52 protein-coding genes and 1 riboswitch (1 of these 53 running past the window's edge) are annotated in these 57,671 nt (G+C 38.8%); of the genes, 43 read left to right on the forward strand and 9 right to left on the reverse strand.

Annotation, left to right across the window (positions count from 1 at the left end):
* Positions 1-165: 165 nt before the first annotated feature.
* The 13 genes from OK414_RS01135 to purD all read left to right on the forward strand — a co-directional run bounded on the left by OK414_RS01135 (position 166) and on the right by purD (position 13,496).
* Positions 166-366 carry an NETI motif-containing protein gene (locus OK414_RS01135; protein ID WP_016762769.1) on the forward strand — a complete coding sequence of 67 codons (201 nt, stop codon included), beginning with the start codon at positions 166-168 and terminating at the stop codon, positions 364-366.
* An 84-nt stretch (positions 367-450) separates the two neighbouring features.
* A riboswitch (purine riboswitch) is annotated at positions 451-552 on the forward strand.
* A gap of 129 nt (positions 553-681) precedes the next feature.
* On the forward strand, positions 682-1,170 hold the full coding sequence (gene purE, locus OK414_RS01140; protein WP_013055034.1) for a 5-(carboxyamino)imidazole ribonucleotide mutase: 489 nt from the start codon (positions 682-684) through the stop codon (positions 1,168-1,170).
* Positions 1,163-2,308 (forward strand): 5-(carboxyamino)imidazole ribonucleotide synthase, encoded by a 1,146-nt coding sequence (purK, locus tag OK414_RS01145; RefSeq protein WP_013081438.1) that lies wholly within the window; start codon positions 1,163-1,165, stop codon positions 2,306-2,308. The genes purE and purK overlap by 8 nt, the downstream gene beginning before the upstream one ends.
* The gene (gene purB / locus OK414_RS01150; protein WP_013055036.1) at positions 2,305-3,597 is read left to right on the forward strand and encodes an adenylosuccinate lyase; all 1,293 of its coding nucleotides are present in this window, start codon (positions 2,305-2,307) and stop codon (positions 3,595-3,597) included. Before purK ends, purB begins: the two co-directional genes overlap by 4 nt.
* 74 nt (positions 3,598-3,671) lie before the next feature.
* A complete protein-coding gene (purC, locus tag OK414_RS01155; protein ID WP_013055037.1) occupies positions 3,672-4,379 on the forward strand; it encodes a phosphoribosylaminoimidazolesuccinocarboxamide synthase in 708 nt (235 codons plus the stop codon).
* Positions 4,380-4,386: 7 nt separating this feature from the next.
* Positions 4,387-4,638 (forward strand): phosphoribosylformylglycinamidine synthase subunit PurS, encoded by a 252-nt coding sequence (gene purS, locus OK414_RS01160; protein ID WP_013055038.1) that lies wholly within the window; start codon positions 4,387-4,389, stop codon positions 4,636-4,638.
* Positions 4,635-5,321, forward strand: a complete 687-nt coding sequence (gene purQ, locus OK414_RS01165; protein WP_013055039.1) for a phosphoribosylformylglycinamidine synthase subunit PurQ — start codon at positions 4,635-4,637, stop codon at positions 5,319-5,321. The genes purS and purQ overlap by 4 nt, the downstream gene beginning before the upstream one ends.
* A complete protein-coding gene (gene purL, locus OK414_RS01170; protein WP_013055040.1) occupies positions 5,305-7,536 on the forward strand; it encodes a phosphoribosylformylglycinamidine synthase subunit PurL in 2,232 nt (743 codons plus the stop codon). Before purQ ends, purL begins: the two co-directional genes overlap by 17 nt.
* Positions 7,512-8,927, forward strand: a complete 1,416-nt coding sequence (purF, locus tag OK414_RS01175; RefSeq protein WP_013055041.1) for an amidophosphoribosyltransferase — start codon at positions 7,512-7,514, stop codon at positions 8,925-8,927. Before purL ends, purF begins: the two co-directional genes overlap by 25 nt.
* A 26-nt stretch (positions 8,928-8,953) precedes the next feature.
* The gene (gene purM, locus OK414_RS01180) at positions 8,954-9,991 is read left to right on the forward strand and encodes a phosphoribosylformylglycinamidine cyclo-ligase (protein WP_013081441.1); all 1,038 of its coding nucleotides are present in this window, start codon (positions 8,954-8,956) and stop codon (positions 9,989-9,991) included.
* Positions 9,988-10,566, forward strand: coding sequence for a phosphoribosylglycinamide formyltransferase (purN, locus tag OK414_RS01185; RefSeq protein WP_014461934.1), 579 nt, complete (start codon positions 9,988-9,990; stop codon positions 10,564-10,566). Before purM ends, purN begins: the two co-directional genes overlap by 4 nt.
* A 103-nt stretch (positions 10,567-10,669) precedes the next feature.
* On the forward strand, positions 10,670-12,208 hold the full coding sequence (gene purH / locus OK414_RS01190; RefSeq protein WP_025752921.1) for a bifunctional phosphoribosylaminoimidazolecarboxamide formyltransferase/IMP cyclohydrolase: 1,539 nt from the start codon (positions 10,670-10,672) through the stop codon (positions 12,206-12,208).
* Between the two features lie 13 nt (positions 12,209-12,221).
* Positions 12,222-13,496, forward strand: a complete 1,275-nt coding sequence (gene purD, locus OK414_RS01195; RefSeq protein WP_034654678.1) for a phosphoribosylamine--glycine ligase — start codon at positions 12,222-12,224, stop codon at positions 13,494-13,496.
* A 30-nt stretch (positions 13,497-13,526) separates the two neighbouring features.
* On the opposite strand, the gene OK414_RS01200 is transcribed toward purD, so the two are convergent.
* The gene (locus OK414_RS01200; protein ID WP_016762773.1) at positions 13,527-13,784 is read right to left on the reverse strand and encodes a DUF2892 domain-containing protein; all 258 of its coding nucleotides are present in this window, start codon (positions 13,782-13,784) and stop codon (positions 13,527-13,529) included.
* A gap of 102 nt (positions 13,785-13,886) precedes the next feature.
* Here OK414_RS01200 and OK414_RS01205 point away from each other — a divergent pair, with 102 nt between their 5' ends.
* Positions 13,887-15,635 (forward strand): adenine deaminase C-terminal domain-containing protein, encoded by a 1,749-nt coding sequence (locus tag OK414_RS01205; RefSeq protein ID WP_263045946.1) that lies wholly within the window; start codon positions 13,887-13,889, stop codon positions 15,633-15,635.
* A gap of 147 nt (positions 15,636-15,782) precedes the next feature.
* Positions 15,783-16,088, forward strand: a complete 306-nt coding sequence (locus OK414_RS01210) for a YerC/YecD family TrpR-related protein (RefSeq protein ID WP_013081447.1) — start codon at positions 15,783-15,785, stop codon at positions 16,086-16,088.
* Positions 16,089-16,125: 37 nt separating this feature from the next.
* Here OK414_RS01210 and OK414_RS01215 read toward each other — a convergent pair whose 3' ends face one another.
* The gene (locus tag OK414_RS01215) at positions 16,126-17,508 is read right to left on the reverse strand and encodes a glycine--tRNA ligase (RefSeq protein ID WP_013055049.1); all 1,383 of its coding nucleotides are present in this window, start codon (positions 17,506-17,508) and stop codon (positions 16,126-16,128) included.
* Between the two features lie 512 nt (positions 17,509-18,020).
* Here OK414_RS01215 and OK414_RS01220 point away from each other — a divergent pair.
* The 4 genes from OK414_RS01220 to OK414_RS01235 are packed head-to-tail and all read left to right on the forward strand — an operon-like array spanning position 18,021 to position 24,231.
* Entirely contained in the window at positions 18,021-18,719 is a 699-nt protein-coding gene (locus OK414_RS01220) for a heptaprenylglyceryl phosphate synthase (protein WP_263045947.1), read from the forward strand.
* A gap of 52 nt (positions 18,720-18,771) precedes the next feature.
* The gene (gene pcrA / locus OK414_RS01225; protein ID WP_282958754.1) at positions 18,772-20,997 is read left to right on the forward strand and encodes a DNA helicase PcrA; all 2,226 of its coding nucleotides are present in this window, start codon (positions 18,772-18,774) and stop codon (positions 20,995-20,997) included.
* 20 nt (positions 20,998-21,017) lie between these two features.
* The gene (ligA, locus tag OK414_RS01230; protein WP_034654681.1) at positions 21,018-23,024 is read left to right on the forward strand and encodes an NAD-dependent DNA ligase LigA; all 2,007 of its coding nucleotides are present in this window, start codon (positions 21,018-21,020) and stop codon (positions 23,022-23,024) included.
* 13 nt (positions 23,025-23,037) lie between these two features.
* Positions 23,038-24,231: a CamS family sex pheromone protein gene (locus OK414_RS01235; protein ID WP_047933019.1), complete on the forward strand. Its 1,194-nt coding sequence runs from the start codon at positions 23,038-23,040 to the stop codon at positions 24,229-24,231.
* A gap of 54 nt (positions 24,232-24,285) precedes the next feature.
* Here the strand turns inward: OK414_RS01235 and OK414_RS01240 are convergent, their stop codons facing one another.
* The gene (locus OK414_RS01240; protein WP_034654683.1) at positions 24,286-24,771 is read right to left on the reverse strand and encodes a DUF3920 family protein; all 486 of its coding nucleotides are present in this window, start codon (positions 24,769-24,771) and stop codon (positions 24,286-24,288) included.
* A gap of 365 nt (positions 24,772-25,136) precedes the next feature.
* On the opposite strand from OK414_RS01240, the gene gatC reads away from it, so the two are divergent.
* The 13 genes from gatC (at position 25,137) to OK414_RS01305 (ending at position 41,269) form a co-directional block, all read left to right on the forward strand.
* Positions 25,137-25,427: an Asp-tRNA(Asn)/Glu-tRNA(Gln) amidotransferase subunit GatC gene (gatC, locus tag OK414_RS01245; RefSeq protein ID WP_016762781.1), complete on the forward strand. Its 291-nt coding sequence runs from the start codon at positions 25,137-25,139 to the stop codon at positions 25,425-25,427.
* 16 nt (positions 25,428-25,443) lie between these two features.
* A complete protein-coding gene (gene gatA, locus OK414_RS01250) occupies positions 25,444-26,901 on the forward strand; it encodes an Asp-tRNA(Asn)/Glu-tRNA(Gln) amidotransferase subunit GatA (protein ID WP_013055056.1) in 1,458 nt (485 codons plus the stop codon).
* 14 nt (positions 26,902-26,915) lie between these two features.
* Positions 26,916-28,346, forward strand: coding sequence for an Asp-tRNA(Asn)/Glu-tRNA(Gln) amidotransferase subunit GatB (gatB, locus tag OK414_RS01255; RefSeq protein WP_013055057.1), 1,431 nt, complete (start codon positions 26,916-26,918; stop codon positions 28,344-28,346).
* 234 nt (positions 28,347-28,580) lie between these two features.
* Positions 28,581-29,513, forward strand: a complete 933-nt coding sequence (locus tag OK414_RS01260; protein ID WP_016762783.1) for a diacylglycerol kinase — start codon at positions 28,581-28,583, stop codon at positions 29,511-29,513.
* Between the two features lie 95 nt (positions 29,514-29,608).
* A complete protein-coding gene (gene rlmD / locus OK414_RS01265; protein WP_034654686.1) occupies positions 29,609-30,982 on the forward strand; it encodes a 23S rRNA (uracil(1939)-C(5))-methyltransferase RlmD in 1,374 nt (457 codons plus the stop codon).
* 194 nt (positions 30,983-31,176) lie between these two features.
* A complete protein-coding gene (locus OK414_RS01270) occupies positions 31,177-33,348 on the forward strand; it encodes a S8 family serine peptidase (protein ID WP_263045948.1) in 2,172 nt (723 codons plus the stop codon).
* Positions 33,349-33,632: 284 nt separating this feature from the next.
* Positions 33,633-33,845, forward strand: coding sequence for a hypothetical protein (locus tag OK414_RS01275; protein ID WP_252342966.1), 213 nt, complete (start codon positions 33,633-33,635; stop codon positions 33,843-33,845).
* A complete protein-coding gene (locus OK414_RS01280) occupies positions 33,838-34,074 on the forward strand; it encodes a hypothetical protein (RefSeq protein ID WP_252342967.1) in 237 nt (78 codons plus the stop codon). Before OK414_RS01275 ends, OK414_RS01280 begins: the two co-directional genes overlap by 8 nt.
* A gap of 216 nt (positions 34,075-34,290) precedes the next feature.
* Positions 34,291-35,106, forward strand: coding sequence for a YitT family protein (locus OK414_RS01285; RefSeq protein ID WP_013055060.1), 816 nt, complete (start codon positions 34,291-34,293; stop codon positions 35,104-35,106).
* 195 nt (positions 35,107-35,301) lie between these two features.
* Entirely contained in the window at positions 35,302-38,040 is a 2,739-nt protein-coding gene (locus tag OK414_RS01290) for a GTPase domain-containing protein (RefSeq protein ID WP_016762786.1), read from the forward strand.
* A gap of 13 nt (positions 38,041-38,053) precedes the next feature.
* The gene (locus OK414_RS01295) at positions 38,054-38,284 is read left to right on the forward strand and encodes a helix-turn-helix domain-containing protein (RefSeq protein ID WP_013055062.1); all 231 of its coding nucleotides are present in this window, start codon (positions 38,054-38,056) and stop codon (positions 38,282-38,284) included.
* A gap of 172 nt (positions 38,285-38,456) precedes the next feature.
* Positions 38,457-39,440, forward strand: a complete 984-nt coding sequence (locus OK414_RS01300) for a BMP family ABC transporter substrate-binding protein (protein ID WP_263045949.1) — start codon at positions 38,457-38,459, stop codon at positions 39,438-39,440.
* A 23-nt stretch (positions 39,441-39,463) separates the two neighbouring features.
* Positions 39,464-41,269: an ATP-binding protein gene (locus tag OK414_RS01305; protein ID WP_034654692.1), complete on the forward strand. Its 1,806-nt coding sequence runs from the start codon at positions 39,464-39,466 to the stop codon at positions 41,267-41,269.
* 27 nt (positions 41,270-41,296) lie between these two features.
* Here the strand turns inward: OK414_RS01305 and map are convergent, their stop codons facing one another.
* Positions 41,297-42,043, reverse strand: coding sequence for a type I methionyl aminopeptidase (gene map, locus OK414_RS01310; RefSeq protein ID WP_034654693.1), 747 nt, complete (start codon positions 42,041-42,043; stop codon positions 41,297-41,299).
* Between the two features lie 333 nt (positions 42,044-42,376).
* On the opposite strand from map, the gene OK414_RS01315 reads away from it, so the two are divergent.
* The 4 genes from OK414_RS01315 (at position 42,377) to OK414_RS01330 (ending at position 46,880) form a co-directional block, all read left to right on the forward strand.
* Positions 42,377-43,441: a lactonase family protein gene (locus OK414_RS01315; RefSeq protein WP_013081462.1), complete on the forward strand. Its 1,065-nt coding sequence runs from the start codon at positions 42,377-42,379 to the stop codon at positions 43,439-43,441.
* Positions 43,442-43,693: 252 nt separating this feature from the next.
* Positions 43,694-44,707, forward strand: a complete 1,014-nt coding sequence (locus tag OK414_RS01320; RefSeq protein ID WP_263045950.1) for a nitronate monooxygenase — start codon at positions 43,694-43,696, stop codon at positions 44,705-44,707.
* Between the two features lie 63 nt (positions 44,708-44,770).
* Complete coding sequence (locus OK414_RS01325; protein ID WP_026106487.1) at positions 44,771-45,592, forward strand: MerR family transcriptional regulator; 822 nt, start codon at positions 44,771-44,773, stop codon at positions 45,590-45,592.
* Positions 45,593-45,659: 67 nt separating this feature from the next.
* Entirely contained in the window at positions 45,660-46,880 is a 1,221-nt protein-coding gene (locus OK414_RS01330; RefSeq protein ID WP_034654699.1) for a multidrug effflux MFS transporter, read from the forward strand.
* A gap of 40 nt (positions 46,881-46,920) precedes the next feature.
* On the opposite strand, the gene OK414_RS01335 is transcribed toward OK414_RS01330, so the two are convergent.
* Complete coding sequence (locus OK414_RS01335) at positions 46,921-47,574, reverse strand: hypothetical protein (RefSeq protein ID WP_034654701.1); 654 nt, start codon at positions 47,572-47,574, stop codon at positions 46,921-46,923.
* A 214-nt stretch (positions 47,575-47,788) separates the two neighbouring features.
* On the opposite strand from OK414_RS01335, the gene OK414_RS01340 reads away from it, so the two are divergent.
* From OK414_RS01340 to OK414_RS01370, 7 genes are all read left to right on the forward strand, one after another.
* Entirely contained in the window at positions 47,789-48,310 is a 522-nt protein-coding gene (locus OK414_RS01340) for a M15 family metallopeptidase (protein WP_034654703.1), read from the forward strand.
* A 466-nt stretch (positions 48,311-48,776) separates the two neighbouring features.
* Positions 48,777-49,505 carry an amino acid ABC transporter ATP-binding protein gene (locus tag OK414_RS01345; protein WP_034654705.1) on the forward strand — a complete coding sequence of 243 codons (729 nt, stop codon included), beginning with the start codon at positions 48,777-48,779 and terminating at the stop codon, positions 49,503-49,505.
* Between the two features lie 21 nt (positions 49,506-49,526).
* On the forward strand, positions 49,527-50,342 hold the full coding sequence (locus tag OK414_RS01350) for a transporter substrate-binding domain-containing protein (RefSeq protein WP_013055073.1): 816 nt from the start codon (positions 49,527-49,529) through the stop codon (positions 50,340-50,342).
* 74 nt (positions 50,343-50,416) lie between these two features.
* Entirely contained in the window at positions 50,417-51,055 is a 639-nt protein-coding gene (locus OK414_RS01355; protein ID WP_034654709.1) for an amino acid ABC transporter permease, read from the forward strand.
* Between the two features lie 14 nt (positions 51,056-51,069).
* Positions 51,070-51,720 carry an amino acid ABC transporter permease gene (locus OK414_RS01360; protein ID WP_263045951.1) on the forward strand — a complete coding sequence of 217 codons (651 nt, stop codon included), beginning with the start codon at positions 51,070-51,072 and terminating at the stop codon, positions 51,718-51,720.
* A gap of 223 nt (positions 51,721-51,943) precedes the next feature.
* Positions 51,944-53,299: an amino acid permease gene (locus OK414_RS01365; protein WP_013055076.1), complete on the forward strand. Its 1,356-nt coding sequence runs from the start codon at positions 51,944-51,946 to the stop codon at positions 53,297-53,299.
* A gap of 127 nt (positions 53,300-53,426) precedes the next feature.
* Complete coding sequence (locus OK414_RS01370) at positions 53,427-54,704, forward strand: DUF445 domain-containing protein (protein WP_263045952.1); 1,278 nt, start codon at positions 53,427-53,429, stop codon at positions 54,702-54,704.
* A gap of 38 nt (positions 54,705-54,742) precedes the next feature.
* On the opposite strand, the gene OK414_RS01375 is transcribed toward OK414_RS01370, so the two are convergent.
* From OK414_RS01375 to OK414_RS01390, 4 genes are all read right to left on the reverse strand, one after another.
* Positions 54,743-55,282, reverse strand: coding sequence for a PepSY domain-containing protein (locus tag OK414_RS01375; protein ID WP_034654714.1), 540 nt, complete (start codon positions 55,280-55,282; stop codon positions 54,743-54,745).
* Positions 55,283-55,415: 133 nt separating this feature from the next.
* Entirely contained in the window at positions 55,416-55,991 is a 576-nt protein-coding gene (locus tag OK414_RS01380) for a PepSY domain-containing protein (RefSeq protein WP_034654715.1), read from the reverse strand.
* A gap of 72 nt (positions 55,992-56,063) precedes the next feature.
* Positions 56,064-57,410: a sensor histidine kinase gene (locus OK414_RS01385; protein ID WP_263045953.1), complete on the reverse strand. Its 1,347-nt coding sequence runs from the start codon at positions 57,408-57,410 to the stop codon at positions 56,064-56,066.
* 3 nt (positions 57,411-57,413) lie between these two features.
* On the reverse strand, positions 57,414-57,671 hold the 3' portion of the coding sequence (locus OK414_RS01390) for a response regulator transcription factor (protein WP_095380359.1). It continues 435 nt past the right edge of the window; 258 of the gene's 693 nt are visible here — the last part of the coding sequence; its start codon lies beyond the right edge, outside the window; it ends in the stop codon at positions 57,414-57,416.

Here is a 57,671-nt window from a genome sequence, read left to right on the forward strand (position 1 = left end):
CAATAAAAAGACTAGTCATTCAATGACTAGTCTTTTTTGTTTCTAAAAATTACAGCATGAATTTAACTTTTAAATTATGTTACACTATAGTGGATTCATTTAATTTCTGTTATAAAAGCTCTTTTTGACGCTGTAAGAAACTTTTTTCGAACTGGAGGCTGCATTTTGGGTAAGAAATCAAAAAAAGTACTGTATGAATTACAAGAAAATGAAACAATCGCAAGTTGTTTAGATCGGATGAAAAAAGATGGGTATATGCCTGTTCGACGAATGGAAAAGCCTATTTTTGAAGAAAAAGAAATAAATGGTAAAAAGGACTATGTTCCGGTAAAGCAACAGATTGTTTTCGAAGGGAAAAGTCTCTAAATACGAACATTTTAATGATAAAAATAGTAAACATTCGATTTTTAGGTTGACTTTTTTCTAGTTTGGCTGTTATTATTAAGTTGTCAATTGAGATATCCGAAACCTCATATAATAGTGGGAATATGGCCCACGAGTTTCTACCCGATGACCGTAAATCATTGGACTATGAGGAGAGTACAATTACTAAATAGGTAAACATGATTCCTTTTCAAAAGGAATGTTGATACATGAAACCTAGGGTAGTTGTGGCTTTCCTTTAGTGAGCCATAACTTTACCCTAGGTTTTTTTATAACGTGAAAAAGGAGCTTTTATTCATGAATGTAAAAGTTGCTGTTGTAATGGGCAGTCAGTCAGACTGGAGCACTATGAAATATGCGTGTGACATTTTAGATGAATTAAATATTGAATATGAAAAGAAAGTTGTATCAGCACATCGAACGCCGGATTATATGTTTGAGTACGCTGAAACTGCTAAAGAACGAGGGATTAAAGTTATTATTGCTGGCGCTGGTGGCGCTGCTCACTTACCTGGTATGATTGCTGCAAAAACAATTTTACCTGTAATAGGTGTACCGGTTAAATCAAGTAACTTAAACGGTTTAGATTCACTTTTATCGATTGTTCAAATGCCAGGCGGCGTACCGGTAGCTACAGTAGCTATTGGAAAAGCTGGTTCTACGAACGCTGGCCTGCTAGCAGCACAAATCTTAGCAACACAGGATCCAACGTTAAGTGATCAACTTGAAAATCGTAGAGAGTCTATTAAATCATCCGTGTTAGAAAGTAGTGATCAACTTGTCTAATTTACTTATACCTCCTGGTAAAACAATTGGAATCGTAGGCGGTGGACAGCTAGGAAGAATGATTGCACTATCTGCTAAAGAAATGGGTTATTACATTGCAGTGCTTGAACCAACAGAAGATTCTCCTTGCGGTCAAGTAGCAGATATTAAAGTCATTGGCAACTATGATGATAGAAAAGCGGTTGAACAGCTTGCTGAAGTGTCAGATGTCATCACCTATGAATTTGAAAACGTTGATGTTGAGATGATGAAATGGCTAGAAACAAAATGCTACGTGCCACAAGGCAGTCATTTACTAGCCGTTACACAAAATCGTCGTTTAGAAAAAGAAATGATTACAAAGCTTAATCTAGACGTTCCTGATTACGCAATCGTTACGACTGAAGAAGAACTTTTAAAAGCTGTCGAAACAATTGGTTATCCATGTGTCGTAAAAACTTGCCGAGGCGGATATGACGGTAAAGGGCAAGTTCTAGTGAAAAATGAGAATAATATTCGTGAAGCAGCTGAGCTATTAGCACAGTCGGAATGCATTGTAGAACAGTGGATGAACTTAGATAAAGAAGTATCAGTTATTGTACACCGCAATGCAAAAGGCGAAACGGTATGTTTACCAGTAGCTGAGAACATTCATAAGCATCATATTTTGCACCAAACGATTGTTCCGGCACGTATTACAGCAGATCAAGAAGCGAAAGCTCTTCAATATGCGCAAGAAATAGCAAAAGGATTAGATTTAGTTGGCACATTAGCAGTTGAGATGTTCCTAACTGAAGAAGGTCAGCTTTATATAAATGAAATGGCACCTAGACCTCATAATTCAGGTCATTATTCAATCAATGCTTGTGATCTTTCTCAATTTCAGCAGCATGTAAGAGCCATTTGTAACTGGACCCTAGCACAACCGACTTTATTAAAACCTGCTGTTATGGTTAACCTATTAGGGGAACATATTGAGAACACAATGGCAAAAATCGAATGTTTAGATGATATGCACTTGCATTTGTACGGAAAAAAAGTTGCAAAAGAGAAGAGAAAAATGGGACATATCACGGTATTAGCTGATAAGATAGATGAGGCGATAGAAAAAGCCGAATCTCTAGGAATTTGGGAAAGAACGGAGGAAGTAACAACATGATTGAACGTTATACAAGACCAGAAATGGCAGCTATTTGGACAGAAGAAAATAAATTTAAAGCTTGGTTAGAAGTTGAAATTCTAGCTTGCGAAGCATGGTCAGAATTAGGACATATTCCGAAAGAAGATGTAAAGTTAATTCGTCAAAATGCATCTTTTGATATTAACCGCATCAATGAAATTGAACTAGAAACGCGTCATGACGTAGTAGCTTTCACTCGTGCAGTATCTGAAACGCTTGGTGAAGAGCGCAAGTGGGTACACTACGGTTTGACTTCAACTGACGTGGTTGATACAGCTCTATCTTATTTATTAAAGCAAGCTAATGAAATCTTGCTAAGTGACGTAGAGCGCTTTGTAGAAGTACTAAAGGAAAAAGCTCAAGAACATAAGTATACGGTTATGATGGGACGCACGCACGGTGTACACGCTGAGCCAACGACATTTGGTTTGAAAATGGGATTATGGTACGAAGAAATGAAGCGTAACCTAGAGCGTTTAAAACGTGCTGCAGCTGAAGTGGAATTCGGTAAAATGTCAGGAGCAGTTGGAACGTTCGCTAACATCGATCCTTTCGTTGAAAAATACGTATGTGAGAAATTAGGAATTTCACCAGCACCAATCTCTACGCAAACATTACAGCGTGACCGTCATGCACACTATATGTCAGTACTAGCGTTAATTGCGACATCTATTGAGAAATTTGCAGTAGAAGTTCGCGGTCTTCAAAAGAGTGAAACACGTGAGGTTGAAGAGTACTTTGCAAAAGGTCAAAAAGGTTCATCTGCAATGCCTCATAAACGTAATCCAATCGGTTCTGAGAACGTAACGGGACTTGCTCGCTTAATTCGCGGCTATATGGTTACAGCTTATGATAATGTACCGCTTTGGCATGAGCGTGACATCTCTCATTCATCGGCAGAGCGTGTCATCTTACCTGATGCAACGATTGCTTTAAATTACATGTTAAATCGTTTTGCAAACATTGTTAAAAACTTAACAGTATTCCCTGACAACATGAAGCGCAACATGGATCGTACACTAGGATTAATTTACTCACAGCGTGTACTGTTAACACTAATCAATAAAGGCATGGTACGCGAAGAAGCATACGACTTAGTACAGCCAAAAGCAATGGAAGCATGGGAAACGCAAGTTCCTTTCCGTTCTTTAATTGAAGGCGAAGAGCGCATTACTCGCCACTTATCACCAGAAGAGATTGAAGATTGCTTCGATCATAAGCACCATTTAAAAAATGTAGATATGATTTTTGAACGTTTAGGTCTTTAATAAAAAAGGCAAGGCACGTCCTTGCCTTTATCTAAGAAAGTGTATCTGAATATTCTGTATGTAGAGGTGACAGCATGGAAAAGCAAGAGTTACTTTATGAAGGAAAAGCGAAAAAAATTTACGCTACTGATGAGCAAGATGTATTGTGGGTTGCTTATAAAAATGAAGCTACAGCATTCAACGGTCAGAAAAAAGCGGAGATTAGCGGAAAAGCACAGTTGAACAATCAAATTAGTAGTTTACTATTTTCAATGTTACATGAGCAAGGGATTACAACTCACTTTGTGAAGCAGCTTTCAGATCATGAACAAGCGGTTAAGAAAGTAGAAATTGTCCCGCTTGAAGTTGTTGTACGAAATGCTACAGCAGGAAGCCTTGCGAAGCGAATTGGCGTAGAAGAAGGTATTCGTTTTGAACAGCCAATCGTTGAACTTTACTACAAAGATGATGCGCTTGGTGATCCATTAATTCTTGCAGAACATGCGATTTTCCTTAAAGCTGCAACTCAAGAAGAGATTGATAGTTTAAAGGCACAAGCACTTCAAATCAACGAAATATTATCGAAATTTTTCAAAGATAAAGATATTTTCTTAGTGGATTTTAAATTAGAATTCGGCCGTACTTCTCAAGGCGACATTATTTTAGCGGATGAAATTTCACCTGACACTTGCCGCTTCTGGGATGTTCATACGAACGAAAAATTAGATAAAGATGTATTCCGCAGAGATTTAGGCGGTTTAACAGAAGCATACGAAAAAATCTTACAGCGAATCGGAGGATAACCCAACCATGTATAAAGTAAAAGTATTTGTCACATTAAGAGAAAGTGTATTAGACCCTCAAGGAGTAGCCGTTAAAAATTCATTGCACCGTATGTCTTATGAAGAAGTAGAAGAAGTACGCATCGGTAAATTTTTAGAGCTAACAATCGACAGCACAGATTCATTAGATGAACGCGTAAAAGAAATGTGTGAAAAGCTTTTAGTTAATACAGTAATTGAAGATTACCGTTACGAGGTTGAGGAGGTTGTCGTACAGTGAAATTTGCTGTAATTGTTTTTCCAGGATCAAACTGTGACGTTGATATGTATCATGCTATCAAAGATGAGCTTGGTGAAGAAGTAGATTACGTTTGGCACGATACAGAATCATTAGATCAATATGATGGTATCTTGCTTCCAGGCGGTTTCTCATATGGAGATTACCTTCGTTCAGGTGCTATCGCTCGCTTCTCAAATGTAATGGACGCTGTAAAAAAAGCAGCAAGCCAAGGAAAGCCAGTACTAGGTGTATGTAATGGATTCCAAATTTTATTAGAAGCAGGATTACTGCCAGGTGCTATGCGCCGTAATGAAAACTTAAAATTCATCTGTAAAACAGTGAATTTGAAAGTAGCTAATAACGAAACAATGTTTACAAATGCTTATGGCAAAGATGAAGTAATTGCTATTCCAGTGGCACACGGTGAAGGCAACTACTATTGTGATGAACACACGTTACAAAAATTGATTGAAAACAACCAGATTCTTTTCCAATACGCAGGTGATAATCCAAACGGAAGTCTTCAAGATATTGCAGGGATTACAAACGAAACAGGCAACGTATTAGGAATGATGCCTCACCCAGAAAGAGCGGTAAGCGATCTTTTAGGAAGCGCGGACGGACTTAAATTATTTCAATCAATCGTAAAGCAGTGGAGGGAACAAAATGTCGTTACTTCTTGAACCAAATGTAGAGCAAATTAAAGAACAAAAGTTATATCGAGACATGGGATTAACAGACGAAGAGTTTGCGAATGTAGAGCAACTGCTTGGTCGTACTCCTAATTATACAGAAACAGGCTTATTCTCTGTTATGTGGTCAGAGCACTGCAGTTATAAAAACTCTAAGCCTGTACTGAAAAAATTCCCTATCACGGGTGAAAAAGTATTACAAGGTCCTGGTGAAGGAGCTGGTATCGTTGATATTGGTGACAACCAAGCCGTTGTATTTAAAATCGAAAGTCATAACCATCCATCAGCGATTGAACCTTATCAAGGAGCAGCAACTGGTGTAGGTGGTATCATTCGTGACGTCTTTTCAATGGGAGCAAGACCGATTGCACTTTTAAACTCTTTGCGTTTTGGTGAATTAACATCTCCAAAGGTTCGTCATTTGTTTGAGGAAGTAGTAGCGGGAATCGCAGGTTACGGTAACTGTGTAGGAATCCCAACAGTAGGCGGAGAAATTCAGTTTGAAGCTTCATATGAAGGAAATCCGCTTGTTAACGCTATGTGTGTGGGTTTAATTAATCACGAAGACATTCAAAAAGGTCAAGCTAAAGGCGTTGGCAACACGGTTATGTACGTAGGAGCAAAAACAGGCCGCGACGGCATCCACGGCGCAACATTTGCTTCTGAAGAACTATCTGATCAGTCAGATGAAAAACGTCCTGCTGTACAAGTAGGAGATCCATTTATGGAAAAACTTCTTCTTGAAGCTTGCTTAGAACTTATCAAGTGTGACGCTTTAGTCGGTATTCAAGATATGGGTGCTGCGGGCTTAACAAGTTCTTCAGCAGAGATGGCAAGTAAAGCGGGTTCTGGTATTGAAATGAACCTTGATCTTGTACCTCAGCGTGAAACAGGTATGACACCATATGAAATGATGCTTTCAGAATCTCAAGAGCGCATGCTCATCGTTGTTGAAAAAGGCCGTGAAAATGAAATCGTAGAAATCGTAGAAAAATACGGATTAGAAGCTGTTTCAGTTGGTCACGTAACCGACGATAAGCGCCTTCGTTTAACTCATAACGGAGAAGTAGTAGCAGATGTTCCTGTAGATGCCTTAGCAGAAGATGCACCGGTATACCACAAGCCATCTCAAGAACCAGCATACTATCGTGAGTTCCAAGAGCAATCAGCATATGCTCCTACTGTTGAAAATCACAGTGATATGTTAGTAACACTTTTAAAGCAGCCTACTATTGCAAACAAAGAGTGGGTTTACAACCAATATGACTATCAAGTACGTACAAACACAGTTGTATCTCCTGGATCTGATGCGGCGGTTGTTCGTGTACGTGATACAAATAAAGCATTAGCGATGACAACAGACTGTAACTCTCGCTATTTATACCTAGACCCAGAAGTAGGCGGCCGTATTGCAGTAGCAGAAGCTGCTCGTAACCTTGTATGTTCAGGTGCACAGCCTCTTGCAATTACAGACTGCTTAAACTTCGGTAACCCTGAAAAACCAGAAATCTTCTGGCAAATTGAAAAAGCAACAGACGGTATGAGCGACGCTTGCCGTGAGCTATCGACTCCGGTTATCGGCGGTAACGTATCTCTTTACAATGAAACAAAAGGTGAAGCAATTTACCCAACTCCTGTTATCGGAATGGTTGGTTTGATCGACGATATCAACCATATTACAACTCAATATGCGAAGCAAAAAGATGACTTAATCTATGTTATTGGTAAAGCTGAAGCAGAATTCGCAGGTACTGAGCTTCAAAAAGTACTAGAAAACGGTACGGTATTTGGGCATTCACCTAAATTAGATTTAGCAGTTGAAAAAACACGTCAAGATCAGCTTCTTCAAGCAATTCGTGAAGGCGCAGTTCAATCTGCTCACGATATTGCAGAAGGAGGATTCGCGGTAGCCCTAGCTGAAAAAGTGATGAACGGCAGCGGATTAGGTGTGGACGTAACGGTAGACGGCGAAGCAACAGCAGAGCTATTCAGTGAAACACAATCACGTTTTATCGTAACGGTTTCTCCAGAGAATAAAGAAAAATTCGAAATGCTTGTACAAGATGTAACATTAGTAGGACGCGTAACAGAAGACGCAACATTAACTGTTAAACATCAAGAAAATGTTCTTGTTCAATTATCAGTTGAAGAATTAACTACTGCTTGGAAAGGAGCGCTTCCATGCTTGCTGAAATCAAAGGCTTAAACGAAGAATGTGGCGTATTCGGTGTATGGGGACATGAAAATGCAAGCCAGATTGCTTATTACGGTTTGCATAGCTTGCAGCACCGCGGACAAGAAGGCGCTGGTATTGCTGTAACAGACGGAGAAAAAGTGACAGTAATGAAAGGTGTCGGTCTTGTTAACGAAGTATTTGGCCACGGAGAGTTAGAGCAACTAAACGGTAAAGCAGCAATTGGACACGTTCGTTATGCAACAGCTGGAGGCGGAGGGTTTGAAAATGTTCAACCCCTTCACTTCCGCTCTCATAGCGGAAGCCTTGCGTTAGCTCATAATGGAAACTTGGTTAATGCAAATGCATTAAAGCATCAGCTGGAAAACCAAGGGAGTATTTTTCAATCAACATCAGATACAGAAGTACTTGCTCATTTAATTAAACGAAGCGGCTATGAAGATATGAAAGATAAAGTAAAAAATGCTTTATCCATGGTTAAAGGCGCATACGCATTCGTTATCTTAACAGAAGATACGATGATGGTTGCACTTGACCCTCACGGATTGCGTCCGTTATCAATTGGACGATTAGGTGATGCTTATGTAGTAGCTTCTGAAACATGTGCGTTTGATATTGTTGGAGCAGTTCATGAGCGTGATGTAGAGCCGGGTGAATTACTCATTATTAATGATGAAGGTATTCAATCAGAACGTTTCACATTAAACGTAAACCGCGCAATTTGCAGTATGGAATATATTTATTTCTCAAGACCAGACAGTAATATTGATGGAATCAATGTTCACTCTGCTCGTAAAAACCTTGGGAAACAACTTGCAGTTGAGTCACCGATTGAAGCAGACGTTGTAACAGGCGTTCCCGATTCAAGTATTTCAGCAGCGATCGGTTTTGCAGAACAGTCAGGAATTCCATACGAATTGGGTTTAATTAAGAATCGATACGTAGGCCGTACGTTCATTCAGCCTTCACAAGAATTGCGTGAACAAGGTGTAAAAATGAAGCTGTCTCCTGTACGTAAAATTGTAGAGGGTAAACGTGTTGTCATGGTAGATGACTCTATCGTTCGCGGCACAACAAGCCGTCGCATTGTTCGTATGCTTCGAGAAGCAGGAGCAACTGAAGTACATGTACGCATCAGTTCACCCCCTATCAAAAATCCATGTTTTTATGGAATTGACACGTCGTCATCCTCTGAGCTAATTGCTGCTACGCGCTCTGTTGAAGAAATTCGTGAATTGATTGAAGCTGATTCACTTGTTTTCTTAAGCAACGAAGGGTTAGTAGATGCAATCGGCAGACAGTATGAAGGCAACGGCGGACAGTGTATGGCATGTTTCACTGGAAAGTATCCAACTGAAATTTATCCAGATACTGTACACCCTCATGAAAAGGTAACTTGTTAGTTTTAACGTAAAAAAGGAGTGACAACATGTCATATTCATATAAACAAGCTGGAGTTGACTTAGAAGCAGGATATGAAGCTGTTTCACGTATTAAAAAGCACGTAGAACGCACTGCTCGTGCAGGTATTATGGGAACAGTGGGTGGCTTTGGCGGAATGTTCGATTTATCTACATTGAATTTAAAAGAGCCTGTTCTTGTTTCTGGTACAGATGGAGTAGGAACAAAATTGAAACTTGCTTTTCAAATGGATAAGCATGACACGATCGGTGTGGATGCAGTGGCCATGTGTGTAAACGACGTTTTAGCACAAGGAGCAGAGCCTCTTTACTTCTTAGATTATATTGCTTGCGGGAAAGCAGTTCCTGAAAAAATTGAATCGATTGTAAAAGGAATTGCAGACGGCTGTGAACAATCCAACTGTGCGTTAATTGGCGGAGAAACAGCTGAAATGCCAGGTTTATACGAAGAAGATGAATATGATCTTGCAGGGTTTACAGTAGGAGCAGTAGAAAAGTCAGAAATTATTACTGGAGATGAGATTAAAGCTGGACAGCTGTTGATCGGTATTTCATCTAGCGGTATCCACAGCAATGGCTACTCTCTTGTACGTAAAATCGTTGATGATCAAGGATTAAATCTTCAAGAAACTTACGCTGGTTTTAACGAAAAGCTTGGAGTTGAGTTATTAACACCAACAAAAATATACGTGAAGCCGGTCCTAAAAGCATTACATGCAGCTAAGATTGCAGGTATGGCTCATATTACTGGAGGCGGATTTGTTGAAAATATCCCTCGTATGCTTCCTGAAGGTTTAGGTGTAGAAATCGATTATGGTTCTTGGCCAATTCCATACGTGTTTGATTTCCTTGAAGAGCAAGGCAAGCTAGACCGTAAAGAAATGTTCGAAGTATTCAACATGGGAATCGGATTTGTTTTAGCTGTTGAACCTGAAGATATGAATAAAGTCATTGAAGCAATTGAAAACGAAGGCGAAAAAGCATTTGTTATCGGACGTGTCAAAGAAGGAACAGGTGTTGAATTTGCTGGAGGGACGTTTGCATGATAAATATTGCAGTGTTTGCTTCTGGAAACGGCAGTAATTTTCAATCCATCTACGAAGCAACTCAGTCAGGTCGATTAAAAGCAAATATCGCGCTTGTTGTTTGCAATAAACCCGATGCATACGTAATTGAACGAGCAAAAGCATGTGGAATACCATGCTTTGTTTGTTCGCCTAAAAACTATGAAAATAAAGAAGCGTATGAAGCAGCAATTCTTGCAGAGCTTACATCAGCTAAAGTAGAATTTCTTGTTTTAGCAGGATATATGCGATTAGTTGGTTCGACGTTGCTTAAGCCATACAAAAATCGTATTGTTAATATTCACCCTTCGCTTTTACCTGCATTTCCTGGGATTGATGCTATTGGTCAAGCTTTTGATGCAGGAGTAAAAGTGATTGGAATTACCGTGCATTTTGTAGATGAAGGCATGGATACAGGACCAATTATTGACCAGCAGGCTATTCGCATTGAAAAAGGCGATACAAGAGAAACAGTTGAGGCCCGTATTCATGAAATTGAACATCAATTTTATCCCGCGGTACTGAATGAATTATTTGAACAAGCCGCAGTTAAATAAATAGGATGGAACCTTGTCAAAAAAGTTTTAATCCTTTACTATGGTAGAGTAGTAGTGAAAGAAAGATTTTAAATGAGAGATCGGATCAGGAGGAGTTTACAAAATGACAGCAAAACGCGCGCTTATTAGCGTATCTGATAAAGAAGGTATTGTTTCATTTGCACAAGAATTAAAGGACTTAGGAGTAGAAATTATTTCAACTGGCGGTACGAAGCGTACCCTAGAAGAAAACGGCATTGACGTTATCGGAATCTCTGAAGTAACTGGTTTCCCAGAAATTTTAGACGGCCGTTTAAAAACATTGCATCCTAACGTTCACGGTGCTTTATTAGCGTTACGCGATAATGAAGAGCATCAAGCTCAAATGAAAGAGCATAATATCTCGCCAATCGACTTTGTAGTTGTAAACTTATACCCATTTAAAAAGACAATTGAAAAAGAGGATGTAACGCTTGCTGAAGCGATTGAGAATATTGACATCGGTGGACCTACAATGCTTCGTTCAGCTGCGAAAAACTATCGTTCTGTCTCAGTTGTAGTAGATCCAAGCGATTACGCAACCGTAGTAGAAGAGTTAAAAGCGGATGGCAATGTTTCATTTGAAACCAACCAACGATTAGCAGCAAAAGTATTCCGTCATACGGCAGCTTATGATGCATTAATCGCTGAATACTTAACAAACATTACAGGTGAAACAACTCCTGAGAAATTAACAGTAACGTATGAGCGTGTTCAAGGCTTACGATACGGAGAAAACCCTCACCAACAAGCTTCTTTCTATAAAAAGCCGTTAACACAAAAAGGTTCTATTGCAACAGCTACGCAGCTGCATGGAAAAGAGTTATCATACAATAATATCAACGATGCAAACGCAGCTCTTCAAATCGTAAAAGAATTCAAAGAGCCGGCTATCGTAGCGATCAAACATATGAATCCTTGCGGTGTAGGTGTGGGTGAAACAATTGCTCAAGCTTATCAAAAAGCATACGAAGCGGATCCTACATCTATCTTTGGCGGCATCGTAGCAGCTAACCGTCCTATCGACCGTGAAACGGCTATTCAGTTAAAAGAAATCTTCTTAGAAATCATCATTGCTCCTGCGTTCGATCAAGAAGCATTAGATGTATTAACAGCTAAGAAAAACCTTCGTTTACTAACGATAGAGCTTGATGAAAAAGCAGAAAAAGAAGCTTTCTTAACATCTGTAAAAGGCGGCGTGCTTGTTCAGGATGAAGATGTGTTCGGATTTGATGATGCAACGATTACTGTTCCAACGAAACGTGAGCCAACAGAAAAAGAGTGGGCAGATTTAAAATTAGCATGGAAAGTTGTTAAGAATGTTAAGTCTAATGCTATTGTACTTGCGAAAGATGACATGACAATCGGCGTCGGAGCTGGTCAAATGAATCGCGTAGGCGCTGCAAAAATTGCAATTGAACAAGCTGGTGAAAAAGCACAAGGTTCAGCTTTAGGTTCAGATGCGTTCTTCCCAATGGGCGATACAGTAGAAGCAGCAGCTAAAGCAGGAATCACAGCTATTATTCAGCCGGGCGGATCAATTCGTGATGAAGAGTCAATTGCAAAAGCAGATGAATACGGCATTGCAATGGTATTTACAGGCGTAAGACATTTTAAACATTAATGAGGTGAAGAACGTGAATGTTTTAGTTATTGGAAAAGGCGGAAGAGAGCATACAATTGCATGGAAAGCTTCAAAAAGTCCACTTGTTAACGAAGTATTTGTAGCACCAGGAAATCCGGGCATGAGAGATGTGGCAACGATTGTACCAATCGATGAAAGCAGCCAAGAAGAGCTTGTGCAGTTTGCAAAAGAAAACAAGATTGGATTAACAATTGTTGGACCAGAAAATCCGCTAATTGAAGGCATTGTTGATCGGTTTGAACAAGAAGGTCTTCCAGTCTTTGGACCGCGTAAACAAGCAGCGATGATTGAAGGAAGCAAAAGCTTTGCAAAAGAGCTCATGAAAAAGTATGATATTCCAACCGCAGCGTATGAAACATTTACGTCTTACGAGGAAGCAAAAGCATATGTGGAAAAGCAAGGCGCTCCAATTGTTATTAAAGCAGACGGCTTAGCAGCTGGTAAAGGTGTAACTGTTGCTTTAACAGTAGAAGAAGCCGTAGATACATTACGTGATTTTCTAGTTGACCAAAAGTTTAAAGAAGCAAGTGCAAAAGTAGTTGTAGAAGAATTTTTGGATGGTGAAGAATTTTCATTAATGGCATTTGTACGCGGTACAAATGTATATCCAATGGTAATTGCACAAGATCATAAGCGTGCTTTTGACGGCGATCAAGGTCCGAACACAGGAGGCATGGGAGCTTACTCTCCTGTTCCGCAAATCAGTGATGCAGAAGTACAAGAGGCTGTAGAAAACATCTTACTTCCAATGGCTAAAGGATTAGCTGAAGAAGGCTGTGAGTATACAGGAATTCTATATGCTGGTCTGATTCAAACACAAAAAGGACCAAAAGTGATTGAATTTAATGCGCGTTTTGGAGATCCTGAAACACAGGTTGTACTGCCGCGTATGAAAAGCGATTTAGTCGATGTGCTTCTTCGCATTTTGAAAGAAGAAAAAGTAGAAATTGAATGGGATGACGAAGCGGCTATCGGAATCGTATTAGCAGCAGCAGGCTACCCAGAAGATTATCAAAAAGGTGCGCCAATTAACGGGTTGGATGCGATTAGTGAAGACGCGCTTGTTTTCCACGCTGGTACAGCTTTAGAAAACGACACATACGTTTCAAACGGGGGCCGCGTTCTATTAGTAGGTGCCAAAGGAGCAACCCTTCAAGAAGCGCAGCAAGAAGTATACAAACAAATGGCTCATATCGATGTAGAAAAAGGCTTTTTCTATCGCAAAGACATCGGCCATCGTGCATTAACAAAAGCAGCTTTAAAATAAAAAAGGAGAGCTCCGGCTCTCCTTTTTACCTTATGAAGGATTATACGTTTCTTCGTTTCCGTTTGGATGGTGTTCATGTTCATCATGTTTTTGACATGAATCATATGCGTACGTAAGGGGACAAAAACGCGTGATGCCTTCTGCAACTTTTAAAGCGCCCATTAACCCTAAGAAGATGTATGAATCTTTGTACGGTCTGCGAGATAAACGAGATGTTGTCCAAGAAAGAAGGGTAAAACCCAGCGTAAGTCGAATTAATGCGTTAACAATGCCGATATTTGGTTTCATGTTTTATCACCTTTATTCATAAAATTAATAACAGTTTCTGAATGCGTTTACATCACGGATGTGTTACGATAAAAATACATAGTAAATTAGGGGGAATTTAGCATGCCGGAACAAAGATACCGCTGGAAAAGCAAACATATTAGACAGCAGCTCTTAGTATTAAACGGTCAAAAAGCACCAACTATTGTCTTAAAAGATGCAACATATTTGAACGCTCGAATGAAGCAGTGGAAAAAAGCACATATTTGGGTTTACCAAGATCGTATTGTATACGTCGGCTCAGAGATGCCTAAGCACACGGACGCTTCTACAGAGATTATAGACTGCAGTGAGAAATATGTGGTTCCTGGGTATATTGAGCCCCATGTTCACCCGTTTCAGTTATATAATCCCCAGACTTTTTCCCAATATGCAGCCAAGCACGGAACAACGACTTTGTTTAATGATAATTTAATTCTCGCTTTACAGCTCGAACAAAAAACGGCGTTTTCATTGATTGAAGAAATGAAAACGTTACCACAATCGCTGTATTGGTGGTGCAGATTTGATTCGCAGACGGAAATTGATGAAGAGGCTGACATCTTCTCACATACAAACATTACTTCTTGGCTACAAAATGAAGCTGTCTTACAAGGAGGCGAACTGACAAGTTGGCCGAAGCTTTTAGACGGAGATGATTTAATGCTTCACTGGGTTCAAGAGACAAAACGGATGAGAAAGCACATTGAAGGACATTTCCCAGGGGCGTCAGCATTTACCTTGGCAAAAATGAAATTGCTCGGAGCAGACAGCGATCATGAGTCTATGACTGGGGAAGATGTTGTTGCTCGGTTAACACAAGGCTATGACGTTGCTTTGCGCCACTCTTCAATTCGGCCGGATTTGCCAAAATTGCTGCAGGAGTTAAAAGAGCTGCAGGTAGATTATTTTGACCATATTACGATGAATACAGACGGTTCTCCGCCTTCTTTTTACCAAAATGGCGTGTCAGATATGTTAATTACATTAGCTATTTCAGAAGGGGTTCCCGTGTTAGATGCTTATAATATGGTGTCTGTAAATATTGCTCGCTATTATAACATGGAACATTTGCACGGGCATGTAGCAACAGGCTGTGTGGCTAATATTAATATTTTAGAAGATCCTATGCGGCCTACTCCGGTCTTTGTGCTAGCAAAAGGAAAGTGGATGAAAAAAGAAGGCAAAGAACAAGCATTAGCCTCAGTAGAATTTCCTTGGGAAAAGTTTGGTTTTTCACCGTTAAAGTTGGACTTTGATTTAACGATGGACGATTTTCAATTTTCAATGCCAGTAGGCGTAAAAATGAAAAATGCTGTTATTATGGAGCCGTATTCAATTCACTTGAATGTGAGCGGAGATGTATTGGCCTCTGATCATGATGAAAGTTTTTTAGTGCTGGTGGACCGAGAAGGCAAGTGGCGGATCAATACGCTGTTAAAAGGATTTGCGACAAATGTATCGGGACTGGCGAGTTCATTTTCAAATACAGGTGATTTTATTTTAATTGGAAAATCGAAAAAAGATATGATGTGTGCATTCAAACGTATGAAAGAAATTGGAGGCGGTATTGTCATTACAGAAGATGAGAAAGTAGTATACGAACTGGTTCTTCCGTTAAAAGGAGTCATGTCAAACCTGCCGATGGAGGAGTTAAGTAAACGAGAGGTAGAACTCAAGAAAGTGCTGGGTGGGCGAGGATACAAGCACGATGATCCTGTCTATTCACTGCTGTTCTTTTCGTCTACACATTTGCCCTATATTCGTATCACGCCAGTAGGAATTTATGATGTTATGAATAAAAAAGTACTTTTTCCGTCTATAATGCGTTAAAATATAAAAGTATCAAAGGAATTTGAAATTTGTATGAAATTGGCTGTCTTCATACAGAATGAATGTATGTGCAAATAAATATAGAAACTGTATTTTATAGATAGAAACAACCAGTAAAGAAAGCCAATGATAAAGGAGTTCGATACGATGCAAATCAACAAACTACGAGGAAAAGAATTAGATCAGCTATTTCAAGCGATTTTATCATTAGAAAACCTTGAAGAATGCTATCAATTTTTTGATGACCTATGTACAGTTAATGAAATTCAATCATTAGCACAGCGCTTAGAAGTAGCAAGAATGCTGCGAGAAGGCAACACGTACCATAAAATTGAGACGGAAACTGGAGCAAGCACAGCAACTATTTCCCGTGTTAAACGCTGCTTGAATTATGGAAGCGATGCGTATCAAATGGTGTTAGAACGCCTTCAAGAAGATTCGAATCAAAAGTAAAGCGTATGGCTGAAGCAGCCATACGCTTATTTTTTAATTAAAATTGAGTTGCTTCTTCAATGATATTTTTAAGGTCGCTAATTGCTACACGTTTTTGTTCCATTGTGTCGCGGTTACGGATTGTTACTTGATTGTCTTCTAATGAATCGAAATCGAATGTAATACAGAACGGCGTACCGATTTCATCATGGCGACGGTAACGTTTACCGATTGAACCAGCATCATCATAGTCAATCATAAAGTATTTTGCTAAATCTTCAAAGACAGCGCGAGCTTCGTTAGAAAGCTTTTTAGAAAGTGGCAATACAGCAGCTTTAAATGGTGCTAAAGCAGGGTGAAGCTGCATAACTGTACGAGAAGAGCCATCTTCTAACGTTTCTTCTTCATATGCATCAATCATATAAGCTAATGTTACACGGTCAGCGCCTAAAGAAGGCTCGATGCAGTAAGGTACATAGCGTTCGTTTGTTTCTTGATCAACATATTGGAAGTCTTCTCCAGAGTGTTCCATATGCTGCTTTAAGTCATAGTCTGTACGAGAAGCTACGCCCCATAGTTCTCCCCAGCCGAATGGGAACTTGTATTCAAAGTCTGTTGTTGCATTACTGTAGTGAGAAAGTTCATCATCATCATGGTCGCGAAGACGAACATTTTCTTCTTTCATACCAAGAGAAAGAAGCCATTTATTACATGTTTCTTTCCAGTAGTTAAACCACTCTAATTCAGTGCCTGGTTTACAGAAGAATTCAAGTTCCATTTGTTCAAATTCACGCGTACGGAATGTGAAGTTACCAGGTGTAATTTCGTTACGGAAGCTTTTACCCACTTGGCCGATACCGAACGGAAGCTTTTTACGCATTGAGCGCTGAACGTTTTTAAAGTTTACGAAAATACCTTGAGCTGTTTCAGGACGAAGGTAAATTTCATTTGTTGATGTTTCAGTTACACCTTGGTGCGTTTTGAACATTAAGTTAAATTGACGAATTTCAGTGAAGTTAGCTGAACCACACTCAGGACATGTAATTTCATGTTCTTTAATTAAGTCAGCCATTGCATCAAATGAAAGGCCGTCTACGATCATTTCAATGCCTTTTTCTTGAAGTTTTTCTTCAATTAGTTTATCGGCACGATGACGGGCTTTACAATCCTTACAGTCGATCATTGGGTCATTAAAGTTTCCTAAGTGACCAGAAGCTTCCCATGTTTTTGGATTCATTAAAATCGCAGCGTCTAAACCAACGTTGTATGGAGATTCTTGAATAAATTTTTTCCACCATGCTTTTTTAATATTGTTTTTTAATTCTACGCCAAGCGGGCCGTAATCCCATGTATTTGCAAGACCGCCGTAAATTTCAGATCCTTGAAATACAAAGCCGCGGTGTTTAGCGTGAGATACGATTTGATCCATTGTTTTTGACATTCTAATTCCTCCTGTAAATGGTAGTGATTCAAGCGAAACAAAAAGAGCGGGTACAAAAAAACTCTCGTCCCTGGGCATATCAACAATATGCCCAGGGACGAGAGTTTTTCCCGCGGTTCCACCCTGGTTGATACAAAATGTATCCACCTTCGTCTGTATATACTCCAGATTGCCTTTTCCTTAAACCATTCTCTAGGCTCTCACCGTCCCTAGTTCGCTTTGTGAAGAGGATTTAAGTACTATTGATCCTTCAGCGTATTTCATATGAATTTTAGTAGCTATATATTAGCATATCCTATGCAGAGAAACAATAACCTTGTGCAAAATGGGCTTTTTTTGTGATGTTTTCTTCCGGGATTTGAGGATAAAACCATATCTTTTCACCATATTTTTTGAAAACAAAAAACGTGATGAAAAGTTCGGTTTTCCTTTCATTTCACCCTCTTAGTTTTGTTATAATGAACAAATGGACGAGCGCGAACTTTTAAGTGTAAAGAAATGGAGGAACATATATGTATGATATTAAAGAGTGGAGACATGTCTTTAAATTAGATCCTAATAAAGAGATTTCAGATGCAGATTTAGAGAAAATTTGCGAATCCGGCACGGATGCGGTTCTTGTCGGAGGATCTGATGGAGTGACTCTAGACAATGTACTGCAGCTGTTAATGCGTATTCGCCGCTACACGGTGCCGTGTGCGCTTGAAGTATCAACAATTGACTCTGTAACACCTGGGTTTGATTCTTATTTTATTCCGACCGTTTTAAACAGCAAGGATCCAAAGTGGATTGTTGATTTACATCACGCGGCTATGAAGGAATACGGAGAGATCATGGACTGGGATGAAATTTTTGTAGAAGGATACTGCGTACTTAACCCCGAAGCAAAAGTAGCTGCGCTAACAGAAGCAAAAACAGATTTGAATGCAGAAGACGTTGTAGCGTATGCTCGTATGGCTGAACGCATGTTTCATTTGCCTGTTTTCTATCTAGAATACAGCGGAACGTATGGAGATCCTGAATTAGTGGCAGAAGTGAAAAATTCACTAAATGAGACGAAGTTATTTTACGGCGGGGGTATTGAGACAAAAGAGCAAGCGAGTGAGATGGGGGAGCTAGCCGATACGGTTATTGTAGGAAATGTTATTTACACAAATTTATCGGAAGCGTTAAAAACTGTAAAAGCAGTAAAAAAGAATATTGCACAGTGAAAAATAAATAAAGTAGAATAGAGAATATATGTTCGATATAGGCGGTGAAAACGTGAATTTTTTAAGTGAAAAATTATTAACAGGATTAAACCCTCAGCAACAAGAGGCAGTTAAAACGACAGACGGACCACTATTACTTATGGCCGGTGCAGGAAGTGGAAAAACACGTGTATTAACGCATCGAATTGCGTTTTTAATGGCAGAAAAAGAAGTTGCACCTTGGAATATTTTAGCCATTACTTTTACAAACAAAGCAGCTCGTGAAATGAGAGAGCGTGTTTCAAATATCGTTGGCGGAGTGGCAGAAGATATCTGGATTTCAACGTTCCACTCGATGTGCGTGCGTATTTTAAGAAGAGATATTGATCGTATTGGCTTTAATCGTAACTTTACGATTTTAGATTCAACGGATCAGCTTTCCGTTATTAAAAATATTTTAAAAGACCAAAACATCGATCCAAAAAAATTCGATCCGCGCTCGTTATTAGGAAGCATTAGTTCAGCTAAAAATGAACTGAAAGTAGCGGAAGAATTTGATAAAACAGCAACGGGACCTTATGAAGAAGTTGTAAGCAAAGTCTACAAAGAGTATGAAAAGCGTTTAAAGAAAAACCAAGCGCTCGATTTTGATGATTTGATTATGACAACGATTCAGCTATTTAAACGAGTTCCTGAAGTGTTAACTTACTATCAGCGCAAGTTTCAATATATTCATGTGGACGAGTATCAAGATACAAACCATGCACAGTATATGCTGGTTCGCTTGCTAGCTGCAAGATTTGAAAATGTATGCGTAGTAGGGGATTCAGATCAGTCTATTTACCGCTGGCGCGGGGCTGATATTACAAATATCTTGTCATTTGAAAAAGATTACCCAAAAGCCAAAACTATTTTGCTTGAACAAAATTATCGTTCAACTAAAACGATTTTGGCTGCGGCAAACGGCGTCATTGCAAACAATATGAATCGTAAAGTGAAAAACTTATGGACGGAAAACGATGAAGGCCAGAAGATTTATCATTACCAAGCAATGAGTGAGCATGATGAGGCACAGTTTGTAGCACGTAAAATTAAAGAAGCAGTAGACAGCGGAAAGCGTAAATACAGTGATTTTGCCATTTTGTATCGTACAAATGCACAGTCTCGTGTGATGGAGGAAGTGCTGTTAAAATCCAATATTAATTATACAATTGTCGGCGGCATTAAGTTCTACGACCGCAAAGAGATTAAAGATTTGCTTGCATACTTGCGCTTAATTGCCAACCAAGATGATGACATTAGCTTAGCTCGTATTGTGAACGTTCCAAAGCGCGGAGTTGGAGCTACTTCAGTCGATAAAGTGGCCAATTACGGAAACGTTCATGACATTTCTATTTTCAAAGCGCTGGATGAAGTAGAATTAATGGGGTTAACAGGCAAAGCAACAAAAGCCCTTCGTGATTTCCAATCGATGATTTCGAACTTAGCTCAAATGCAAGACTATATGTCTGTTACAGAGCTTGTGGAACAAGTATTAGAAAGAACAGGATACCGTGAAGCGCTTAAAGTGGAAAAAACAATTGAAGCACAAAGCCGCTTAGAGAATATTGATGAGTTTTTATCTGTCACAAAAACGTTTGAAGAAGCAAGTGAAGATAAAAGCTTAGTAGCATTTTTAACCGATTTAGCACTTGTTGCTGATATCGATAAGCTTGAAGACGAGGAAGAAGAAGAGAACGAACAAGTGATTCTGATGACGCTTCACTCGGCAAAAGGTCTAGAGTTCCCGGTTGTTTTTCTAATGGGTATGGAAGAAGGCGTATTCCCTCATAGCCGATCATTATTCGAAGATAATGAAATGGAAGAGGAACGACGCTTAGCCTACGTAGGGATTACGCGTGCTGAACAAGAATTGTATTTATTAAATGCTCAAATGCGCACACTATTTGGTAAAACAAACGTTAATCCAAAATCCCGCTTCATTGGAGAAATCCCAAGCGAGCTTGTGGAATCTTTAAATGAAGCAATGCGCAAACCTGCTGCTGGTCGTTCAGGGGCTTCAGCTTCGCCGTTTGCAGCGCGCCGACAAGCGGCCGTGGCAAAAACGAAGCTTGTGTCAACAGGCAGTGAATCAATTGGATGGAGCGTTGGAGATAAGGCCGAGCATAAAAAATGGGGAATTGGTACAGTTGTAAGTGTAAAAGGAGAAGGAGATTCAAAAGAATTAGACATTGCTTTTCCTAGTCCTACAGGTGTAAAAAGACTGCTTGCTAAATTTGCCCCGGTTACGAAAGTGTAATCGTGAAAAGGAGCTAGAATATGGAGTTTGAGACAGCAAAATCCCGCGTTCAAGAATTACGTGACTTATTAAATCAATATGGCTATGAATATTATGTGTTAGATCAGCCATCTGTTCCAGATGCAGAATACGATAAATTAATGAATGAGTTAATTGAGATAGAAGAATCATTTCCAGAATTAAAAACAGCTGACTCACCTACTCAGCGCATCGGCGGCCAAGTGCTCGATGCGTTTGAGAAGGTTCAGCATCAAACGTCTATGCTAAGTTTAGGAAATGCATTTAATGAAGAAGACCTTCGGGATTTTGATCGCCGAGTGCGCCAAGCCGTTGGAGATGAGTTTTCTTATGTATGCGAACTTAAGATTGACGGTCTTGCTGTATCTCTTCGCTATGAAGATGGATACTTAGTGCTGGGGGCTACGCGCGGAGACGGTACGACTGGTGAAAATATTACTGAAAACTTAAAAACAATTCGCTCTATTCCACTGCGAATTAAAGAACCGTTATCAATGGAAGTTCGCGGAGAAGCATTTATGCCGAGAAAATCATTCAAAGCACTTAATGAAGCAAAAATGGAAAGGGATGAGGTTCCGTTTGCTAACCCGCGTAACGCAGCTGCAGGCTCACTGCGTCAGCTAGATCCTAAAATTGCGGCAAAACGTAATTTAGATATCTTTGTATATGCCATGACTGATACAGGAGAATTAGAAATCGACTCTCACAGCGAAAGTTTGAATTTACTCGATGAGCTTGGTTTTAAAACAAATAAGGAAAGACAGACGTGTGAAACCATTGATGATGTGATTGCTTACATCGAAAGCTGGCAAACGCAACGTCCAGAACTATCTTATGATATTGATGGCATTGTTGTAAAAGTAGATTCATTTGATCAGCAGGCTGAGCTTGGAACAACGGCCAAAAGTCCACGTTGGGCTATTGCTTATAAGTTTCCTGCTGAAGAAGTTGTAACCAAGCTTGTAAATATTGAGCTGACGGTAGGCCGTACAGGTGTCATTACGCCAACAGCTATTTTGGAGCCTGTTCAAGTAGCAGGTACGACGGTACAGCGTGCGTCTCTTCACAATGAAGATTTGATTCGTGAAAAAGACATTCGCATCGGAGATTATGTCGTAGTGAAAAAAGCAGGAGATATTATTCCTGAGGTAGTGAATGTGATTGAGGAGAAGCGAACGGGAGAAGAGCAAGAGTTTACGATGCCTACTCACTGTCCGGAATGTGAAAGTGAACTGGTGCGTTTAGAAGAAGAAGTTGCGCTTCGCTGCATTAATCCAAGCTGTCCTGCTCAAATTCGTGAAGGACTTATTCATTTCGTGTCCCGCAATGCGATGAACATTGATGGACTTGGTGAAAAAGTTATATCGCAATTATTTCGCGAACAGTTAATTAAAGACGTAGCGGATATTTATACGCTGACAAAACATCAGTTAATCGAGCTTGAGCGCATGGGTGAGAAATCTGCTGATAATTTGATTGCAGCCATCGAAGCATCGAAAGAAAATTCGCTTGAGCGTTTGCTTTTTGGTTTGGGCATTCGCCATGTCGGAGCAAAAGCTGCAAAGACGTTAGCTCAGCACTTTGAAACCATAGACAAGTTAACAAAAGCAACGTATGATGAATTAGTGGCAATTAATGAAATTGGTGCCAAAATGGCTGATGCTATTGTTGCTTACTTTACACAAGAAGAGGTTCAAGAACTTATACATGAATTAAAAGAGTATGGAGTAAACCTTACATACAAAGGACCCAAGCTTGTAAGTGTAGAAAATGTAGATTCTGTTTTTGCTGGTAAAACCGTTGTATTAACAGGTAAGCTTGAACAGCTATCTCGCAATGAGGCAAAAGCACGAATTGAAGCACTTGGCGGTAAAGTCACAGGAAGCGTAAGTAAAAAGACAGACCTTGTTGTGGCAGGGGAAGAGGCTGGTTCCAAACTGACAAAAGCTAACGAGCTTGAAATTGAAGTATGGGATGAGGCAAGGCTACTTACGGAATTAAATAAATAAGAGGTGTGTGTAGTTGAAAAAGATATTGTTACTTTCTCTTGCGGTCATGCTTGTAACTTCAGCGTGTGCACCGAATCTTTCGGACGATAAAGAGACTGTTCAACAAACCAACAACAAGAAAGAAAAAGCAGTTATTCCGAAGTATAGTATTTCAGATGATTATTACCGAACAATTCTTCCATTTAAAGCGGGAGTGGCAAGAGGCTTAGTAGCAGCAAACTTAAACAACCGCTTGGATGCGCAAGAATTTGAAACAGGCTTAATGCGCTTATCGACAGATAGCTATTCTCCGAAAAAATATGTGTATCAAGAAGGCCAGTACCTTGATAAAGATACTATTCGCTCATGGTTAAGCCGTAAGCTGAGCGATAAACAGTTTAAAGATCTTCAAAGTAAAACAAAAGATAAGACGGCGAAAAAGAAGCTTAAAAACAATGGGTTAAATCCAATCGATACGGAAAAAGGCGATTTGAAAACTCGTAACGAAACAAGCCCAATGTACTTAGCGAACATTACTGAGCAAGATTACCTTATCCAAGACGGAGACGACAAGGTAAAACTTGGAGGCGTCACAATTGGCCTGGCGATGAATTCCGTTCATTATTATACAGAAGAAAATGGCTATGCTCGTGAAGTGAAGCTTACAAATAAAGAGATTGAAGCCCAAGGAAAGCAAATGGCAGATAAGATTGTTAAGCGTATGCGCGACATCAAAGGCCTAGAAAATGTGCCAGTTCGAGTAGCGCTATTCAAACAAAGTGCTAAGTCTTCTTTAACACCGGGTAACTTTATAGCTGTCGGAAATGCAGGTTCAAATGATACGGCCGTTGGCAGCTGGGATAATTTAGACGAGCAATATTATTTATTCCCATCATCAGATGCAACAAAAGATCATCGAGACGATGCGATGAAATTTGATGAGTTTAAAGCGCAAATCGAAGACTACTTCCCGAACTTTACAAGCGTAGTAGGGAAAGGGTATTACAAAGATGGACAGCTTCAAAAGATGACGATTGATATTCCCGTACAATTTTACGGAAAAGGTGAAATTGTAGGATTTACTCAGTACGTTGCTGGTTTAATGCTTGATCATTTCCCTTCATATATGGAAACGAGTATCTCTATTAACTCAGTAAGCGGACCGGAAGCTCTCATTGTTAGAAAAGCAGATGAAGACAAGCCGTTCGTTCATATTTACGAAGAGTAAGCAAAAAAGACACTGCTCAAGCAGTGTCTTTTTCTAATTCTATGAGATTGCCTCCTATGAAGGAATGGCGTGAGAATTTTGTCTTGTAAACTTAGCAAGATAATAAGCAGCAAATGCAAACGCATCTTGTTCGGTTGTCCGCTCTTCATACGGGCGCTTTTTATCAAGCTCAAATTCTTTCTGATAATAAGGGATGTGATCTTGAATATAGTGGCGCAGCTCGTGAAAGATCGTTTCAACAAGCGGAAGATAGTCCTCAAATTTAAAAATAAATATAATGCCGACTTCTCGCCAGTAAACGCCTGATGCAAACTGCAGGTATTCTGCTTCTTCTTCTCCAAGAGCAGAGACAATTTTATTGGCTTCGCATGAATCACAAAAAATGATAGGAATATGAAAGGCTTTATTTAAACAAGCAAAAACATCTTTTTGCAAGGTGGGCAAATCCCATTTGAATTCTTCATCTAATACAAACCATCTTCCGCTTTGCTGATACACAGGGCGCTGGTGGATGACTGACTGTATAAGTATTTTATTCAATTTTTATAGCACCTCTTTTACGGTAAAGTAGTTATTCGTTTTCTTTACTTTCCCAAAGACTAGTGAAATTAAAACATGGTGGTGTGTTCATCTGAAGCATGTTTCTCTTTCTATCTATCTTTTCTAAAAAGAAGGTTATTTTATACCTATGCCAGAGAGAAATATTTTATGATAAAGGAAAAGTATGGAATGTTGTTTGAATGAAATAGATTTGGTATAAAATAGAAGTGATAAATGTAAGCCCTGTCTTGCCTGGCGGGGTTTTTAATATTTTAGGAACTAGTCTCAGAAATGTTGCCTGTTGCTAGTGAAGTTTGGTATTATCAGTATATTGTAGTGGGACGAATATTCGGAGGTGAAGGAACATGTCAAGAATTTCTGTTGATCAAGTAAAACACGTTGCAAACTTAGCGAGACTTGCGGTGACGGATGACGAAGCTGAACTATTTACAAAACAATTAGATGCTATTATTACATATGCAGAACAATTAGATGAGTTAGATACTACAAATGTAAAACCAACTTCTCACGTATTGAATATGAAAAACGTAATGCGTGAAGATAAGCCAGCTAAAGGTTTACCAATTGAAGACGTAGTGAAAAATGCACCAGACCACAAGGATGGCTACATTCGAGTACCAACTATTTTAGAATAAGGAAGGAGGCTTTACGATGTCTTTATTCGATCGTAAACTTTCAGAACTACATAGCCTTTTACACAAGAAAGAAGTACGTGTACAAGATTTAGTAGACGAATCATATAAACGTATTAATGAAGTAGATGATAAAGTAGGTGCGTTCTTAGCGCTTAATGAAGACAATGCTCGTGCTTATGCAAAAGAGCTAGATGAAGCACTACAAACAAAAGATGAATTTGGCCTATTATTTGGTATGCCAATCGGTGTAAAAGATAATATTGTCACAAAAGATTTACGTACAACTTGTTCTAGTAAAATTCTAGCAAACTTTGATCCGATTTATGATGCAACAGTTGTTCAAAAATTGCAGGCAGCTGAAGCGGTAACAATCGGTAAATTAAATATGGATGAATTCGCAATGGGTTCGTCAACTGAAAACTCAGGTCTTCAGTTAACGCGCAACCCATGGAATTTAGATTACGTACCAGGTGGATCTAGCGGTGGTTCAGCTGCAGCTGTAGCAGCAGGTGAAGTTCCGTTTTCTTTAGGTTCTGATACAGGTGGTTCAATTCGTCAGCCAGCTGCTTATTGCGGTGTTGTCGGATTAAAACCAACGTATGGTCGCGTATCTCGTTACGGATTGGTGGCATTTGCATCTTCTTTAGATCAAATCGGACCAATCACAAATTCTGTTGAAGATAATGCATACTTACTTCAAGCAATTTCAGGCGTAGACCCAATGGACTCTACTTCTGCTAATGTTGATGTACCGGATTATGTATCTGCTTTAACAGGTGACGTAAAAGGTCTTAAAATTGCTGTTCCAAAAGAATACTTAGGCGAAGGTGTCGGCGAGGAAGCTCGCCAGTCTGTTTTAGATGCACTAAAAGTGTTAGAAGGACTAGGCGCAACTTGGGAAGAAGTATCGCTTCCACACTCTAAATACGCATTAGCTACGTATTATCTATTATCTTCTTCTGAAGCGTCTGCTAACTTATCTCGTTTTGACGGCGTTCGCTACGGATATCGTACAGATAATGCTGAGAACTTAATCGAAATGTACAAGCAGTCTCGAAGCGAAGGCTTTGGAAACGAAGTAAAACGCCGTATCATGCTTGGAACGTTTGCGTTAAGCTCTGGTTATTATGATGCTTACTACAAAAAAGCACAGCAAGTACGTACGTTAATTAAGCAAGACTTTGAGTCTGTATTTGAAAACTATGACGTTATCATCGGACCAACTACACCAACTCCATCATTCAAAATTGGTGAGAAAACAGACGATCCATTAACAATGTATGCAAACGATATTTTAACAATCCCAGTAAACCTTGCTGGAGTACCTGGTATTTCTGTGCCTTGCGGCTTATCAAATGGATTGCCATTAGGGTTACAAATTATCGGTAAGCATTTCGACGAAAGCACAATCTATCGTGTTGCTCATGCATTCGAACAAGCAACTGAGCATCATAAAGCGAAACCAGCACTGTAAGGGGTGAGATAAAGATGAACTTTGAAACGATTATTGGTCTTGAAGTACACGTTGAGCTTAAGACAAAATCTAAAATTTTCTCAGCAAGTCCAAACGCATTTGGTGCGGCTCCAAATGCTAACACAAGTGTAATTGACTTAGGTTATCCTGGCGTATTACCTGTGTTAAACAAAGAAGCAGTTGATTTTGCGATGAAAGCAGCGCTTGCGCTAAACTGTGAAATCGCAACAGATACAAAGTTTGACCGTAAAAACTATTTCTATCCGGATAACCCAAAAGCTTATCAAATCTCTCAATTTGATAAACCAATTGGCGAGAACGGTTGGATTGAAGTAGAAGTTAAAGGTGAAACGAAGCGTATTCGTATCAACCGACTTCATTTAGAAGAAGATGCTGGTAAGCTAACGCATACGGGCGATGGCTATTCACTAGTAGACTTCAACCGTCAAGGTACACCTCTAATTGAGATTGTATCAGAAGCAGATATGCGTTCTCCTGAAGAAGCATATGCTTATTTAGAAAAATTAAAATCAATTATTCAATATACAGGCGTATCTGATTGTAAAATGGAAGAAGGTTCACTTCGCTGTGATGCCAATATTTCTTTACGTCCAGTTGGACAAGAAGAGTTCGGTACAAAAGCTGAGTTAAAGAACTTAAACTCATTTAACTATGTGCGCCGCGGTCTTGAACACGAAGAAATTCGTCAAGAAAAAGTGTTATTGTCTGGTGGCTTAATCGAGCAAGAAACACGCCGTTTTGACGAGTCTACGGGCGAAACAATTCTAATGCGTGTAAAAGAAGGATCTGACGACTACCGCTACTTCCCAGAGCCTGACTTATTAGAATTACACATCGACGAAGAGTGGAAAGAACGCGTTCGTGCTTCGATTCCTGAACTTCCAGATGCTCGTAAAAAGCGCTATGTAGAAGAGCTTGGCTTACCTGCTTATGATGCAATGGTATTAACGCTAACAAAAGAAATGTCTGATTTCTTTGAAGCAACGCTTGCTGCGGGCGGAGACGCGAAGCTATCTTCTAACTGGTTAATGGGTGAAGTTTCTGCTTACTTAAACTCAAACCAAAAAGAACTTTCAGATGTAGCCTTAACACCTGAAGGTCTAGCTGGTATGATTCAATTAATTCAAGAAGGTACAATTTCGTCTAAAATTGCGAAAAAAGTATTCAAAGAATTAATTGAAAATGGTGGAGATGCAAAGAAAATTGTAAAAGAAAAAGGTCTTGTACAAATTTCTGATGATGCAACTTTACGTAAATTCGTAACAGATGCATTAGATGCAAACCCTCAATCTATTGAAGATTTCAAAAACGGTAAGGATCGTGCAATTGGCTTCTTAGTTGGTCAAATTATGAAAGCTTCAAAAGGCCAAGCGAACCCACCGATGGTTAATAAAATTCTTTTAGAAGAAATTAATAAACGCTAAATTTGATAAATAAATGTGAGGTGGATATCCATCTCACATTTATTATGAGTAAGGGCGATCGCGCTGAAGGTATGAATAAAAACCGAAACGTGAATATTGTATATCAAGGTTAATTTCTTTATAATATGTTTGTTCATGCCCCCTCTTGTTGATGATGTAATGTGAGGGGGTATTCTTTCACTGATAAAAGTAGGCAAAGATTTGTGACAAATTATCATTATTAGGATGATGAATATGAAAAGAGCGAGAATTATTTATAACCCGACATCGGGCCGTGAAATTTTTAAGAAAAACTTACCGGAAGTCTTGCAAAAGCTAGAGCAAGCAGGCTACGAAACATCTTGTCATGCTACAACTTGCGCTGGTGATGCAACAGAAGCTGCTAAAGTAGCAGTAGAGCGTCGTTTTGACGTTGTAATTGCAGCCGGTGGAGACGGTACCATCAATGAAGTCGTAAACGGTATCGCTGGACAAGACTATCGTCCGCAGCTAGGTATTATTCCTGTTGGAACAACCAACGACTTTGCTCGTGCCATTAATGTGCCCCGTACGATTGAAGGCGCTATTGATGTTATTGTAGAAGGCGTAACAAAGCCAATTGACTTGGGCTGTGTAACAAACGACGGAGAAACGCATTACTTTGTAAATATCGCCGGAGGCGGCCGTTTAACTGAATTGACATATGAAGTGCCAAGCAAGTTAAAAACAATGCTTGGACAGCTAGCTTACTATTTAAAAGGCATGGAAATGCTTCCTTCTATTAAACCAACATCTGTTGAAATTGAGTATGACGGAAAATTCTTTGGCGGAGAGATTATGTTCTTCCTCGTTTCCTTAACGAACTCAGTCGGCGGTTTTGAAAAGCTGGCACCAGATTCTTCTTTAGATGACGGCATGTTTGATTTAATTATTTTAAAGAAAGCAAATTTAGCTGAATTTATTCGAATTGCGACACTTGCGCTGCGAGGAGAACACATCAATGATCCTCATATTATCTACACAAAAGCGAACCGTGTTAAAATTCATACAAATGATAAAATGCAGTTAAATCTAGATGGCGAGTACGGCGGATTATTGCCTGGGGAATTTGTAAACTTATATCGCCATGTAGAAATCTTTGTTCCAAAAGCAACAGCTGAATTGATGGAAAAAAATGAGATCGCCTAAATGCGATCTTTTTTCATGCTTTTCTTTGTTTGGCTTTCGCTCTTATGGTACAATCAGTTCAGCATTTTCAAATGACTAAAAGGATGTAACGATAAATGGAAAAATTAAAACCACCTGTAGAAAAAAATGAATATATAGATGTTGCGTTTGAAGATTTAACGCATGACGGAGCGGGTGTAGCGAAAGTGAACGGATTTCCTATTTTCGTTCAAAATGCGCTGCCCGGTGAAAGCGGCCAAGTAAAAGTTATTAAAGTAAAAAAAGGCTATGCGTTTGGCAAGCTTATCAAGCACCATACAATTAGTGAACAGCGTGTTGAAGCACCCTGTCCGGTCTACAAGCAGTGCGGAGGCTGTCAGCTGCAGCATGTAAGCTATGAAGGACAGTTGCAATTTAAACAAAAGCAAGTAAAAGACGTCATGGCGCGAATTGGTCATTTACCTGACGTTCCGGTACATTCGACGCTAGGAATGAACGATCCTTGGCGCTATCGAAACAAAGCTCAAGTTCCCGTGGCAGAACGAGAAGGCGGTTTGGTCGCTGGGTTTTACCAGCAGCGAAGCCACGACATCATTAACATGGATGCCTGTTTGATTCAGCAGCAAGCAAATGATGATGTTGTTCAAGCTGTTAAATCAATCTGTGAAAAGCATGGCATTTCTGCTTATCAAGAACAAAAACATAAAGGCTCACTTCGTCATATCATGGCGCGCTACGGACTTGTAACGGGTGAAATCATGGTTGTCATTGTGACTCGTACAGCTGAGCTGCCAAACAAAAAGCGTATTATAGAAGACATTATCGAAGCCGTGCCGAACGTGAAATCAATTGTTCAAAACGTAAACAGCAAGCGCACAAACGTCATTTTAGGGAACCAAACGAACGTACTTTGGGGAGAAGAATATATTTACGATTATATCGGCGACGTTAAATTTGCCATTTCAGCAAAATCATTCTACCAAGTAAACCCTGAGCAAACGAAAGTGCTTTATGACAAAGCGCTTGAGTATGCAGATTTAACAGGAGAAGAAACGGTTATTGACGCTTACTGTGGAATCGGAACAATCTCATTATTTCTCGCTCAAAAAGCGAAAAAAGTATATGGCGTTGAAATCGTGCCTGAAGCGATTGAAGATGCAAAGCGCAACGCTGAGCTAAACGGTATTCACAACGCTGAATTTGAAGTAGGCGAAGCAGAAGTCGTCATTCCAAACTGGTACAAACAAGGTATCAAAGCGGACGTCATCGTCGTAGATCCGCCGCGAAAAGGATGCGACGAAGCTCTTTTGAATACCATCATTGACATGAAGCCGAAAAAAGTTGTCTATGTTTCATGCGGACCAGCAACTCTCGCACGTGACCTAGCTATTTTAGAAAAAGGCGGATATGAGACGGTTGAAGTTCAGCCTGTTGATATGTTTCCGCATACGACGCACGTGGAGAATGTGGCGGTGCTTACATTAAAATAAGAGGATAAATACGTAGATCGCTATCAATGAAATGATAGCGATCTTTTATTTTCCTTATAAATAAAAAGTATAAGTAAATAATTTTATAGTTCTTTTGTCGCAAAATGTCTAAAATTAAATAGTTATATTTTCTTAAAATTCTGATATTATAGGTCTGTAGTATTATTTTTGCAATATTGATAAGGGGGACCTATATGAAAAAGTCTTTAAGTGCTTTATTGGGAGTAAGTTTATTAGTATCTGGATTAACGCTAGGCGCGGAGTCAAGTTATGCAGAGTCAAGTACTAATTCTAATGTAAAAAAGGCTACGCAACAGTTGAATCCTACTATCCAAATTCCTGCTAGTAAAGTGAAGAAAAAAGAAAAGAATTTATTTAGCGGTAGCTCTAAAAAGGAAACTAGAAGAGGAAAGATAACTGAAGCGGATGCAAAAAGAGGATACATAAAAGACGAAATTATTGTTAAGTTTAAAACGAATAAGTCTCTTAGTAGTTTAGGAGATAAAATAAAGGTAAAAGGGTTAAAGTTAAATAAAACGTTAGATAAAAAACTGGGAATTCAAACGTTAAAGTTTGATACGAATGTATCAACTATGAAAGAAATCTTAAAAGCCTTAAATGCTTCCAGCGCTGTGGAATATGCTGAACCTAACTATATTTATAAACCAGCCGCTGTTTCAGAGCCATATTATCAATATATGTGGGGATTAAAAAATACAGGTCAGTATATAGATGGAGTGGCAGGGAAAAAAGGTATTGATATAAACGCTGAAAGCGCTTGGGTGAAAACAAAAGGAAGCGCTAGCACTACGGTAGCTGTAATTGATACCGGTGTAGATATTTATCACCCGGATTTGAAGGATAATATTTGGAAAAATCCTGGAGAGATAGCAGGTGACGGGATAGATAATGATCGTAACGGCTATATAGATGATGTAAATGGCTGGGACTTTTATTATGATGATGATGAAGTTTATTATGATGAAGAATATGATGCTCACGGTACTCACGTAGCAGGAACGATTGGGGCTAAAGAAAATTCTACGGGGGTAATTGGTGTAGCACCAAATGTCAAAATTATGTCATTAAAATTTATTGGCCCTGATGGAGGTAGTACAGATGGTGCTATTGCCGCAATCAACTATGCAAAATCCAAAGGTGTTAAAGTGTCTAACAATTCTTGGGGTGGCGGAGAATACTCACAGGCTTTATATGATGTGATTAAAAGTTCCAATTCTACTTTTATAGCTGCGGCTGGAAATGATGGTGACAATATTGACTCTTATCCTGCTTATCCAGCTGCTTATGATTTACCTAATATTGTTTCTGTAGCAGCAATTGATAATCAAGGTAACCTGGGCGATTTTTCTAATTACGGTAGTAAAAATGTAGATGTAGCTGCACCAGGTGTCTCTGTTTTGAGCACCATTCCTGAAAATAGTTACGCTTATGGAGACGGCACATCGATGGCAGCTCCACATGTAACGGGTGTAGCATCATTGGTTTTAGCAGCAAATCCATCTTTCAGTTCTGCACAACTAAAAGATACATTGATGAAAAGTACTACAAAACTGTCATCTTTGACAGGAAAAGTTGCAAGCGGCGGTCTAGTTAACGCTGGATTAGCGGTATCAGCTGATATAGATGGAGAAATACCTGGAGTGTCTTTAAATGGAAATAGCATAAGCTCTACGTTGAACGCCTCCACAGATAAAGATGATGTATATTCAGTAAAGTTAACAAAAGGCGAAAAGTTTACAGTGTCGTTATCAGGAGCTGCAGGGACAGATTTTGATTTGTATTTGTATAATCAAAATGCAAAAACTGTAAACTCTAGCGATGGTATCGTAGCTTATTCAGAAAAGTTGAATACTTCAAGTGAAACTTTAACGTTTGTAGCGTCAGCTGATGGTACTTATTATTTAGATGTATACGCTTATAAAGGAAGCGGAAGCTATAAAGTAGATGTGAAGTACGGAGCAACTGCTGGGGTATACGAAGATACTAGTACAAATTTGGCTTATACAGGAAACTGGAGTAAAGTGTCAAACAGCAGTTCATCAGGAGGATCATACAAAGCTGTAAATGAAGCAAATGCTAGCATGCAGTTTGTATTTAATGGAACTGAAGCATCTTTAAATACGCTTAAGGATAATACCCAAGGACAAGCAAAAGTAACGCTAGACGGCACCGCTTATTGGGTTGATTTGTACGCTGATAAGCCACAGTATAAAGCTACAGTGTTTAACAAAAAAGGATTAAAAGCAGGAAAACATACTCTCAAAGTTGAATGGTCTGGAAAAGTTCATCCTGGAGCTAAAAAGACCGTAACAAAAGTAACGCTAGATTCCATTACAGTTAAATAATCTGAATATGTTTGTTGATTAGGGGCAGCTTTCACTTTAGGATGCTGTCTCTTCTTAAGTAAAAAAGAGGAGAAACCATCATGGAAAAGCAATACTTTAATTTAATGTCATTCTTTAACGGTTATGTACGGAGCTATCGAAGAATGAACTTGTCAAGTTTACATAATCGATCCATGTTCACAAAATGAGTAATTGATTATTTTGCTCATTTAGGGGAGTTATTAGGCTTTGACGCCTTTATTGAAGACTCTAAGTTCGATTGCTTGAAAGGTCGTTCTAGACCAATGGATTTATCTTGGTGGAAATGGGATGCTCGATTTGATGACGAATACTTTTTATATTTGGCCTTACATTTAGAACGGGAAAATGTTTGGGAAAAAGATGTCGATACCATTCAAAAGTTATTTTCACAAACGAAAGAAGAATATATTCCTCATAATGTAATAGGAATTCAGTTCGTAGAGTCTTTTGAAAGGATAAAATATTTAAATGAATGATTCTTCAAAAAATTCCATTCAAAAGTCTAATGCTTTAATGATTTATCGATATTATGATGCTGAGATTAATTCAGAAAGAATTTATGCGTGCAGCTTTACTCCAAAAGGTATGAGTGAAGCAAGAAAAGCTATATGTGCTCAGGATCAGACGGGGTATTGGTTTATGGTATTTGAAGAAGAATATCAACAAGCTGATTTTGATAACGAGAAAATTAGTATAGAAAGATAAATGGGAAATTTGCTACATGAAAAATCAACCTATTTGAATTTAAAGCGAAAGAGGACACCGCTAAGGTTTTTTCTTTCGCTTTTTTACATTTGTCCACCCCACCAACACAGCAAATTTCTGAATATACTTTTTTTAAGGTTTTCAATATTTTAGGAATTATAATAAAGAAGCAATAAATGAAAACATTATATTTGTGGTAAGAGGTGAAGGGACATCATGTATAGAGCAATTGCTATTATAGCAGGTTCTGTGTTAATTGGATTTGCATACAATTGGTTTTTAATCCCCCATAAAGTGCTAAGCAGCGGTATTAGCGGTATTGCTATGATTATAGGAATTTTAACGCCTGCAAGCACGGGAACAATGAATTTTTTGTTGAATTTACCCCTTTTAATTATTGGTTTTATGAAGTTAGGAAAGCGGTTTGTCTTACATACGCTGCTGTCCGTTGTGGCTTTATCAATTGCTTTATACGTGATTCCCTTGAGAGCTGTTAGTACAGATCCTATTCTGTCAGCTGTTTTTGGGGGAGTTTTAACTGGAATTGGCGTAGGGTTTGTTTTTCGTCAGTCAGCTTCGACAGGTGGATTTGATATTATTGCGATGCTTCTTACGCATAAAAAAGAATTTCCTCTTGGCGCTATATTATCAGCGATGAATGCCGTGGTTGTATTTGTTTCAGGTTTCTTTGTGAATTGGGACGCGGCTTTATATACGATGCTTTCGATTTTCGTCACAGGAAAAGTAGTGGATGCGATTCATACTCGCCATATTAAGCTTACCTTAACCATTATTACGAGAAAAGGCGAAGAAATGAAGCAGCAGCTTCTTACCAATTTAGTGCGCGGCGTGACGTTAATGAACGGTGAAGGAGCTTATTCAAGAGAAGACCGTAAAATATTAATGACGGTGATTTCGCGCTATGAGCTTGCAAACCTCAAGCAGTTAATTCAATCGGTGGATCCCGAAGCTTTCGTAAATATTACGGAAACGGTAGAAGTAATGGGGCTGTTTCGACGGGATGCTTATTAATATATTTGTTATTTCAGCGCGGATTTATGATAAATAGCCATTTTTATAGTATAAAAGTTATAAAAAAAGCCTTAAGAGTAGTTCTTGAGGCTTTTTTTGCGTAAAATATGAGTAAGAAAATATCGTGTATGAAAAGTATAAAAAAGGGAATTTGATAGAGTACATAAAATATTGACATCAAAAAGGAGAGACTATATGACGGTAGAATATCAGTTAACGAAAAAGAAATATTACGAAACGTTTATGCAAGAAAATGAAAATCAGCCGCCTGTAAAAGTCCTTGGACAAGCTTATTACGAAGAGCAGCAAAAAGAGTGGTACGACTTATCGCTCATTCGCTTAGCGCAGGGAGAAGTGTACTTCCATAACCAAGATTTTGAATCCGCGATTTTTAAGTGGGAGAATGTAAATGGCGAGTTTAAGCTGTGGGCGAAGAAAAATACAGCCGACGCACATTATGAATTGGGGTTGTCTACGCTCGCTGAAGAGCTTTACCTATCCATCGAAACGGATTCAAAAGTATTAAAAGCTGAAATAGCGCTAAAGCTGTTTTCACTTTATACGGATCATAACAATATTGAACGAGCTTATGAAGTCATTAACGAGCTGGTTGCTTCTCAGCCAGATTATCCAAACGTCACGGCGATTGCACGCAGATTTTATGAAGAGCAAGAAGACTTTAACAGCGCAGTGGAGCTTGCGGTAGATGAGTGTATTCGGACAGAATCGTTGAATTGGTTTGCGGTATTAAAGACTTACGTAGATAAAGGATATACAGCAAACTTTATCCCTAACTATTTTTATCAAGTGATGATTGCATTTTACAAAGTGGATCAAGTGTATTTCAAACAGCTTGTCTCAGCTTTATGGAAACAATATAAGAGTCAGCCTCCTTATCTTGCTTGGATTAAAACCATCAATGATATTTTCTTGAATATTGAAGTGGGCCTCTATGATTATTGGCAAGAGATTTCAACTCTTTATCAAGAGACGTATACCGACTTGATGGAAAGTGATCATTCTGTAAAGGAATTGCATGAAGTCATTCCGAACGTATTAACAAACTGGCTTAAAATTACCAATAAGTCACGTGCGTTATTTCCGTCTGCGGCCGTGCTTTCATGGAATGAAAAGTTTCCGTCAACTATCGATACCATTACAATCGAAAATGCAGGCAGATTAATTTTTGAGGCGCGTAACGACATTGATGGTCTTGAATATCACTATAAGCTTTGCCATGGCATTATTAAATGGGCTAATGAAAATGGTTTAGAAGTGGGGCACACTTTTAAATGGTGGGTAGATTTTTTATTAGATGCTCATACGACACACTTATTAATTACAGGAACAAATGCTGCAACGTCTTCATTTGTGGGATCGATTACGGAAGAAAAGGTACCGCAAAATCACGAAACAACCTTTGTGTTCATTCATGATGAGGAAGAATCTATCCAGCAAATCGCTGATCAAGAAATCATTCCGATGGAAACGATTGACGGAGCGGAGCAATCTCCTCACCAGGCGCTTGTAGAAGTGAAACAACCTTTTGTGTTCCTTGAGAAGCATAATTGTTCATGCATTGTTACGCCAAGCTTTACAGAACAAGAGGCACGTGAGCAGGATGCATTTAAATATGCTCCTTTAGCAGATGGTTTACTGTTTGTGCTTGATGCAAAAGAATCGCTGCTTGATGAAGAAAGAGAATTATTGCTGGAGATCAAAGAGCATGCGCCAAATACGCCAGTTCATTTTGTCATCAATAATATGGACAGTCTTTATAATCAAGCAACGATTGAGCGAATTACAAAAGAATTTGAAGCAAGCATTGGAGCTGATTTCCCGCAGGCGCATGTATTAGCCTATACGCCTCACTACGTATCGAGTCAGCACCACGGAGACTTGGCTCAGTTTATTAAAGCTAATTTCTATTACGATCCAAACGACGTTGGAGTAGAAGAGCGTGCGCGCAGACTGTTGTTCTTCATTCAAAACATGCTAAAGAGCTTAGTGGAGAAGAGAAATCAAACAGAAAATCATTTGATCGAAAGTATTAAATGGAACGAAGATATGCTTGTACGATTAAATGGCTTCTTGCATCGAGTGGATGACTTAGAACAAGAAAAAGCAAGCAGTATTGTTTCGGCTTATCACGGCATCAAAGAGGATATTAGCAAAAAGCTAAAAAATAAAATTCCTCGTTTACTCAAAAAGTCTTCAGAATTAGTGAAGGAAGACAGTGATTTTAGTACGGTTCATATTGAGCTGAATAAACAAATGAATATGCGCGTGGAAGAGCACTTGCAGCAAGATGTCCTGCCCAAGTTCCGCATTTCTTTAAAGGACTGGATTGCTACATCAAATGAAGAGCTGATTGCGAGTCAAGTAGATATTGAAGAAGTAGCAGAGTCATTAAATAAGATGTACAATGAGCAAAAATTAACGTTAGCCTGCGATTTTAAAGTGCTGGACGACTGGCGCCGCGACGTTAATCGTATGGCTAATCGGGTTCAGCTGGATGAGGAAAATATTTTACTTCGCGTTAATCCAACGCAGCTCTTGTTAAAAGGAGCAGGAAAACTGTTTTCTTCCATTCTTCAAAACCAAACGCTGCTTTATAATCAATATAAAAAATACATTGAAAGTCAAGACTATCAAGATATCACGGAATCAATGCTGGCAAAGTTTTTTATGCAATTTAATTTATTTGAGAAAAATTTAGAAGTTGATATTGAACTATTCTTTGAAAAGCCAAAAGAGGTTTTAAAAGAAACGATTGAAGAAACACAGGCGCATATTAATGAAAATCAAGACGTGTTAAGTCATATGAAAGCCAATCCTGAAGCTTACTATGATCCGTTAACATTATTCCAGCTTCGCTTGCGTCAGTATGAGTTAATGGTTAAAGCTACAGAAGAAGTACACTACAACGTATAAAAGGTGGAGCAGGATGTATTTAACGATAAAAGAAGCAGCAGAGTATCTATCTTTTCCTGAAGAATATGTGCAGAAATTGATTCAAGAAGGAAAAGTACGAGCTATATTTGATGGTGAAAACTACTTATTAAATAAAGAGCAGTTTAACACCCATTTAGAGCAAATGGAAAAATACAAAAAACAAATTGAAGAATACTTAAATGAGCCTATCCCTGAAGATATGGACGTAAAAGATGAAGATTGAAGGCAGAAGCAGAAAACAGATGTTTTCTGCTTTTTTCTTTTGGAGTGAAAGTGTTAAAAAAGGTAAGATATGAAAGAAATGTCGAAAAAAGTTGGAATTTCGTTAAAGATGTAGTCTTTTTAGATGCTTTTTTTATATAATGAAAGTATGTTAAACAAAAAGGAGAAGGTCTATGCAACGATCAAGACAGTTAAGGCTGATTTTATTGCTTGCCCTGATTGTTGTCGCTTCGTTTTTAATTATTATTATTTCGAAAACACATGGGATTATAAGTCAGCAAACGACAAAAAAAGTAGAAAACACAAGCGTTGCAATTCTCACCTCTGATGTACTGACGGATCAAAGCTGGGGCAGTCTAGCTTATAAAGGAAAAATCAACATTGAGCAGCAGTATCCTGTTTCGGCTCAAGTTATTAGCGAAGTAAATACGAACCAAAAAATGAAGGAAGCTGCTGAAAAAGTTATTCAAAATGGAACAAAAGTCGTAATTGGACATGGAAGAGAATTTTCTACCGTTTTTACAGAACTAGCTCCTAAGTATCCTCATGTTCATTTCGTTACCATTCACGGTACTTCAATGTATAAAAACCAAACTGTATATACATTTGATCAAACAAAAATAGAGCACCTGGCAGGCATGGCAGCTGCCATGAAGACAAAAACGAAAAAAATTGGATTACTCGATACATTTGCAAAAGAAAAAAATCCAGGATTTGAACAAGGAATCAAAGCGTATGATTCATCGATTGCTTTTTATTATCGAGGTGTAAACAGCCGAGACGATGGAGCAAAAGCAGTAAAGCTGCTCCGTGAGTTAAAAGATCAAGGTGTTGATATCGTCTATGCTAAAGGAAATTCGTATAATCAAGAAGTTATTCAAGACGCAAAAACACAAGGAATGTACGTAATAGGGTATTTAGATGATCAGGCGTACATGGGTAGGTCTGTTATTTTAACCAGCGTGATCAACGATGTTCCTCAAGCTTACAACGTGATTATGAAAGACTATTTCAGTAAAAAAGGTCTTCCATCTGGAGAAGTCAAGCTTGACGCTAGGGATGGTGTTTATAAACTAGCGCCTTTTGGACCGATGTACAGTAAACGGGAAAAACAAATTTTATATTCGAAAGTTAGAATGTCTACACAGCCGAAGTAACTATGAAAAAGAAAGAGATGATTATGAATCAATTATTTCGCAACATGTCATTCCGTAGCCAAATATTAACGATTCTTCTTTTGATTACATTTATGTTAAGCGGGTTCTCTTTAGTTTTAGTGCATGCCATTGATAAAATGAATCATGTAAGCAACGAAATTAAAGATGAAGATGTTCCTCAAATGGTGTGGCTTTCTTATTGGGAAGAGCAGCTGAACATAAAAGAATACATTGTGAAAAATAATCTAAAGAACCCCACTGTCTCTTTGATAGAAGAATATCAATCATATGATACAAGAGTTATTGAAGACAATGAAAAGTATAAGCAGCCTGTGCCAAAATCGTTGATTCCACTGAAGGAAAAAATTGAGCTGCTTGATTTTAAGATTTCTAATAACGTGCAGGGACTGTTGAAGTACGGAGATATAGAGGGAGCAAAAGAGTATCTTAAGAGAAATTATTTGCCGGATCTGCACCAGATAAAAAAAGATATTAATAGTTCAAAAGAAGAGACGGTTGATTCACTTGATACACTATCAGATACACTGTCTGTCATTATTAAAGATTCATTATTTTTACTATTAATTTTAACCGTAAGTGCTATTGTGGCTTCTCTTTATGTTTCTTATCGCATGAGTGCGAGCCTTACGAAACCAATTGAACAAATGATTGAAAAAGTGAATGACATTGCAGACGGAGAATACGGTCTTGTTCTTCAAGACACAAAGCAAATTGAGCTGAAGCAGCTTTCGGCTTCTATCAATCAAATGTCGGTTAGTTTAGAAGATTCATTTTGGAAAATCATTAAAGATAAAGCGTATCGCCAGCAGATTTTAAATTCACTGCCTGTTGGAATTATCACAATGGAAGATGAGACAAATAGTATATTTGCCAATACCTCAGCAAAGCAGTTTTTAGATCTCGACGAAAAGGATATTTGCGGGTATATGGAAGAATGTCCTGAATATAATACTGAATTTTGGAGCATGTTGAATTCGGGAGAAATTCACGAAAATAAAAAAGTGTTATTTGGCACGAAAGATACGTGCTATTGCTTTTTAGTCTCTCAAACGCAGCTGTTTAATGAGAAGAACGAGAGCATCGGAAGAATTTTTTATTTTATTGATATATCGGATACCGAAGAATTAGAAAAGCGAATGCATCAGTCTGAAAAACTTGCCCTGGTTGGAGAAGTGGCAGCCGGAGCTGCTCATGAGATTCGTAATCCTCTTGCCGTGATTCATGGATTTATATCTCTTATGAATCAGTCTCTTTCTGATGAGGAGAAAAAGCGTTTTTACCTGCCTCTGCTTATGAAAGAGCTAGAGAGGATTAATTACATCATCGAAGAAATGCTGTTGTTATCAAAACCAGGGACTCCGGTGATGAAAAAAGTCAGCATGCAGGATATTATTAACGAGCTATTGCCTTTGATTACTCACTCAAGTAAATTTACAGAAAAAGATAAGCTTATCTTTGATGTGAAACTGCAGCCGCATATACTAAAGGTAGATGAAAAACAAATCAAACAAGTTCTTCATAATTTAATTCGAAACAGTATGGAAGCCATGGATGGTGAAGGAGTCATTACAATCTATTCACAGGTTCATGATGATAATTATTGTCTGTATATTGAGGATAATGGAAAAGGAATTCCTTTGCATATGCAGCAGTCGCTGTACCAGCCGTTTTCCACTTCAAAAGATAGCGGAACAGGTCTTGGTCTGCCAATTGCTCAGCGTATTCTAGAAAGCCACAGAGGACAGATTAAATTATTATCTACTTCTTCCCGCGGCACAGTTTTTGTTATTAAACTTCCTCTACATTAAGAAAACAGCCTCAAAAGGGCTGTTTTCTTAATGTGCCGTTAAAATAAGAGGACCGTTTTTCGTAATCGCAAGCGTATGTTCAAATTGAGCGGATAATTTACCATCTGTTGTACGAGCAGTCCAACCGTTTTTATCCATTTTAGAATGCCATGTACCAGCGTTTACCATTGGCTCAATTGTAATAACCATACCTTCTTTTAAACGTGTACCTTTGCCAGCTTTTCCATAGTGAAGAATTGTAGGCGCTTCGTGCATGGTATTTCCAATTCCGTGTCCTGTGAAGTCGCGTACCACAGAGAATTTTTCGCCTTCTACATAGCTTTGAATAGCGTGGCCAATGTCACCTGTGCGATTTCCTGGCTGTGCCTGCTCGATTCCTTTTAAAAGCGCTTCGTATGTAACATCTACTAGACGCTGCGCTTCGTCTGAAATCTCTCCAACGGTATGAGTCCATGCGGAATCTGCTAAGCCTCCGTTTAAATTTACAACCATATCAATGGTTACAATATCCCCGTCTTTTAACGGTTTAGTTGTTGGAAAACCGTGGCAAATTTCATCATTTAAAGAAGCGCACGTTGCATATTGATATCCTTTGTATCCTTTTTGTTCCGGCGTTGCTCCGTGCTTTGCTAAGTACTCTTCAACAAATTTATCAATTTGCATTGTTGTTACGCCTGGTTTGATCATTTTAGCGATTTCTTTATGACAAGAAGCTAATAATTTACCTGCTTCGTGCATTAAATTAATTTCGCGTTCACTTTTTAATGTGATCATTGTTGTTCACTCCTTTTTTGATGTAACTTTACGAAAAAAGTTGAGCAGCGGTTATAGCGATGGAAGTCGACTATTCATCAGTTCATTCTTCTTTATTTGAAAATCTAAGAAATACAGGAACCGTCTGCTATTGGGCGATATAAAATCATCCTTAATCATAACGCCCAATGGTAGGAAAATGCAAGATGCAGGCTTTAAAAGGAAGGGTTTGACGATAGGCATGTAGGGAAAACTGATAAATGAACGTTGAATTGGAGCATTCTCTATAACAAATGCGATATGATATAGTAAAATAAATGAAACAAAACAATTCTTTAGGAGGGGTATAGGAAAATGAGTGAACATGGAAAATTTATTGGGTTTGCAGGTACATATACAAAAGCAGGCAGTGAAGGTGTCTATACATTTACGTTAGATACGAAGGCTAAAAAGATTGTAGAAGTAAAAGCCGTGGCTAAAATTGAAAATCCTACATACTTAAATGCAAGCAAAGACAACAAACATCTTTATACAGTTATTAAAGAAGGAGAAAAAGGCGGAGTAGCTGCTTTTAAGATTGATCCAAACACAGGGCAATTAAAATTTGTAAACAGACAGCTGCTAGACGGTGCGCCTCCTTGCTACGTTTCAGTGAATGAAGATAATACGCTTGTTTTATCTGCTAATTTTCATAAAGGGAGCGTTGAGACGTATTCTGTTAATGAAGAAACAGGAGAAATTGAATATGTAGCATCCGTAGTGGAACATCCTCATTCAGACCTCAAAAAAGGACAAAAAGGAAAACCACACGTACACTATGCCGATTTTACTCCTGGAGAAAAGCACGTGGCCGTTGTGGACTTAGGTATTGATGAAATCGTGACATATGAAGTGGAAGATAATAAATTGAAGGAAGTCAACAGTCTTTCTACATCTGTTGGTTCGGGCCCTAGACATTTAACGTTCCATCCAAATGGACGCTATGCCTATGCAATGACAGAATTCAGTTCTGAAGTTTTATTTTTAACTTATGACGAAAGCAAAGGAAGCTTTACTCAACAACAAGCTACTTTAGCGATCCCGGCTGATTTTACAGAAAATAATCAAGGGAGTGCGATCCACATTTCTTCAGACGGCCGCTTTGTCTATGCAGGAAACCGCGGACATAACTCCATTGCAACATTCAAAGTAGATCAGGATTCTGGACAGTTAACATTCGTAGAATGGACAGGAACTGAAGGCGACTGGCCGCGCGATTTTGTTTTGGATCCAACAGAACAATTTATTGTGGCTTCTAATCAAGAAACAGGAAACTTGGTACTGTTTGAAAGAGACCAAGAAAGTGGAAAGCTAACGCTTCTTCAATCTAATGTCACGGTTCCAGAAGCTGTGTGCGTAAAGTTCCTCCACTACAAGTAATCGATGTAGAAAGTCAGACCTGATCCAAAAACAATCAGGTCTGACTTTCTAAACCTAAGCGGATGTCACTCCCCTTGCGGGGTTAGTGCCATCCGCTTAGGTGAACCTTTGAGGGAATAGTCAGGTAGTGCGCGTTCCTTAGCATCATTTATAATCTATCTATATATGGAAGAAAAACCCTTTTGGAGGGCTTTTTTTTCTGGGATTATAGTAGAATGAAGAGAGAACGCATGAAAGGCTGAGGTGATAAGTGTGAAAAATATATGTGAGTATCCAATTGTACAAGCTCCCATGGCAGGAGGAGTTTCGACGCCTAAACTAGCTGCAGCAGTATCTAATAGCGGAGGGCTAGGGTTTTTAGCTGCGGGATATAAAAGTGCGCATGAATTGGAGCAAGAAATTACAGAGATGCACTCACTTACGAAAAAAACTTTTGGAGTGAATCTGTTCGTTCCGACAAATGAAAAAATAGCAGTTGATGCACTTGATTGTTACCAAAAAGAACTGTCAAAAGCAGCTGAATATTTGGAGTGTCAAGTTGGTATACCAAAGAATGATGATGATGAATGGAATGCCAAGCTCGACATCATTCAAAAACATCGAGTACCTGCTGTGAGCTTTACATTTGGGTGCCCGGATCGAGAGATTGTAGCAAGTTTAAAAGGAATTGGAAGCCATGTTTTCGTTACGATTACAACACCTCAAGAAGCCGAAGTGGCTTTGAGAGCAGGAGCGGATGCCCTATGTTTGCAAGGAATTGAAGCCGGCGGCCATCGATCTACTTTTTTAGAGAGTTCGGTGGATTACCCGCTTATGAAATTGCTAAAAGAAGTTCGCTCAATCACTAAAAAGCCATTGATTGCTGCGGGAGGGTTGATGACGGGATCTGACATCAAACGTGTGTTACAAGAAGGAGCTTCTGCCGCTCAGTTAGGTACGGCTTTTATTTGTTGTCCAGAAAGCGGAGCGAGTGCTCTTCATAAAGAAAGCATTCTTCAAAAGCGTTTTAATGAAACAGGTGTCACACGAGCTTTTACAGGGAAACGTGCTAGAGGATTTGTGAATGCCTTTTTTATTTCCTATGATAAATCAGCACCATCCGCCTACCCTCATATTCATTACATGACAAAGCCTATTCGAGCAAAAGCTACACAAATGAATAATTCAGAGTATGCTTCTTTGTGGGCAGGAACTGGATTTACGCTGGCAAAAGAACTGCCTGCACATCTTATTGTGGAAGAGCTTGTACAAGAACTAAATGAATGATGAGAATTAAGGTGTTGCTTGCTTTAAGCGCAAGCAGCTTTACATAAAGAAGGTGAACTTATAGTGCAAAACAAATTTACGATTGGACAAATGGCTAGACTGCATGATATTTCGGTTAAAACACTTCGCTATTATGATGAAATTGGTCTATTTGAGCCTTACGAAGTTGATCCACAAACCGGTTATCGATATTATACGTTAGAACAATTTAAGAAATTAGATATCATTGTCTATTTAAAGCTGATGGGAGTTCCGTTAAAAGAAATTAAAAGAAAGATGGAGCACAGCAGCTTGGATGAATTTATTGAAACTTTAGCGGAATATCAGCAGGTAACAAAAGAAAAAATTCGTCACCTTCAAAGAGTGAATGCGCAGTTAACAACTCGAATGAAGGAATTAGAACAGACGAGACATATTAACCAAATAGGAGCCCCGTTCATCAAACACCTTTCTTCTCGTGAGGTTGTTCAAGTAAAAGCGGAGGTAGGCACGTTAGACGGGACTGAAAGTGTTCTGCGTGATTTAAAAAAGAAAATTAGTCATATTACCCCGATTATGATTGGGAAAGTAGGGTTTATGCTATCGGTAGAAAACACGAAAAAACAACAGTTTACAGATTACGATGGCATTTTTTTATTGGTCGAAAGCGATATTTCTTTTAAGCATGAACTCGTTACGTTAATACCTGAAGGCGATTACGCATCTATTTATATGAGAGAAAAGAGAGATACCACAGGAGTCTATTACGATGCGTTACTGAACTTTATTAAAGCGGAAGGATACAAAGCAGAAGGACCTTTTTTAATTCGGCGAATTGTAGATTCCTTTATTTCTCATCATGAAGAAGAGCGGCTGACTGAAATTCAAATTCGAATTACGTCTTGACTATCCAGTAGCTGGAGGGTTTAAGATGAGACTATTGTAGAACTGCTGAAGGGAGAGGCAACAATAGATGAATCAACAAAGTATTTCCCAAGGAATGTCTTTAAGCCGAGGAAATCGCATTTTATTTATTTTAATTTTGGGTTCACTGAGCGCATTTGGACCGTTATCAATCGATATGTATTTGCCAGCGCTGCCGACGCTTGCGAAAGAATTGCATACTTCAGCTTCTTTAGCGCAGGTCAGTCTGACAGCTTGCTTATTGGGCTTAGCATTTGGGCAAGTGGTCATGGGGCCATTCAGTGATATTCGCGGAAGGAAAAAGCCGCTTGTAGCAGCATTAATCACCTATGCAGTTGCATCTGTTTTATGCGTGTTTGCACCGTCTATTTGGATTTTTATCGTTTTGCGATTTATTCAAGGTATGGCAGGAGCAGCAGGAATGGTTATTTCAAGAGCAAGCGTGCGAGACTTGTTTTCAGGTTCGGATTTAACAAAGTTTTTTTCTATGCTTATGCTCGTAAATGGGTTAGCTCCTATTTTGGCTCCGGTTGCTGGCGGACAGCTGCTGACCATTATGTCGTGGCGAGGAGTATTTGGTGTGCTAGCAGTGATTGGTGCACTAATGTTTTTTGCCGTTTTATTTGGTTTAAAAGAAACGCTTCCGCTCGAACGCCGTAAAGAAGGCGGATTAACAGAAGTACTGCGTACATTTGGCGTATTGCTAAAAGATGGTGTCTTTGTGGGATATGCGCTGGCGCAAGGTTTTATTATGAGTGCCATGTTTGCTTATATTTCAGGTTCTACATTTGTCCTTCAAGATATTTATGGCCTGTCTCCGCAGATGTTCAGCTTTGTTTTTGCTATTAACGGTTTTGGACTCATTATAGCTACTCAAGTGACAGGACGTTTAGCGGGTAAAATAAAAGAAGCTACTCTTCTTATGTATGGGTTGCTTCAAGCAGCCGTTGGAAGCGTGATTTTAGTGGCCGTGATTGCTACTCACATGTCCGTTATTTTGGTCTGCATCTTGCTTTTCTTTGTAGTATCGAGCGTAGGAATTGTGAACACAACCGTTTTTTCACTCGCTATGGAAAATCAAGCTTCGAATGCGGGAAGTGCTTCAGCGCTTCTAGGGTTGCTTCCGTTCTTGCTCGGAGCAGCCGTAGCTCCTCTTGTTGGTCTTGGAGGAGGGCAAAATGCTCTGCCGATGGGCATTGTGATTATGGTCTGTGATTTATTAGCATTAGGTGTGTACATGACGTTAGTGAGAAGGAAAACTGCATCATAAAAAAGCTACTTGGCTTTCAACAGCCAAGTAGCTTTTTTAGTTATTGAGCTTTGTGCTCGTGATTTTCAAACGGTATTGTAACGCCAAGCTTTTGAATTTCTTTTTTTGCATTTTCCAAAATGGTTTCAGCTTTCGCTTTTGTTTCAGCATCTACCCCGCTTAGAAAATCTTTCTTTTTATCAGGAAAATTCACGCCAAGTTCCTTTAATTTGGCTTCCGCTTGTTCCTTAGTCAGCGTGCCGTCGCGAAGCTGATCCATAATAGCCTTCGCTTTTTTCTTTGTAGCCGCATCTAAATTGTTAAAAGGACCGCCTTTATGTTCAGGCAAGTTCACGCCAAGTTCCTTTAATTTGGCTTCCGCTTGTTCTTTAGTCAGCGTGCCGTCGCGGAGCTGATCCATAATAGCTTTCGCTTTTTTCTTTGTAGCCGCATCTAAATTGCTGAAGGGGCTGTCTTTGTGCTGAGGCAAGTTTACGCCGAGTTTCTGTAATTTTTCCTGTGCTTTTTTCATAATATCATCAACTTTTTGTTGTGTTGCATCATCCATATTTGTTGTACTGCCATTTGTTCGCTCTACAACTGTTGAAGAGCTTGTTTCATTTTTGCTTGCTGCAAATGCCGTGGAATTTGCAGCTGCCATAACTCCTAGTGTTAAACCGCTTGCCATGATATAACCGAATAGTTTCTTTTTCATGCTGTTGTCACTCCTTAAAAGTTATAGGGGTGTGGTACAGAGCTGTCCACAATTGTTAATGTAACCACCAATAGTGAAAAAATGGTGAAAATAGATAAAAAACGAAAAAATATAGACGTGTGTTGAACACTACGGCTCTTTTATTGGATAACAAAATGAAATTCGATATGATTTTATCTAAACAGCAGCAAAAAAGAATGGAGACTTTATATAGATGAACATTCTTAAAAAATTGGGAATAGCTTTGATAGTTGCGATAGCGGTAAGCCTGGTATTTTTGTTTCGCGATGAGTTAAAGCCTGGGCCAACGCTAGAAGATTTTTCAGGAGCAACTGAGTTGCATCCTGTCGTAGAAGAAAAGAAAAATAAACTTGTTCAACAAGCAAGTGACCAAGGAATCTCAATTGTCATTACGGAAGGTTTCCGTTCAAAAGAAGAACAAGATAAGCTTTATGCAAAAGGCAGGACGGAAGAAGGCAATATTGTTACCTACTCAAAGGGCGGCCAGTCTTATCATAACTATGGACTAGCTATTGATTTTGCTATTCAGTTAAAAGACGGACGAGTTATTTGGGATATGGAATATGACGGTAACAATAACAATCAGTCTGATTGGATGGAGGTTGTAGATATCGCAAAAAATTTAGGGTTCGAATGGGGAGGAGACTGGCAAGGTTTTAAAGACTATCCGCATTTTCAAATGAGTCCGGAAAATATAACAAACCGCACACGCTAACAAAGCGTGTGTTTTTTTGAGGGGTAATATAATTTCGCTATATTTATGTCAGAACCTCTAACACGACTTAAGGCTTGTACTTTCTTTTTTTATTAATTTATAGATACTAGGTTTTTATATATCACTATAACAAAAATGCCGATAGGAAGTTAGTAAGAGGTAGGATTGTAGAGAACTGTTTCATAAAAACAAAAGACAATTCGTATAAAGATACGCGTTAACTAATATAATCTATTGATTAAGCTTATACAAGTACCTTCAGCCTAGCGAACGTATACTTACATATCGGCAGCTACCGACAAAACCTTTTGTTTTTCTAGCATATTTTATTTGAAGATAGTTCATTTTGATTACAAAAAAGAGATAATTTGTCAACTATTGACTTTATTCTAAGGGTAAGAATATAATTTTTAACATATTTTAAAAATTTTAAATATTTAAACTTTTACAGATTAGGAGGGAGAAAATGATTGTTTTTAAGGGAGTGAATAAATATTACGGTGATTTTCACGTATTAAAAGATATCAATTTAACAATTAAAAAAGGCGAAGTAGTCGTTGTAATTGGCCCTTCGGGTTCGGGGAAAAGTACGATGCTGCGCTGCATAAATTATTTAGAAACAATATCTAATGGACAGTTAACGGTAAATAATATATTGGTCGCGGATAAAAAAACAAATATTAATAAACTGCGCCGCAATATAGGTATGGTGTTTCAGCATTTTTATTTATATCCGCATAAAACAGTTTTAGAAAATATCACTTTAGCACCTATGAAAGTATTGGGACAGTCGTCAGAAGAAGCTAAGAAGACAGCCCTATACTATTTAAATAAAGTCGGAATCGGTGAAAAAGCTAACGCCTACCCGTCCCAGCTTTCAGGCGGCCAGCAGCAGCGTGTAGCTATTGCGAGGGGACTTGCGATGAAACCAGAAATTATGCTTTTTGATGAGCCTACCTCTGCTCTTGATCCAGAAATGATTGGAGAAGTGCTGGATGTCATGAAAACATTGGCTAAAGAAGGAATGACCATGGTAGTTGTAACTCATGAAATGGGGTTTGCAAAAGAAGTAGCGGACCGCATTGTATTTATGGATCAAGGAAAAATCTTAGAAGAGGCAACTCCGGCTGAGTTTTACGAAAACCCGCAAGAAGAAAGGGCACGTTTATTTCTTAGCCGTATTTTAAATCATTAATTGTTTAATAGGGGGAGTAATATGAAGAAATCAAAAACGTTTTTAAAGGCAGCTGTGCTTTCATTAGCAGCGGCTATGATGTTAGCAGCTTGTGGAGGGAAAAGTGAAGAAACGAGTGGATCATCAGCTAAAAAAGATGCGCTCACTGAAATCAAAGACCGAGGGAAAATCGTCATCGGAGTTAAAAATGATACGCGTTTGTTTGGCTTAAAGAATCCAAAGACGGGTGAAGTAGAAGGTTTTGATGTTGATATTTCTAAGCAGCTGGCTAAAGAGATTTTAGGTGATGAAAACAAGGTGGAATTTAAAGAAGTTACGTCTAAAACAAGGGTTCCTCTTCTTCAAAAAGGAGATATTGATGCTGTTGTTGCGACAATGACTATTACAGATGAACGTAAAAAAGAAGTAGACTTTACGGATGTATATTTCCAAGCTGGACAGTCTCTGCTTGTGAAAAAAGGCAGTAAAATTAAAAGCGTTGATGATTTGAAGAAAGGTACTAAAGTGTTGGCTGTTAAAGGATCAACTTCAGCTATTAATATTCGCGAAAAAGCACCAGAGACAACGGTATTAGAGTTTGAAAACTATGCAGAAGCATTTACAGCTTTAAAATCTAAGCAAGGAGATGCTTTAACAACTGATGATGCTATTCTTTATGGAATGGCTGATGAAGATCCTTCTTATGAATTGGTAGGAAAGCCGTTCACAGAAGAGCCTTATGGCATTGCTGTGAAAAAAGGAAACAAAGAGCTAGTAGATGCATTAAACGATGCGCTTAAAAAGATAAAAGACTCTGGAAAATATGATGAAATTCACGACAAGTGGATCAAACAATAAGCGTACAGTTTTCTTTTCTCAGGATGAGCAGCATTATGCTCATCCTGCTTGTTTAGTTGAAAGGAGGAAGAAAATTGTTGGATTTTTCAATTCTGACGAACAATATGGATCTTTATTTAGAAGGTTTTAAGTACACCATTATCGCCAGTCTGATTGCTTTAGTGGCCAGTTTTGTACTTGGTACAATCATTGCGGTAATGCGAATAGCCCCTCTCAAAATAGTAAATGTAATTGGTACGGTCTATGTAGAGTTCATTCGTAATATTCCACTTGTGGTTATCGTTTTTTTTATTTTTATCGTGGCGGGAATCAGCGGTACAGCGGCCGGAGTGCTGGGACTAACTATTTATACGGCAGCTTTTATCGCCGAAGCTATACGAGCAGGAATTATGGCGGTTCCAAAAGGGCAACTTGAAGCGGCACGTTCATCCGGCCTTACGTACGGTCAGGCGATGCGATTCATTATATTGCCTCAAGCAATTAAAATCGTCATTCCTCCTCTAGGGAATCAATTTATTAATTTAGTGAAAAACTCATCCGTGTTAGGGATTGTTGCTGGTTTTGACTTAATGTATCAGGCAGATCTTGTTTCCTCTCGAACGTACGTAGTGTTTGATGTGTATATTTTTGTGGCTTTGTTCTATTTAGTTCTAACCATTCCGTTGAGTTTAGGAGTGGGTTATCTTGAAAAACGTCTTGGTAAAGCAAGCTGAAAGGAGTGAAAGTGATGAATTTTATGGGTGCTTATTCTCCCGATCATCTTTCCTTCTTAATGGAAGGATTTTGGGTCACTTTAAAAGTAGCATTCATTTCGATTGTATTAAGTTTTCTTATTGGAAGTATAGTAGGTATTTTAAGGTATGCCCGCATTCCAGTTCTGTCTCATGTACTCGCTTTTATCGTAGAAATTATCCGGAATTTGCCGCTGCTTTTAATCATCTTTTTTACATACTTTGCTTTACCTGAAATCGGAATTGATATGGAAATTACGTCAGCAGCGATTGTGGCCCTCACTGTATTTGAATCTGCTATGATTTCAGAGATTATCCGAAGCGGATTAAAATCAATTGAAAAAGGACAAATCGAAGCGGCGCGATCATCAGGTTTAAACTATTATCAAACGCTTCGTTTCATTGTGCTGCCCCAAGCTTTGCGGAGAATGGTACCTCCTTTAGTTAGTCAATTTATTTCCTTATTGAAAGATACGTCGCTTGCAGTAGTGATCGCACTTCCTGATTTGCTGCATAACGCTCAAATCATTTACGGCCAGAAACAAAGTTACGTGGTGCCGATGTTTCTAATCATCGCGATGATGTATTTTATTGTAAACTATGCTTTATCCATCATTGCACGAAGACTAGAAGTCACAAGGGTATAGATACTCTTTTGACTTTATTTTTGGAAAATAAATAACATTGACAATGTATTGATTCAACGCATAAAATGACTAAAGTAACAGTGGTAAAATCAGATCATTTTCATTCATCATAGAGAAGAAAAACAGTGTTGGTTCACCCCCTACTGAATATCCGGTAGGGTTTTTTGCGCAAGAAGTGATTTGGTTAAACTAACACGTAAAATGAACAGAAGGGACGGGCATCATGGAAAAACAAGATCAAAATTTAAAAAAAGGTCTGTTGCCTCGCCATGTGCAGCTCATTGCGCTTGCCGGTATGATTGGGACAGGCATTTTTAAAGGCAGTGCTGATACGCTAGGTATTGCAGGACCAAGTGTTGTACTGGCGTATTTATTTGGTGGTCTTATCTTATTTATTGTAATGACAGCATTGGCGGAGATGGCGATTGTCTATCCGAATATGAACGTACAAAATTTAGTGCATAAGGCATTCGGTACGCAAACCTCTTTTATTGTAGGGTGGTTGTACTGGGTGAACTGGATTGTCGTGACAGTTGTTGAACTGCTAGCGGGGGGAAGCTTTTTGAAGTTTTGGTTCCCTTCTGTACCTCTTTGGCTCTTAAGCTTTCTCTGTGCAGTGCTGATTGTAGGGATGAATTTATTTCAAGTGAAGTATTACGGAGAAATTGAGTTTTGGTTTGCCGGTATTAAAGTAATTGCTCTTACTGCTTTTATCATTTTGGGAGCTTTCATTTTATTCGGTGTAATTCCAAGTGATGTGCAAAACCCTTGGGCAAATTATACGGCTCATGGAGGCTTTTTCCCTCACGGCATGAGCGGTGTGCTGAGTGCCTTTTTAATTGTAATGTTCTCTTACGGCGGAGCTGAATTAATTGGTGTGGCCGTAACGGAAACAAAAGATGTGAAAAACGTCTTACCGAAAGTGATCAAAGGCACAGTATGGCGAGTGATTGGTTTTTATATTTTGCCTATTTTAATTATTTGCGGCCTTATGCCCTGGAATTCTGTATCCGGACAAGACAGTCCATTTGTCCAAGTTTTTAGTATCACCGGACTGCCGGGTGCGGCTCATATTATGAACTTCGTTTTATTGACGGCCGTTTTATCAGCAGCGAATTCAGGAATGTATGCAACTTCTCGTACGCTCTATGCTATGGCTCAAAGCGGAGAAGCATCAAAGCGCTTCTTGAAAGTTTCGAAAAACGGTATCCCGATTAATGGTTTGATGATTACGGCTGTTTGTATTTTAATGGGTGTGTTTTTAGCGTATAAGACGCCGGATAATGTAATTAGTTATTTAATGACTATTCCGGGTTTCACGATTATTCTTATTTGGGTAAGCATTTGTTTAGCTCAATTAAAGTTGCGTAAAGGGTATAAAGAAAAGCCGTTTTTTGCCTTGAAGTGGTTTCCTTATACAACGCTTTTTGCAACAGCAGCACTGCTTGTTATTTTTGTATCGTTTATGTTTAATAAAAACAATGTGATTGGATCAAGCGTATGTGCAGTTATTCTCGTTGTACTCCTCATTTTTTCATTTATTAATAAAAGTCGAAAAGAAAAAAAGTTTGAAGTATAGCAAAAAGGCAATATACTAGAAAGACGAGGGTAAAAGCTTGTCTTTCTTTTTTTGCGGAAGTTTCTGTATCACGTTACATATTTCTAGATGAAATGTTTAGTTAAATAAATAAAGGATGAGGACTATAATGGAATCAAATAATGTATTTACAACAAACCCAAAGAAGAAATCAAAGCACTTAGCCGTGATTTCTTTGGCGATTATGGGAGTGGGCTTCGTTGCCACAATGCCTTTTGGTGATTCGATTTGGGGACGTTTGCTTCAAGGTGGATTCGAAGCTGGATTAGTCGGAGGACTAGCGGATTGGTTTGCTGTTACGGCTCTTTTTCGTCACCCTTTAGGCATTCCTATTCCACACACTGCGTTGCTTCCTAAAAACAGACAGCGTATTACAAGAGGGTTAGTCTCAACGCTTGAAAATGACTGGCTGTCAAAAGAAAGTATTCAAGAAAAAGTAAAAAGAATTGCGTTTACAAAGCGTTTGCTTCCAATTGTTCGAAAAGGTGTTCATTCGGAAACGATTCAAACAAAAGGAACAGCACTGCTTGTTGATGCCATTAATCGTGTGGATACAGAGAAAGTCGTTCCTATTATTGAAAAAGAGCTTAAATCATCGCTTTCAGCAATAGAGTTAAAGCCTATTGTGCATTCGATTGTTGGAGAAGTGGTAAAAAATCAGTATGATAAAAAAGCGCTTGATGGTCTTTTAAATAAAGGAGAGAGCTGGATTAAAAAAGAAGAAACGCAGTATCAGCTCGGAAGTATTGCTAAAAATGCGCTTGATAATATTGAGCTTGATGGTATTTTACAATTTGCTCTCAAATCATTTCAAAGCATGATTAATGAAGAGAAGCTAGGGTCTATTTTGCAAAATTTATTGCTTTCTATTACAGGGCGTCTTCGTAACGAAGAGGATGAATACCGCCTTGCTTTGGTAAATGGAATTAGAAAAGAGCTGCAAGGCTTGGAGCAGAATGAAGAACTTCTTGAAAAATTAGAAGCATGGAAACAAAAAACGATTAATGAATTAAATGTAACGAATAAATTAACAGAAATCGTCGATAAAATGAAAGCGAAAGTGACAGTATTCATTGAAAGCCCTGAATTTATGAAAAGCTACGCGGTTCCTTACGCAGAGAGCTGGCTGAATGCTCTTGAAAAGGATGCACAGCGTCAAGGAGCAATTGATACGGCTATTCAAAAGCAAATCATGAGCTTTGTAGAAGAGAATCATTCGAAAATTGGACAGCTTGTTCAAGAAAACTTAGATAAATTAGATGATGAAACACTTGTGGATATGATGGAAAACAATGTCGGAAAAGATTTGCAGTGGATTCGAGTGAACGGAGCTCTATGTGGATTCTTGATTGGTATTGTATTAACGGTTATTAAATTAGCGGTGTAAAAAAAGAAGCACGCTCCTTTTGGAGTGTGCTTTTTCTATTAATCATCTAGTTCTACACTGATTACGTTACCGTTTTTGGCATCTACTGAAACAGTTGCTTCACGTTTATCAGCTGTGTCAATTTCAATTTCATATACTAAACGGTTGTTTTCTTGGTCTAGATCCGTTTCATTGACGGTTCCTTTAGCACTCTTTAAAGCTGTTTTTATCGCTTGATCTAATGAAATAGCAGGGGAAATGTTTTGAAGTTCCTCTTCTTTCTCATCTTCATCGTCTTTTTGCTCTTCATCAAATTCAATGATTTTACCGCTGCTGCTGTCAATGTCTACATCGTATTCTTTATTACCTTTTGTGACGTCTACTTCATATTGTTTAACGCCGTCATCTATGGCTAATTGGATATTTGTAATGTCGCCGCCGTCTGTTTTTTGAAGGGCAATGTCTTTTGCTTTTGCTTCTTCAATCGTTGTGGTTTGCTTCTTATCATTGCTTTTAGACTGGTCTGTCATTGCATATGCGCTTGCACCTAATCCACCGACTAGTACTGCACTGGCTAAAACGGTTGTAATAACTTTCATATGTTATGGCCTCCTCGATTTGTTGTTAAAACTATCTTAGCCAATGAACTTTAAAGGAAAAGAAGAAGAAGTTTAAAATTTTCTTAGAAATAAATAAAAATGGATAAAAAAAGCACAGCTTTCCGCTGTACTTTTAATCATCGTCAGTTTCATAGGTGATGGAATCTACATGTCCAGAGTAAGCATTGATCATCACTTTAGCTTCTCTTGTTTTAGACTGATCAATTTCGACTTCGTAGAAGATTTGGCCTTCTTCCTCTTCTATTTCAACTGAGGAAAACGTTCCTTTTACTTTTTGTAAAGCAATGTCTCTTGCTTGTTCCATTGAAATGAGAGGCTCGTCGGATGTAGGAGAAACTGGTGGCTGCTCGCTCTTTTTTTGCTCTTCTTCTATATTATTTTTAGTTTGAGTAGACGTTTGTTTCTCTACTTTTTGTTTGATTAATGACTGGACTTCTCCATTTTCTCCATTTACTGTGATGTGGTATGGAATATCATTTTTAAGCAAAGTGATTCGATAAATCGGTTCATCATCTTTTTGGGAAAAGCTTGCATTTTCAATAGTGCCGCCATATTTTTGCTGAATCATACTGCTGACGTCTGATTCCGATAAAATTGTATCAGGCCGATTCACTGCTTTTGCTATTCCGTAAAAGCAAGCTGAACCAACAGCAAGAAAAATAAGTATAAAAAGCACCGTTTTCTTCATACATTCACCTCCAGTATCTTAAAAAGTAGTATAGCAGGCAATTCTTAAAAATCTCTAAGAAAAGGCGAGAAATCAAAGAGGAAAGGAAACCGTTACTGATGTCCCTTTTCCTTCTTGGCTGTTAATCTCAATACGTCCGCTATGGGCTTCTACAATCTTTCGAGCAATGGATAATCCAAGCCCTGAACCACCGGTTTCTCGATTTCTTGCTTTATCTACGCGAAAAAAGCGTTCATATACGTTTGATAAGTCTTCTTTTGGAATACCGATTCCTTGATCTGTGACCGTAATCATAAAGCTTTCGCTTCTTGTTATAGTTACTTCCACTGCTTTTTCACTATATTTAATGGCATTATCTAAGAGGATGTACAGCAGCTGCTTTAAGCGTTTTTCATCCGCTGTTACGACGGGATGATCCGTTTTTATATTTAAATAAATGGTTCGTTCAAAAGCTTGTTCTAGATGCTTGATTGTTTGGTTACAGACGGCCGCCGCATCTACGTGTTCCATGTGAAGCTTCCACTGCGACTCATCTTTCGCAAGCACCAGCATTTGAGACGTAAGCTGTTTCATGCGTAAAGACTCAGAGTGAATGGCTTCGATGGCTTCTTCTAAAATATCTGGACGCTTCATTCCCCATCGTTTTAGCATATTGGCATAGCTTTCTACAACGGTAAGGGGTGTTTTTAATTCATGAGAAGCATCGGATACGAACTGCTCTTGTTTTTTATAGTTTTCCTCTAATAAATCCATCATATTATTGAAGGTATTGGCCATTTGATCTAACTCATCTTTAGAAGAAGAAGAGAGATCAATTTTTTTAAATGTGCGAGACACTTGAATTTCTTCCATAGTATGAATAAGAGATTTGATAGGCCGCAAAATAATTTTACTTAAAAGCCGTCCGGCAAATATGGTCGGAATTAATATAACAAGAGAGGCAATGAGCAAGATAAATTTTAATGTCTGCAGAGATTGTTCCACATCTGCCAGCTGTTCTGTGACTTCCAAAGAAACAACTTCGCCGTTCGTCCAAATGACGGGGGTATGCGAAATTGCGTATAGGTGGCCGTCGTCTTCTTTGATTGTTGTTTGTTCATTTGAATAATAAGAATAAGGCAAGTCCTGAAGCTCTTTCGTTTGATCAGTAACCGATACAACTAAAGGACCCCCTGATTTAGGCAAAATGCGAATCATTCCGTTAGGAGGCAAATAGGCACGAAGCAAATTGGCTTGTTTAACCGTCGCACTCGTTTGCTTTAGCCCATTTGTTACATTGCTTGTTTCTGCTTGCAAACGTTCCATTGCGTTGTCTTCCATGGTTTTCTTGAAAATGAAGTAAATCGAACTGTTTGCAATTACTAAGAGAATAAAAAGCAGGGCGGTTGATGTAAGGATAATCTTTGTTTGCAGTTTCATAAGCTACTCCTTCAGCATGTAGCCAACGCCGCGCACTGTTTGAATATAAGGTGTTGAAAATGGTGCATCAATCTTTTTGCGCAAATAACGAATGTATACGTATACAATATTGGTGTCTCCGTAGTAATCAAATCCCCACACGTTTGTAAGAAGCTGTTCAAAGCTCAGCACTTGATTGTTGTTTTGAAGCATATAGACAAGCAAATCATATTCTTTAGGAGTCAGCTCAATAGCTTCATTTTCACGCGTGACTTCTCGCGT

The organism is Priestia sp. JV24, assembly GCF_025910025.1.
Classification (GTDB): domain Bacteria; phylum Bacillota; class Bacilli; order Bacillales; family Bacillaceae_H; genus Priestia; species Priestia megaterium.

What these genes read in the sequence shown, in the direction of transcription:
- purH (WP_025752921.1), top strand. Translation starts at nt 10,670, where the DNA reads ATGACAGCAAAACGCGCGCTTATTAGCGTATCTGATAAAGAAGGTATT.
- OK414_RS01360 (WP_263045951.1), top strand. Translation starts at nt 51,070, where the DNA reads ATGAATTTTATGGGTGCTTATTCTCCCGATCATCTTTCCTTCTTAATG.
- OK414_RS01200 (WP_016762773.1), bottom strand. Translation starts at nt 13,784, where the DNA reads ATGAAACCAAATATCGGCATTGTTAACGCATTAATTCGACTTACGCTG.
- purN (WP_014461934.1), top strand. Translation starts at nt 9,988, where the DNA reads ATGATAAATATTGCAGTGTTTGCTTCTGGAAACGGCAGTAATTTTCAA.
- rlmD (WP_034654686.1), top strand. Translation starts at nt 29,609, where the DNA reads ATGGAAAAATTAAAACCACCTGTAGAAAAAAATGAATATATAGATGTT.
- purL (WP_013055040.1), top strand. Translation starts at nt 5,305, where the DNA reads ATGTCGTTACTTCTTGAACCAAATGTAGAGCAAATTAAAGAACAAAAG.
- gatC (WP_016762781.1), top strand. Translation starts at nt 25,137, where the DNA reads ATGTCAAGAATTTCTGTTGATCAAGTAAAACACGTTGCAAACTTAGCG.
- OK414_RS01285 (WP_013055060.1), top strand. Translation starts at nt 34,291, where the DNA reads ATGTATAGAGCAATTGCTATTATAGCAGGTTCTGTGTTAATTGGATTT.
- OK414_RS01215 (WP_013055049.1), bottom strand. Translation starts at nt 17,508, where the DNA reads ATGTCAAAAACAATGGATCAAATCGTATCTCACGCTAAACACCGCGGC.
- OK414_RS01300 (WP_263045949.1), top strand. Translation starts at nt 38,457, where the DNA reads ATGCAACGATCAAGACAGTTAAGGCTGATTTTATTGCTTGCCCTGATT.
- ligA (WP_034654681.1), top strand. Translation starts at nt 21,018, where the DNA reads ATGGAGTTTGAGACAGCAAAATCCCGCGTTCAAGAATTACGTGACTTA.
- purC (WP_013055037.1), top strand. Translation starts at nt 3,672, where the DNA reads ATGGAAAAGCAAGAGTTACTTTATGAAGGAAAAGCGAAAAAAATTTAC.
- OK414_RS01370 (WP_263045952.1), top strand. Translation starts at nt 53,427, where the DNA reads ATGGAATCAAATAATGTATTTACAACAAACCCAAAGAAGAAATCAAAG.
- OK414_RS01305 (WP_034654692.1), top strand. Translation starts at nt 39,464, where the DNA reads ATGAATCAATTATTTCGCAACATGTCATTCCGTAGCCAAATATTAACG.
- OK414_RS01350 (WP_013055073.1), top strand. Translation starts at nt 49,527, where the DNA reads ATGAAGAAATCAAAAACGTTTTTAAAGGCAGCTGTGCTTTCATTAGCA.
- purM (WP_013081441.1), top strand. Translation starts at nt 8,954, where the DNA reads ATGTCATATTCATATAAACAAGCTGGAGTTGACTTAGAAGCAGGATAT.
- OK414_RS01330 (WP_034654699.1), top strand. Translation starts at nt 45,660, where the DNA reads ATGAATCAACAAAGTATTTCCCAAGGAATGTCTTTAAGCCGAGGAAAT.
- purS (WP_013055038.1), top strand. Translation starts at nt 4,387, where the DNA reads ATGTATAAAGTAAAAGTATTTGTCACATTAAGAGAAAGTGTATTAGAC.
- OK414_RS01280 (WP_252342967.1), top strand. Translation starts at nt 33,838, where the DNA reads ATGAATGATTCTTCAAAAAATTCCATTCAAAAGTCTAATGCTTTAATG.
- OK414_RS01365 (WP_013055076.1), top strand. Translation starts at nt 51,944, where the DNA reads ATGGAAAAACAAGATCAAAATTTAAAAAAAGGTCTGTTGCCTCGCCAT.
- purE (WP_013055034.1), top strand. Translation starts at nt 682, where the DNA reads ATGAATGTAAAAGTTGCTGTTGTAATGGGCAGTCAGTCAGACTGGAGC.
- OK414_RS01270 (WP_263045948.1), top strand. Translation starts at nt 31,177, where the DNA reads ATGAAAAAGTCTTTAAGTGCTTTATTGGGAGTAAGTTTATTAGTATCT.
- OK414_RS01260 (WP_016762783.1), top strand. Translation starts at nt 28,581, where the DNA reads ATGAAAAGAGCGAGAATTATTTATAACCCGACATCGGGCCGTGAAATT.
- OK414_RS01340 (WP_034654703.1), top strand. Translation starts at nt 47,789, where the DNA reads ATGAACATTCTTAAAAAATTGGGAATAGCTTTGATAGTTGCGATAGCG.
- OK414_RS01295 (WP_013055062.1), top strand. Translation starts at nt 38,054, where the DNA reads ATGTATTTAACGATAAAAGAAGCAGCAGAGTATCTATCTTTTCCTGAA.
- purF (WP_013055041.1), top strand. Translation starts at nt 7,512, where the DNA reads ATGCTTGCTGAAATCAAAGGCTTAAACGAAGAATGTGGCGTATTCGGT.
- gatB (WP_013055057.1), top strand. Translation starts at nt 26,916, where the DNA reads ATGAACTTTGAAACGATTATTGGTCTTGAAGTACACGTTGAGCTTAAG.
- OK414_RS01290 (WP_016762786.1), top strand. Translation starts at nt 35,302, where the DNA reads ATGACGGTAGAATATCAGTTAACGAAAAAGAAATATTACGAAACGTTT.
- map (WP_034654693.1), bottom strand. Translation starts at nt 42,043, where the DNA reads ATGATCACATTAAAAAGTGAACGCGAAATTAATTTAATGCACGAAGCA.
- OK414_RS01205 (WP_263045946.1), top strand. Translation starts at nt 13,887, where the DNA reads ATGCCGGAACAAAGATACCGCTGGAAAAGCAAACATATTAGACAGCAG.
- OK414_RS01315 (WP_013081462.1), top strand. Translation starts at nt 42,377, where the DNA reads ATGAGTGAACATGGAAAATTTATTGGGTTTGCAGGTACATATACAAAA.
- OK414_RS01210 (WP_013081447.1), top strand. Translation starts at nt 15,783, where the DNA reads ATGCAAATCAACAAACTACGAGGAAAAGAATTAGATCAGCTATTTCAA.
- OK414_RS01380 (WP_034654715.1), bottom strand. Translation starts at nt 55,991, where the DNA reads ATGAAGAAAACGGTGCTTTTTATACTTATTTTTCTTGCTGTTGGTTCA.
- OK414_RS01375 (WP_034654714.1), bottom strand. Translation starts at nt 55,282, where the DNA reads ATGAAAGTTATTACAACCGTTTTAGCCAGTGCAGTACTAGTCGGTGGA.
- purB (WP_013055036.1), top strand. Translation starts at nt 2,305, where the DNA reads ATGATTGAACGTTATACAAGACCAGAAATGGCAGCTATTTGGACAGAA.
- OK414_RS01220 (WP_263045947.1), top strand. Translation starts at nt 18,021, where the DNA reads ATGTATGATATTAAAGAGTGGAGACATGTCTTTAAATTAGATCCTAAT.
- gatA (WP_013055056.1), top strand. Translation starts at nt 25,444, where the DNA reads ATGTCTTTATTCGATCGTAAACTTTCAGAACTACATAGCCTTTTACAC.
- OK414_RS01345 (WP_034654705.1), top strand. Translation starts at nt 48,777, where the DNA reads ATGATTGTTTTTAAGGGAGTGAATAAATATTACGGTGATTTTCACGTA.
- OK414_RS01335 (WP_034654701.1), bottom strand. Translation starts at nt 47,574, where the DNA reads ATGAAAAAGAAACTATTCGGTTATATCATGGCAAGCGGTTTAACACTA.
- OK414_RS01275 (WP_252342966.1), top strand. Translation starts at nt 33,633, where the DNA reads ATGGATTTATCTTGGTGGAAATGGGATGCTCGATTTGATGACGAATAC.
- OK414_RS01385 (WP_263045953.1), bottom strand. Translation starts at nt 57,410, where the DNA reads ATGAAACTGCAAACAAAGATTATCCTTACATCAACCGCCCTGCTTTTT.